Here is a 57,671-nt window from a genome sequence, read left to right as displayed (position 1 = left end):
ATCTGGGCCACAGAATGGGGGTGGTCCAGTTATGCGGGCCCCAAAGAAGAGCAGGAAATCATTGGCGAGCACGGGCAGGCAGATTATCTGCTGCGCCGATTGGCATTGATGAGTGCGCTGGACTTTGACAGGGTCTTCTTGTTCGCTTTGTCCGATTTGGACGGCCGAGCCACGGTTCGCGATCGCAGCTATGGGTTGTTGGATCTGCAAGGACAGCCCAAACCCGTATACATGGCTTTACAACGTTTCCTGCAAATCACTGGTCCCGCGCTGACACCCGCCGAATTGCCGGCAATGGAGGGCGTAACGCATGACCTGCATGCCATTGCTTGGCAACGTGAGGATGGTCGACAGCTTCTGATGTTCTGGGGGGCTCACGCTGGACAACTTCGGTTTCCTGGCTTGCTTCAAGCAGTCCTGCATCAGCCATTGGATGGTTCACAGCGTGAATGGCATGACGAAAAAGGGTTGCAGTTACCCGTGTTGCCCAGCTTGCAGATCTTGATTTGGTGAAAAGTACATGAAGGTTCTGTGGATTCTTCCTTATCTGCCATGGCCAACCAGCAGTGGTGGCAAAACGCGCCAGTACCACCTCTTGCGCAACCTGAGTGCACGAGGCCATCGCATCACCTTGCTGGTTCAGTCCAAGCAAGCATTGGATGCACAAACATGCCAGGCACTGGAGCCTATGCTTGAGCGCCTGATTGTTTTACCCAGGCGCGCGTTGAGGCATCCTCAAACATTGGCTGCAGCGCTGTGTGCTCCCTGGCCCTTGCTGGCCACTGTCAATGGCCTGGCCCCCGCGTTGAGTGATCGGTTTGAAGCTCTCCTGCAAGAGCGATGGGATATTGTGCAGATTGAGCATAGCTACAGCTTTCAGCCTTATGCAGAGGGGCTGAGGAAGTGCTCTCAGCCATTTGTGCTGACCGAGCACAATCTGGAATCCAGCTTGGGTGGGGCGACCTATGGACGTTTCCCTCGGTGGGCTTGGCCATTTGTGAAGTGGGATCAGTGGCGCTGTAGACGCTGGGAGCGGCAGGTGTTCAATGCGGCGCAGCGCGTGATTGCCGTTACAGAGGCAGACGCGGAGCGTATGCGTGCATTAACTCGCACGCCGGTGGATGTGGTCGTCAATGGGGTGGACTGCCAAGCCTTTGCTGAGGTGCATCCGGCGCCAGCTTCCAAACGCGTGCTGTTTGTGGGGAACTACGAATATGCACCGAATGTTGATGCAGTGCAGTGGTTGTTGGATGAAGTAGCTCCTCAACTGTGGCGGCAACAGCCCGAGGCCAAACTAGCAATTGCGGGACATGCGTTGCCTGCCTCCTGGGCAGAGCGCTGGCCGGATGAGCGCATTGAGTGGCATGGATTCGTTTCCGATTTGAGGGTGTTGCAACGCCAATGTGCAGCATTTGTGGCCCCTTTGCGGCATGGAGGTGGTTCTAAACTCAAGGTGTTGGAAGCCCTGGCAGGAGGGCTTCCACTCGTGAGCACGAGCCAAGGTGTTTCGGGGTTGGACATTTTTTCCCGAGAGCATTATTTGCTTGGAGAAGATGCCCGGTCGATCGCTGGTGCACTGGATGAATTACTGCGTTCACCGCAGAAGGCAGCCCAGTTCGGTGAGGCGGGGCGCCAGTACGTATGCCTTAACCATGATTGGGAGAGAGTAGCTCAAGCGCTGGAGCAGGTCTACCGTCAGGCCCAGTCAATGACGGTGGATGTGGAGGCGACATGCGCATAGGTCTTGACTACCGTCCTGCAATGGTGGCGCCAAAATCAGGAATTGCACGCCAGGTCTTCGCGCTGGAGCAAGCCCTGCGCGCTGAAGAAGGGGCTGAGCTGCTATTGTTCGGGGAAGCCCCTCTGGATGCACCTGAGCGTCAGCATGTTCAATGCCCTCCCTGGGGAGGTGCTTTGCAAGGCGTGCAGCGCCCGCAAAGACGCTGGGCGTTTGAACGGCGTTTTTTGCCGCGAGCATTGCGCCAGCATGACATCATACTATATATAGCAACAGCCAATATGGGGTTGCCGATTGCACACAAGCCGGCAGGCGTGCGGCATGTGCTTTTACTCCATGATCTTTTCCAGCTCACGGAGCGCAATGCCCACCGATTATGGCTGCAGGCAATGGCCTACCGGGGCATCGACACGCTGTCGATTGCCTGGTCGCTGTGGCGCGCAGACCAGGTGTGGTGCCCCTCTTTGTTCACATGTCGTGAAGTGGCGCGGCGTTTTCCGTGGGCAGTACAACGTCTGCGCCTGTTGCCGAATCAAGTTGAGTCCTTTGTTCTGGAAGAGGCCGGCATATCACCATCAGACGTGCCGCAACGCTACTGGCTGCTGGTAGGTACGCGGGAACCACGCAAAAACATTGTGCTTTTCTTGGAGAGTTGGCACAAAGCGCGTTTGTCCTCTGAGAGGGTGCCTGAGTTGGTGCTGGTAGGGCACCCCTCGGATGTACCTGCAGAGCTGGCATCATTGCCCGGAGTGCATTGGAGGCAGGGACTCAGCGATGCACAATTGCATCAGCTGTATGCCCATGCATTGTGTTTGTGGCAACCATCGTTTGCGGAAGGTTTTGGTCTGCCTGTGATTGAGGCTTGCCATGCTGGTACACCGGTGATTGTCGCCAGCGGCTCTGCCCTTGACGAAGTCGCTCCCGGACAAGCGCCACGATTTCCGCCACATGATCCTGCAGCGCTGTTGCAATGCATGTTGCGTTATGCAGTCCAGGACTATCCACTGTCAGCAGGTCAGTTGATGCAGTGGGCGCAGCGCTTCAACGCCGAGGCTTACCGTGAGCGCCTTCGTCATTTGCTGCTGGAGATGCGTGCATGATGCCCGCAGGCATACTGGTTGCCGTTGTTTCCGGTCTTGCGTTCGGTGCTCTTTTATGGGTGTTGCCAGGTGGCAGTGTGGCTGTGCTGCTGGCAGGTGCAGCACTGGCACTCACATTGCTGCGACGTCCTCTGTGGGGGTTGCTGCTGTTTGCGGTGCTGGCAACTAGTATTCCGTACACGACGGTGAATCTTGGGGTACGCACAACGTTGAGCGAAGCCATGTTGGCATTGACTTGGTGCGGTCTGCTGTGTCAGGCGCCATTTGTTCAGCAGGGTTTGGTCACGCCATGGCGGGTACCTGAGCGAATAATGTGCGCGCTGATGCTATTTAGCTGCGTTCCCTTGGTGGCTGGCATGCTGATGGTCAATGCCGAAGGAGCTGGATTATCCAATTGGTTGCGATGGCTCAGCAATCTTTCACCATTGCTGCTGGTGCCGCTATTGCTGCGCGGCGCGCAAGAGCGCGACCAATTGGTGGTTGCATTGCTACTGGGCAACTTGCTGATGTTGCTGCTGTCTGTCGGTATGTTCCTCAAGGACCGCAATGCGATGAGCATGATCCCGCTGCTTGCTGACTTACGCTACGCCCACCCAGAGGCTGTAAAGGATATTTTCTCCGCCAACTATCAGCGCATGGCTTCTCCATGGGTCCATCCCAATCTCACGGGTGGTGTGCTGGCTTTGTTCATCCCGCTGGCCTTGTTTTATGGCTGGACACAGCGGGGGTGGCGGCGGCTGCTGGGTTTGGGGGTGGCGCTGCTGGGGTGTGCTGGGTTGCTATTCAGTATTTCCCGTGGTGCTATTTTGGCCCTGGCATTGGTGTTGCTTTGGTTGAGTTTTCGCCGTGTACCGTATAGCGGCCGCATCCTGGGTCTGGGAATGGCTTTGGCAGTTGCCTTGGTATTGTTTTATCCCCCCTTGCAGGAGCGTTTGGCCACCATGTTTTCTTCGACCAACGCCAGTACTGAGATCCGTTTTGACGAATACGCGCGTTTCCCAGAGGCTATGTCGCGTTATCCGTTGGGAATCGGCTTCAAGACCGATCCGCCAGTTCCAGGGAGTGGGTTGTTGGGGATCTCCAATCTGTGGCTGAACTTTATTTACAAGATAGGTGTGCCCGGAATGCTGTTATTCGTAGCCATCACGGTCGCATGGTGGCGTGAGGTCCGACCATTGGGAGCTGTGCGTCGTGTGACAGCTGACAACGCGATTTGGCTGGGATGTACAGCGGGAGTTTTGGCCGCATTGCTCACGGGCTTGTTTGATCACTATTTCAGTTTTACCCCGGTGCTAGTGGCCCTGTTCTGGTTGCTGTTGGGGATGTCCTTGCAGCAGGTGCGTCTGGACCCAACGGCCACAGTAGGCAAGTTTGTCGAGCCCCGTGAAACGAAGGAGCAACCATGAAACACCGCATTTATCACTCCAACGACCTGCGAGAACGTGTCCCGGAACTTGCCGATGTGTTGCATGTGTCTCCAGAGTCGTTGCTGGAGGCCTTGGAGTGGTGCCTGGCGAACGACGTTATTTTTGAAGAAGGCGAAGGCTTAGGGCGGAGTTACTCTATCTGTTCAGTAGACATCACACCACGTATTTCGCATCCTTTGGGACGGCGTTTGTATGAGTTCCTTAAACAGGAAATACCGACACAGCTTGTTCCCTTGTATGGTCTGAACTGGAGGACCTTGAAAGACCGCAGCCTTCGAGTATGGGAGCAGTTGTACAACATGTTCGTCAACAAGATTCCCAGTCATCATGTGCGTCTGGCTTGGTTGCGTCTGGGAGGCGCGCGCATAGGTAAAGGCTCCAGTATCTGGCGCAATACGGAAGTGCTGGGCATTGAGAACCTGCGCATCGGAGACGACAGTGTGATTGGCTGGCACTGTCAGGTAGATGCACGGGCAGGCTTGACCATCGGAGATCATGTGGCGATAGCCTCGCACGTGTTGATAATTGCCGGTAGTCACGATCTGACTGCACCTGAATTCTGGTCGGTCTCAGCACCCATCTACATTGATGACTATGCCTGGATTGCCAGCCGTGCATTGATTGGGCATGGAGCACACATCGGGCGTGGTGCTGTTGTGACGGCCAACACCATAGTGTCCAAGGCTGTTCCTCCATACAAAATCATTGGAGGCAGCGGTGCTAGAGCCATTGGTGAGAGGCCCCATGATTTGAACTACAAGGTGGGCGGCAAGGGGCTGTTCACTTTCTTGCACTGAGTGTCTTGGAATGGGAGGCAAGACGCTGTGGCTGACGCTGGTCACACTGGCAGGTCTCGCCGCAGGCTTTGCGCGCGAGTGGTTGTTGGTAGCCGCTTGGGGTGGTGGAGGGCAAAGTGATGCATTTGTCCTGGCGCTGTTTGTGCCCGAAGCTGTACGCATGACGCTGGCTGGTGGATTGCTGGCGTCAGCAGCTCTGCCGATTTTTCGTGCCCTCGATGCCATAGGCAGGCGTCAGTGGCTGTCCATGCTTGTACCGCAAATGCTGCTGATTGCATTGGCAATGACTGCGGTACTAGGGGTGGGGGCGTCGCAATGGGCGGCATTGCTGGGATCTGGGTTGTCACCGGAAGGGCGTGTACAGGTCGCAGCCAATTTGCAATGGCTTGCCTGGTGTTTACCAGGCTTTGTCATTCATGCACTGTTAGCAATCCCTTTGCAAGCGCATGACAGATATGTTTTGGCTGGTCTTGGTTCGTTGCTATTCAACCTTCCTCCAACGTTTTATTTGGCGTGGAGTGGAGCTGCTGCCAGTGACGAGAATCTGGCAGCCAGTTGCGTGCTTGGCAGTTCTTTGATGTGGCTTCCATTGCTTGTAGCCACCTGGACCCAGGGCTGGCGTCCCTGGAACATTAGTGCCAGACCAGAAGCATTAAGAGAACTCTGTGCCCGGTTATGGCCACTGTTAGGTAGTAATTTGGCCAGCCACGGACTCGCACTAATGGAGCGGATGATTGCGAGCTTGCTCGGCGAAGGTGTTTTGACTTGGGTGAACTTGGCACGCAAATTAGTCAATCTGCCCTTGGTGGCTCTGATGAGCCTGAATCAGGTTTTGCTGGGTCTGATGAGTGCTAAGCAAGGAGGGCAACGTTTGGCAATATTGCAGCAAGGTATTGCCATTACCTCCGTGCTGAGCCTGCCTGCTGCAGTAGCCATGGCAGGGGCTGCGCCTGCTTTGGTATATTGGCTGTTACCAGCTTCGAGCAGTACGGGGCCTCTACCAATGTTGTTGACCTGGTTTGCTCTTCCATTGGTTTTTGGTGCGTGGAACGCCATGTTGGCACGTTACGCCTATGCTGGAGGAGATACGCGCTTGCCGTTGCGGTGCGAATTGACGGGTAGTTTGGCTAATGCCTTGCTCCTTCTAGCGTTACCATTTTTGTATGGAGCAGCAGGTATCGCATTAGCGGCTTGGGGGGGGGCAGTACTTACGGGCTGGTTGCTGATGCGCCAAATGCGATTACGGCATGCGCTGCCCTGGAGACAGCAATGGGGTTTGAGTTTGGTGATGCTGGCTCTCGCACGATTACTGCTATTTCCTGTGCCATCGCCGCTGCTGCAATTGTTGCTTACTTCATTGTGCAGTGCTGTGCTGTTGGCTTGGCTACTGTTTTGGCTGCGGCCATGGAAGGTTGTATTACCTTCAGCGAGTGAGTGAGAGCTGTGCTCAAGGCAAGAGGTGACTAGTACAAACAGGGCAGGCCACAGGGTAATCCCCCCGCAAAATCAGCATCTTGAGAAGTAGAGACCTCGCAAGGAGAATCTCTACTACGAAGAAGTCACGTTTTACAGACAGCCAAATCATCAATGCAATCAAGCGTGCAGAGGCTGGCTTGGCAGTGCCAGAGCTATGTGGAGAACTTGGCATTAGCGCAGCGACGTTCTACAAGTGGTGTGCCAAATTCGGTGGCATGGATGCATCCCTGATGGCCCGGATGAAGGAACTGAAAGAAGAGAGCCACCGGCTGCGCAAGATGTACATCGAAGAAAAAATCAAAGCCGAGGTGGTGGCTGAGGCGCTTGCAAAAAAGTCGTGAACCCATCTCGCAGACGCGAGATGGCAGAACTTGCAGTTGCACAGTGAGGGCTGAACATTTGCCTAGCTTGCCAAGCGTTTCAAATCAGCCAAGCCTGCTAACAGTACAAGGCAAAGCGCTGTATCGAGGCCGATGAGATTGCGCAGTGGCTGCTACGCCTGACGGACAACAAGCGCAATTGGGACTTGGGTTCGTGCTTCCTGTATTTACGCACCGTCAGAGGCTTCCAATGGAACCACAAGCGGGTGTGCCGCATTCACAGGCAGTTTACGCATTCGGCCAGGAAAGCGCTTAGACCGTGCCAAACCTGAACCACTGACAGTGCCTGCCAGCAGGGATGTTGTGTGGTCGATGGATTTTATGCATGACAAGCTTGAAGAGGGGAGCAGTATCCGGCTGCTCAACGTTATTGACGACTTCAACCGTGAAGCTTTGGGCATTGATGTGGACTTCTCATTGCCCTCACAGCGCATGATTCGGCTGTTGGAGCAAATCATGCAGTGGCGTGGGCAAGCCACAAGTCATTCGCTGTGACAATGGTCCTGAATACATCAGCGCAACACTGCAAAACTGGGCGAGTGAAAAAGGCATCCGATTGGAATACATCCAGCCTGGCAAGTCTCAGCAAAATGCCTAGGTGGAGCGCTTTAATAGAACTGTTCGCTATGAATAGCTGTCGCAATACCATTGGCGCAATCTTGATGAAGTTCGAGATTACTCCACGCAATGGATGTGGTGATATAACCATGAACGCCCAAATCTGGCATTGGGCGGCATCGCCCCAAATGGCGGTTGACCATGGCCGCATAGCTCTACTTCTCAGAGCGATGGTTTAAGGGGGAATTACCGTTTGCCTTGGCGAACTTGTGGATGGTCCGTGGCCGTTTGCTAGAAAACAGCCAATCCAAGCCTGTTGTGGGTGCTTAAAAAGCAAGATACCCGCGAAACGCGGGCATCTTGAGTGCCAGAGGCAAGCGAACATCACGCTTGTTAAAGCTCTATCACTCTCGAAATCGAGTTATACAGAGGGTTCCTAGACCTGTTGCGTGTCACCCAGATATATGCCTAAAAAGCCTGCTCATCCGAAAGTGCAGTTTATCGTTCTGAGCGTATCTGCTTGCACCATTGTTTTTGTTTTTTACTTCAGGCTGACCTCTTAGGTGTTGGAGCCAGCCAGAAGTTTGAACGCGCAAGGGGGGGGGCTAGGAATTTTGCAAAATATCCCAATTGTTTCGTAATATTCTCTGATAGGGATACGAAGGCAGAGGTCTACCAGGTAATTCAGTTCGGCATCCAATCAATGAAAGCAGGCCGTTGGCAATGGCTGGGGTGTAAAGGTGCGAGAATATCTAATCAGATTGGAGTGACTTTAGGCAGCAATCCAGTCTTGATTCGAACAACACACCAAGCAAGAGGATATCGGATGGGCTGTGGGTACTTATACAAAAAGCCCAAAGCATTAGCTTTGGGCTTTTGACTTGCTGCTAAGTGAAAGCTTATTCAGCGGTTTGTTCTTGGATCAGGAAGTTCAGACGATCCTTGCCTGCAATCCAAAGAGGGGGCTTACCGCGGCCTGTCCAGGTTGCACCAGTTTCTGGATCACGATACTTGGGTGCTACGGTCTTGTGACCAGCCGAGGAAGCACGCGCAGACTTCTTGGAGAAAATGTCGTCTTCAGTCAATTCGTACTCGGCAACAATGGCGCGAACTTGGGCAATGGCAGATGCCAAGGCTTCTTTACGTGCCGCTTCAATTTGCTTTTCGAGTTCAGCGCGTTGCGCCAGCAGTTCTTTGTAAGTAGTCATCTAGCGGTAGATATGAAGAAAAAAACTGGCAGCATTGAAATGCTTGCCTTCGATGATGAGTGACATTGTATATCAATCACAACAAAGAAAGTACTACGTGAGATATATCTGAATTTATTTTGCAGGTTTTTTGTAAGGGAGAGCTGTCTTTGCACACCCTGCATTGATATGGAATGAAGCTGTATTGCCTTCTATGTCAGGTTGTAGAAAGTGCCGAATGAATAATGCGTTACTGATAAAACGATAAGGAGACAAGGTACATGACACGATTTAACGAGTTCCATCACTCTTCAATAGCATCTCAGTCCCGAGACACTTTTTGGCAGGAGCAAGCCAACTATGTGACATGGCACCAGAAGCCACAACAGGTTTGCGATTACAGCAATCCGCCATTCGCGCGCTGGTTTGCAGATGGAGAGCTCAACCTCTGCTACAACGCTGTCGACCGGCATTTGCCAGAGCGTGCAGATCAGGCGGCATTGATTGCGATTTCAACTGAGACAGAAACGGAGAAGACATACACCTATCGCGAGCTACATACTGAAGTGCAGCGCATGGCTGCGGTTTTGAAGTCTTTCGGTGTAGACAAAGGGGATCGCGTTCAGATTTACATGCCGATGATGGCCGAGGCCGTATTTGCCATGCTGGCTTGCGTGCGTCTGGGGGCCATTCACTGCGTGGTTTTTGGTGGATTTGCATCAGCGTCTTTGGCATCACGAATAGATGATGCAAAACCCAAGGTGATTGTCAGCGCAGATGCTGGCTCGCGGGGAGGGCGTGTGGTGCCTTACAAGCCACTTTTGGATGAAGCACTCAAAATCAGCGCGCACAAACCCGAAGCAGTGATTTTGGTTAACCGCGGTTTGGCGCCCATGGATTTGCGAGCAGGTCGTGATCATTTGTGGGCTGAGTTGCGAGATCAGCATATGGATGCATGCGTGCCATGTACATGGGTCAAATCCACGGATCCAAGCTATATCCTGTATACGAGTGGAACAACAGGGAAGCCCAAAGGCGTTCAGCGTGACACAGGTGGATATACCGTGGCGCTGGCGGCCAGCATGCCCAATATTTTCAACGCCAAAGCAGGACAAACCTTTTTCTGTACCAGCGATATTGGCTGGGTTGTCGGACACAGCTATATCGTCTACGCACCACTGATTGCGGGCATGGCGACCATACTTTATGAAGGTTTGCCAATACGGCCAGATGCCGGTATTTGGTGGAATCTGGTGGAAAAGTACCAAATCACGCACATGTTTTCAGCGCCAACCGCTGTGCGTGTGTTGAAAAAGCATGATCCAGCGTATTTGAGCAAATACAACCTCTCAAGCCTGCAAGCACTCTGGCTGGCTGGAGAGCCTCTGGATGAACCGACAGCGAAATGGATCAGTGACGCGCTGCAAGTTCCGATCATTGACAACTATTGGCAAACCGAAACAGGCTGGCCGATCATGACCCTGTGCAATGGGGTGGAGCAACAGCCCAGTAAGTTTGGTAGTCCAGGCAAGGCGGTATATGGCTACAACGTCAAGTTGATTGACGACAAGACGGGTGATGAGCTTGTCCAACCCAATGAAAAAGGCGTGCTTGCCATTGAAGGCCCCCTACCTCCTGGTTGTATGCAAACCGTTTGGGGAGATGATGAGCGCTTTATCAAAACGTATTGGGAAAGCATTCCGGGCAAACTGATCTACAGCACGTTCGATTGGGGTATCCGCGATGAGGATGGCTATTACTTCATCCTTGGACGAACTGACGATGTGATCAATGTGGCAGGGCACCGTTTGGGTACGCGAGAAATCGAAGAGTGCATTTCAGCACATTCGGACATTGCAGAAGTAGCCGTTGTGGGAGTTGCGGATAATTTGAAAGGGCAGGCTGCAATGGCCTTCGCGGTCGTGCGAGATGCGAGCAAAGTGGCAGCTGCCCAGCAGCAAGCGGCCATGGAAGCTGATGTCATGAAGCTGGTGGACAGCCAGTTGGGAGCGGTTGCGCGCCCATCGAGGGTGCTGTTTGTCACCGCATTGCCGAAAACACGCAGTGGCAAACTGCTGCGCAGAGCACTGCAGGCGGTGGCTGAGAGGCGTGATCCAGGGGACCTGACAACCATGGAAGACCCGGCTGCGCTGGCTCAGGTAAAAGCATTGCTGGATGCATAAAGCAGCGAAGTAAATCCTGCGTCAACACCAAGGGCGGCAGAAGCGCCCTTGGTGTTTTATGCGCCTTATTTTACGTATACGAGGAATTTGTCTGGGTGCGCGGAGGTATCGAATTCGAGCAGGTTTGATTATCAAGAGATGAATTGCCTTGATGGCGTGAGCAACGCCGTCTTTAGCCTTTATGAGATCAATGGTGATCTTCTGCTGCGCAAGCTTGGTTTCGCCCAAATTTCATTGGCGTCGTTGTGGAGCAAAGGTGCCGCAGGCAATCATAGGGCCTTGGCGGCAAGCCAGTCGCTCTTTGACTGACCGGGTAAATACCATTAAATAACGCCTTTGGCACGTAGCGAGTCAATCTGCCGCTCATCCAGGCACAACTGCGTTTGCAGCACTTCTTGCGTATGCTGACCTAGCGCTGGGGGAGCGTAGCGCAATGAAGTCGGGGTATCAGACAGGCGCAGCGGACTGGCAGTGCTGTAGATGGTGTTGATGCTTTCTCCCTGCGGAAGTTTGCCGTCGGGGTAGCGGTCTTGCTGCACACGCAGGCCGCGTGCCTGTACATGGGCATCGGAAAAAGCCTGGGCAATGTTATTGATTGGCCCGCAGGGCACGGCACGCGATTCAAGCAGACTGATCCAGTCTGACGTGGAGCGCGAGCGCGTCAGTGCTGACATGATCTCGACCATTTCCACGCGATTGATCACGCGCGCAGCATTGGTCGTGAATTTGGCATCTTTGTGCCAGTTCACTCCAGCGGCTTCGCAAAAACGGGCGAACTGTCCATCGTTGCCGATAGCCAGCAGCACATTGCCATCGGCGGTGGGAAAGTCTTGGTAGGGCACAACGCTAGGGTGGGTGTTGCCCTGGCGGCTAGGAATATTACCGGTATTGTGGAAACCTGCCCCCTGGTTGGCCAAAATGGCCATGGCCACATCCAGCAGGGCCATGTCGATATGTTGGCCGCGTCCAGTGCTGTGGCGCGCTTCCAGTGCGCCCAAGATAGCGCTGGTTGCGTACATGCCTGTGAACAGGTCGATCACGGCGACACCCACCCGCATGGGGCCGCCACCGGGTTCATTGTCAGCACGGCCCGTGATGCTCATAAGTCCGCTCATGGCCTGGATAAGCAAGTCATAACCTGCGCGTTGTGCGTAAGGCCCGGTTTGACCAAATCCGGTGACCGAGCAGTAAATCAGGCGCGGGTTGATGGCACTCAGACTTTCATAGTCCAGTCCATAGCGCTTGAGACCGCCGGTCTTGAAATTTTCCACGACGATGTCGCTGTCTTTGGCCAGTTCGCGAATGATGTTCTGACCTTCTGGGGTGGCCATATCGACTGTGACAGAGCGTTTGTTGCGGTTGCAGGCAGCAAAGTAGCAAGCGTGTTCGGAGGGGGCCCCTGCAGCATCAGCGAAAAATGGAGGGCCCCAGTGTCGCGTGTCATCGCCTTCGCCCGGTTTTTCAATCTTTATGACGTCCGCGCCCATGTCGGCCAGATTCTGTGTACACCATGGACCAGCAAGCACGCGAGAGAGGTCAAGAACACGCAGGTGACTGAGTGCGCCGCGACGGGCAGAGGTTGGAGCAGTAGGGTGATTGGATGCTGTCATTCGAAGAACCAAAGATGCCAAGAGACTTTGTCCATCGTAGATAAAGTGATGGCCAGCTGGCTTCGGATTTGTGAAATGCGGGTTTACCCAAGGCGCGCAAATACGGGACATTCAGTGCTTCCAAGTCTTTCTAGAATGATCTCCATGACTATGCACTTTGACCTTGTTGACCTGCGTTTGATGAGCAATATCGCGGAGGCCAACAGCATGACCCGAGGCGCTGAACTGTCGTTCATTTCTCTGCCTGCTGCCAGTACCCGCATCAAAAATCTGGAGGACAGCATTGGCACCAAGCTGCTCTATCGCACCAGCCTGGGTGTGACCCTGACACCACCTGGGCAGGCTTTTGTCATGCATGCACGTACGGTGCTGGGTCAGATTGAGCATCTGCGCGGAGACATGCAAGAGTATGTGCGCGGCATCAAGGGGCATTTGCGGGTGTACGCCAACACCACGTCGCTGAGTGAATTCCTGCCACCTGTGTTGCGTGCATTCTTGGGTGCCAATCCTGATGTGAATGTGGATTTGCGTGAGCGTCTTTCGCACGATATCGTGCGTGCCGTCATGGACGGGCAGACGGATATTGGCATTGTGGCAGGGCTGGTGCGTACCGAAAATCTGGAAACTTTGCCGTACCGCAGAGACCGCTTGGTACTGGTTGTGCCCAAAGGTCACCCACTGAGTGGTGAAACGCAACTGGCATTTGCTGACACGCTGGACCTGGACTATGTGGGTCTGCATGAGTCCAGCGCCATCCATGCTTTCTTGCGTCAAGCCTCCGACTTGCTGCACCGTCCCATCAAGCAGCGCATTCAGGTCAGCAATTTTGAGACTGCGTGTCGCATGATTGAGTCGGGCGTGGGGGTGGGCGTATTGCCCGAGTCTGCTGCGAGTCGGCATGCAGAGTCTATGGACATTGCGATCGTGCCGCTGTCGGATGCCTGGTCGTTGCGCGATATGCAAATTTGCATGCGTAGCCTGGAGGGATTGCCAAGTTTTGCGCGTGAGCTGGTGGATATGCTGGTGGCGGATGCGCAGGGCAAACCATTTCACAAAGCGTGAATGATCAATAAGAATGGCTGACTGAATTCGCTTTTCACGCAGCCATTTCTTGCATCAGATGCTTGTCCATCCAAACATCAGACATATCGCTGAGAGGCACATGCTCATGCCCTAATTGGTGTTCGATGGTGTATCCAATGTGGTGGGCGCCAGCCAGTACTTGAATGTGCCGGTGGCAGAAGCAAGCAAACTGCCTTTTTCGTCAGTGATTTGCCCGGCACAGCTGCACAGGCTGCGGCTGGCATGCACCACCCAGCCCTCGGCCAGCAAAGCGCCTTTGCCTGGACGGTGGAAGCGGCTGCTCATCTCTACGGTCACGGCTGTTTGTGATGGCGCACCAGCAAGCTCGCCTGCAGCCCGAGACATTACAGCGTCGAACAGCGTCATTAGCACGCCGCCATGTGCTGCAGGTAGTTGGTTGAGCAGTTCGTCACGCAGATGGGGAAGATGTATGCGTACCTTCCCTTCGGGGGCAGGAATTTGGGTGGCGCCAATGAGGCGCATGAATGCATTGCGGTCACTCGTTGCCTGATTCACCGCTGCCTGCACTGCTGCTAAAGAAGTGTTGTCATTCATCATGCGTTGGCACGGGCTTCACGGATCATGTTTTTGGCAATGATCAACTGCTGGATCTGGGTGGTGCCTTCATACAAGCGGAAAAGGCGAACATCGCGGTAAAAGCGTTCGATACCGTACTCAGACATATAGCCCGATCCGCCCAGAATCTGCACAGCCCGGTCTGCCACTCGGCCACACATTTCGGTGGCAAACATTTTGGCGGAGGATGCGTGCGTGGAGACGTTTTCACCAGCATCGCGCCGGCGCGCAGCGTCCACGGTCATGCACTCGGCGGCATACAGCTCGGCCTGGCTGTCGGCCAGCATGGCCTGTACCAGCTGGAAATCGCAGATGGGTTGCCCAAACTGCTTGCGATCGAGTGCGTATGCAAGTGCGTCGCGCAGGATGCGTTTGGCAACTCCGACGGCCACGGCTGCAATATGTATACGGCCTTTTTCCAGTACCTTCATGGCCGTCACAAAGCCTTTGCCTTCTTGCAGTCCGATCAGGTTGGCTGCTGGCACCTTGACGTTGTCAAAGATCACATCACAGGTGTGAGCGCCGCGCTGGCCCATCTTCTTGTCGTACTTGCCAAAGCTGATTCCAGGCGATTTGGCATCGACGATAAATGACGACACACCTGCTGCACCCTTGACGTCTGGGCTGGTGCGCGCCATCAAGGTGAAGATGCCGGCGTGCGGCGCGTTGGTAATAAAGCGCTTGGTGCCGTTGACTATGTAGAAATCGCCATCCTTGATGGCAGTGGTGCGGATGGAGGCAGCATCAGAGCCAGCTTCGGGCTCGGTCAGTGCAAATGAGGCAATGGTTGCGCCAGTGGCCAGTTTAGGCAGCCATTGCGCTTGCTGCTCGGCGGTGCCGTCCATCAAAATCCCTTGCGAGCCAATGCCCACCGTGGTGCCGATGATGGAGCGGAACGCTGGCGATGTCTGGCATAGCTCCAGCAGCACGGCCACTTCTTCCTCCATGGTCAGCTCCAGGCCGCCGAATTTTTCTGGAATGGTCAGACCAAACAGCCCCAGATCTCGCATTTCCTGCACGATGGTCGGAGGGATTTCATCGGTTTCGGCTACTTCATTTTCAGCCGGAACCAGGCGATCACGGACAAAGCGGCGAATGCTGTCAAGCAGGGCTTCAAGGGTTTCAGGATCACGAATCATGGTGTCTTCCTTGTTCTTTTTGAGTGGTGGATATCACAGGGCATCTGCTGTGCCCAAGATGGCGGTGGCCTGGCTGGAGAGCGTGCCGCCGTTGCCATGCACGACGGCAGTGTTGTGTTTGCTCAGTTGGCGCTGGCCAGCTTGTCCTCGAAGCTGCCGCACGGCCTCAATGAGCAGAAATACGCCATACATGCCCGGATGCACGCAAGACAGCCCCCCGCCGTTGGTGTTGACGGCCAGCCGCCCGCCTGGAGCGATGCCGCCACCCTGGACAAAAGCACCACCTTCTCCCTTGGCGCAAAAGCCCAGATCTTCCAGGAACAAAATGGTGTTGATGGTGAACGCATCGTAGAGCTGGGCCATGTCCATATCGGCAGGTTTCAGGCCCGCCATGTCAAATGCCTGCTTGCCAGACTGGGAGGCCGCGGTGACAGTGAGATCGGGCATGCAGGAAATCTGGCGGTTCCAGCACGCGGTGGCGTTGCCCAGGATGTAGACCGGGGGCTGAGCCAGGTCTTTCGCACGGTCAGCGCGACTGAGAACAATGGCACCGGCGCCATCGGTCACCAGACAGCAGTCACGCACGCCAAAGGGGGATGAAACCATGCGGGCGCTGAGCACATCTTCAATGGTCAGCGGATCACGCATGAAGGCTTCCGGATTCATTTGTGCCCAGGCGCGGGCAGCCACGGCCACTTCCGCCATCTGCTCTCTGGTGGTGCCAAACTCATGCATATGACACTGTGCGGCCATGGCATAGGCGGACGGCGGTAGCAGCGGATCATAGGGATGCTCGTAGGGCTGTGGATCCATGATGCGCCGGGCGGCAACAATCTCTTTGCGGCCATGGCTGCTGGTGCGTTGTGCGCTGCCATAGCAGATCAGCACATGCTTGCACTGGCCTGCTTCAAGCGCACGGATGGCCGGAAGCAGGTGTGCGATGAAGCTGCTGCCGCCCAGCATGGTTCCGTCGATGTAGCTGGGGTTGATGCCGAGATGCTCAATCACAGGCATTGCCCACATGCTGGCTGTGACACTGCAAGTGGCAATGCCATCAATATCCTGCATGCTCAGACCGGCATCGGCCACTGCTGCGTGCGCCGCACGCACCAGCAGCGTCATGTCGTCCAGACCCGGTGATTCACCGCAGCCATACGTTGCTGCGCCTGCAATGGCGACTTTGCCACGCAGAACACGGTTCACTTCAGCAGCATTGAGAGAAGACTGGGGTATTTGGAAAGCTTGTGACATGGCAGATCTCCTCATGCGCTCTGTTCAGGCAGAAAAACCACGAGGCCTTTGCCGTTGTGTTGAATCACTTGTGCTTTCACGCGCATGCCAATTTGCACTTGTTCTGGAGGCATGCCATCGACGCGGCCCATCATGCGTACCCCTTCATCAAGGTCGACCAGCGCAACGTTGTAGTTACCACCTGCGTCGGCTTTGCGCGCAATGGTCGTGTGCGAGTAGACGGTGCCGGTACCAGCGCTGCGCACCCATTTCAGAGGGCTATTGCCGCAGTGCGGGCACAGTTCGCGCGGGGTGAATACGTGGTGCTGGCATGCTGTGCACTGCTGAATGCCAAATCGGCCAGCATCCAGTTCGGCCTGGTAATGGTTCTGTGCGCTCAGTTGCATAGAAGAAGACGCGAAGCGCCAAAAGACAGTTGGGTAAATGCCATCGTTTGATTGACGATGGCGCTGCTAGAAACAGGATGCCTTCAAGTGCCTGTCGCAGCAATTTGGCAATCTGAAAGGGTGTGTTTGCCCTTGTTCTCGCGTTGTACAGCGAAGGGCTTGGAATGTGTGAAAGCAGTGCTTTGCCAATCTGAAAGACTTCTTCGCCTGAAGATATCGTCAAGCAACGCTGCGTAGTGCCACAGCGCGAGATATAGCTATGAATGAGCGAGCGCAGCACAAATAGACCTTGGCGCGAAGTCTGCTGACATACCCGGGAAAAGCCTCAAGGAGCGTCATGCTTCCTCGGGCATGCTGGTTTGGATGTTCCACAAATTCACAGGAGACATGAATGCCCAGCAATTTTCTTCAGCGTAGCACAGCCGTCGCTGCATGTATGGCGGTGTTGAGTGCCACCACGTTGGCTCAGGCCCAGAGCATTTCAGATGACGTGGTCCGTATCGGGGTGTTGACGGATATGTCGGGCCTGTATGCCGATACGGCGGGCAAAGGCTCGGTGGAGGCCGCGAAGATGGCGGTGGAGGACTTTGGTGGCAGCGTGCTGGGGAAAAAGGTGGAGGTGGTTTTTGCTGACCACCAGAACAAGGCCGATATCGGTGCTACCCGCGCACGTACCTGGTTTGACCGCGAAGGTGTTGATGCGCTGGTGGATTTGAACAATACGGCTGTATCGATTGCAGTCTACAACCTGGCCAAAGAGCGCAACAAGCTGATCCTGAATACAGCGGCGGCTTCCGATGTGTTGACCAATGAGCATTGCATTCCTACTGCCATTCACTACACCTACGATACTTATGCCTTCGCAAGCGGTGCAGTACATGGGCTGATGTCTCAGGGCAAGAAGGATTGGTATGTTCTGGCCGTGGATTACGCTTTCGGCAAGACAGCGACCAACACCATCACCCATATGGTGGAAAAAGGTGGAGGCAAGATCACGGGCAAGACGTTCTACCCTTTGGGTGCGAATGACTTCTCCTCTTTCATCTTGCAGGCCCAAGGCTCTAAATCACCCGTAGTGACCTTGGTAAGTGCCGGCAACGACACAGTGAATGCCATCAAGTCTGCGAGCCAGTTCGGCCTCATGCCCAAGCAAACCTTGGTGCCGCAAATCATGTTTATCAGTGATGTGCACTCTCTGGGCCTGAAACTGGCGCAAGGCATGGTGTTTGCCACAGCGTTCTACTGGGATCGGACCCCAGAAACAAGAGCTTGGGCAGAGCGTTTCAAAGCGCGCATGAATGTCATGCCTTCAATGATTCACGCAGGCGCGTATTCGGCGGTAACCCAGTATCTGAAAGCTATTGAATCCACTAAAACCGATGAGGGGCTAACAGTTGCCAAGCAGCTCAAGAGCATGAAGCTGGACGACATGTTTGCCCAGGGTGGCCATATCCGTGAAGACGGGCGCATGGTGCATGACATGTATCTGGCGCAGGTGAAGACGCCTGCTGAGTCCAAAGGTACTTGGGACTACTACAAGATTTTGAGCACCATTCCTGGCGAGAAGGCATTCAAACCGCTGTCCGAGAGTACATGCGCGTTGGTGAAGAAATAAATACAAGGAGGATCCATGAAAACACGTGCAGCCGTATTGCGCCAGGCAGGCGCATCCATGCCATTTGCGCAGTCGCGTCCGCTGGATGTGGTGGAGGTGGATTTGCAAGCTCCACAGCGTGATGAGGTGCTGATCAAGGTGATGGCCGCAGGCATCTGCCACTCTGACCTTTCCATCATCAACGGCGACCGCCCTCGCGCCACACCGATTGTGCTGGGGCATGAGGCCGCAGGCATTGTGGAGCAAGTAGGCGAAGGGGTCATGGACCTGGAGGTTGGTGACCATGTGGTACTGCTGTTTGTGCCCAGCTGTGGACATTGCCTGCCATGCGCAGAAGGCCGACCTGTGCAGTGTGAGCCTGCGGGTGCTGCCAATGTGGCAGGGACCTTGCTCAATGGCGAGCGGCGTTTGTCGGAGAACGGTCAGCCCATCAACCACTTTGTCGGTCTTGCTGCGTTTGCCGAGCACACGGTGGTGGCGCGGCAAGCTGTGCAGAAGATCGACAAGCGCATTCCACTGGACATCGCAGCACTCTTTGGTTGCGCCGTGATGACTGGGGTGGGAACGGTGGTTAACGCGTGCGGTGTCCAGCCAGGGCAGAGTGTGGCCGTGGTGGGCATGGGTGGCGTGGGACTTTCGGGCATTTTGGGGGCGTTGGCGGCGGGTGCCACACAAGTGATTGCGGTGGATATTGCCGATGACAAGTTGGCCATTGCCAAACGCATGGGGGCCACGCACACGGTGAATGCCAAAGATGCGGATGCAGTGGCGCAGATTCGTAGCATCACCCAGGGAGGCGTGCACCACGCATTGGAAATGGTGGGTGCTGTCGCCGGGCTGGAGCTGGCTTACCAAGTCACGCGCAAAGGAGGTACGACCGTGACCGTTGGTCTGCCACGTATCAGCGATCAAATCTTCAGCTTCACCTCGGCGCAGATGGTGGCCGAAGAGCGCACGCTCAAAGGCAGCTATATGGGCAGCTGTATTCCGCGGCGAGATGTTCCGCGCTACATCTCCTTGTATGAGGCAGGGCGTTTGCCAGTGGAGCAGTTGGTGACAGGTTATCTCACGCTCGATGAAATCAATGAGGGTTTTGACCGTTTGGCGCGCGGCGAGGCTATCCGCCAAATTATTCGCATGGGGGAAGTATGAACAAGGTGATGAATATCGGGGCAACGTCTTATCCCTCGCCACAGCTGCTGATTGATGGCCAATGGCTGGGCGCCGAAGGGCGTGTGACTGAAGAAGTTCTCAACCCTGCCACGGGTGAAGTGCTGGCGCTGCTGCCCCATGCCACGCAGCAAGACCTGGAAGCTGCCGTGCAGGGGGCCAAAGCAGCGTTTGCAGGCTGGCGCGCGATGGCCCCGCAAGAGCGTGCGCGCATTTTGCGTGCGGCAGCCGATTTGCTGCGTGAACGCGTGGAGGCGATTGCGCAGACCATGACGATGGAGCAAGGCAAGCCGCTGCGAGAGGCGCGGCTGGAGTTGCTGGCCGCGGCCGACACATTTGACTGGTATGCCGAGGAAGGTCGTCGCAATTACGGCCGTGTCGTGCCTGGGCGCACGTTGACACAGCGCATCACCGTGCTGCATGAGCCTGTAGGGGTGTGTGCAGCTTTTACGCCGTGGAACTTTCCTGTCATCACGCCCGCTCGCAAGATTGCCGGGGCATTGGCCGCGGGTTGCACGCTGGTGCTGAAGCTGGCCGAAGAAACACCTGGCTGCGGTCTTGCGCTGGTGCGTGCATTGCAGGACAGCGGCTTGCCTGCTGGTGTGCTGCAGGCCGTATTTGGCGTGCCATCGCAGGTGTCGGCGTATTTGTTGGATCATCCGCTGATTGCCAAGTTCTCCTTCACAGGCTCCAGCGCTGTGGGGAAATTGCTGGCGCAGCAGGCGGCCAAAACCCTCAAACGTGCCACTATGGAACTGGGTGGGCATGCTCCTGTGATCGTGTGTGCCGATGCCCATGTGCAGCAAGCGGCCGATATGCTGGTTGCGGGCAAGTACCGCAATGCCGGGCAGATTTGCATTGCGCCCACCCGGTTTTATGTGCACCGCAGCCAGTACGACGCTTTTGTCGCGGCGTTTGTGGAACGTGTGCGGCAAATTGTTCCGGGAAATGGACTGGATGCCGCATGTGGCATGGGCCCCATGGCCAATCCAAGGCGTATTGAAGCCATGCGCAGCTTGATCGCCGATGCGGTGCAACGTGGCGCTAAAGTGGAATGCGGTGGGCAGGAGATGAAAGGCCCCGGTTTTTTCTGGCAACCCACGGTGCTGACCGGGGTGCCAGAAGATGCGCGCCTGATGAACGAAGAGCCTTTTGGCCCTTTGGCACTGATCAACCCCGTGGACTCCGTGGAAGAGGCGATCGCACGTGCCAACCGTCTGCCTTATGGCTTGGCCAGCTATGCGTTCACGCAAGACAGTGCAACCCGCATGCAACTGGCTCGGGGTCTGGAGACCGGCATGCTGGGCATCAACAGTTTGACGGTATCCATGCCCGAGGCGCCTTTTGGCGGGGTGAAAGAAAGTGGATGGGGCTCTGAGTGCGGGATCGAAGGCTTGCAGGCCTATTGCGATATCAAGCTGATCAGCGAAGATTGAGTTCGCATCCAGCGGCGCAGCGCGCAGGAGCTGTGCCGCTGCTGTCAAACGTCAAGATTGAGGGGCTGAGATATGCAAAAAAAGGCAGCCTGCGGCTGCCAAGAACGTCGAGGAGACGACGAAATAGATAGGGAAGGAGCGTTGTTCGCTGTGCGGGCACAGTCTGGCACAGCCAGTCTATGCCTCAACCTGGCTTGATGCCTGCAGTTTCAATCACGCGCTTCCATTTCTGTAGTTCGTTGTGCAGCCGCTGGCGCATTTCTTCCGAAGTGCCTGGGTCTCCTTCGGCACCAGCTTCAATCAAGCGCTTCTTGACGCTGGGATCGTTGAGGGCCTGGTTGAAGTCGGCATTGAGTTTTTTCAGCACGGCCTCTGGTGTTTTGGCGGGGGCAAACAAGGCTGCCCATGAATACGCCTCGTAATTGGGTAGACCGCCCGATTCAGCGATGGTTGGCACATCGGGCAACATGGCCGATGGCTTTTTGCTGGCAACACCCAGCACCTTCACGCGTCCGGTTTTGATGTGCTGTAGTGCGGATGGCGCATCGGCAAACATCAGTTGAATCTGGCCCCCGAGCAAATCCGTCATGGCTGGCGCACTGCCTTTGTAGGGAACGTGCTGGAGCTGAGTACCCGCTTCCATATTGAATAGCTCGCCGGCAAGATGGGTGCCGCCTCCATTCCCCGAGGATCCGTAGCTCAGTCCGGTGCCCTTTTTGGACAAGGCAATCAGCTCTTTGACATTGTTGGCGGGTACTGAAGGGTGTGCGACCAGGAACACCGGAAACATGGCTGCGAAACTGACGGGCACGAAGTCTTTTTCGATGTCGTAATTGAGTTTGTCAAGCAGCCAGGGATTGACGGAGTGATGGATGGAGCCCACAAAAAAGTTGTAGCCATCCGGTGCTTCTTTGGCTGCTGCGGTGGCACCGACCACGCCACCGGCACCTGCGCGGTTGTCGATAATGGTGGGCTGCCCCCAGACTTCACCCAGCTTGTGTGCGGCAATGCGGGCTGTGGTGTCCACTGGTCCGCCAGCAGGGAAGGGAACAATGAACTTCACGGGTTTGCTCGGCCATGCGGGAGTTTGCGCATGAGCGAGCAGACTCAATGGGACGAGGCAGGTTGCAGCCAGAAGGTAGCGGCGTGCAAGCGTAGAAGCGGTTGCCATGGTGATGACTCCTGGTTCAGGTGGAAAGCGTTTCAACTTGCTCTTGGAGCATGCGCTTGAGAATCTTGCCGTTAGGGCTGGTGGGCAGGGAGGCAACGGTTTCGATGTGAGAGGGCAGCTTGTAGGGCGCCAAACGCTCACGCAGGTGGGCGTGCAAGTCCTGCAGATCCACCTGGCAGCCGGGGCGCAGCTCTATGTAAGCAATGACTTGCTCATTGCCATCCGCGACTTTGCGTCCCAGCACGGCGGAGCGTTCGATGCTGGCATGGGCATTGAGCGCTGTCTCGACTTCTGCGGGATAGACATTGAAACCTGAGCGTATGATCATTTCCTTGAGGCGTCCTACCACCCACAGCGCACCATCGGAAGCCATTTCTCCGATGTCTCCGCTGGCGTACCAGCCTCCGGGGCGCATGACCGCAGCAGTGGCCTGCGGGTCACGAAAATATCCGGGCATCAAGCCGCGTCCTCGCACCCACAGTTCGCCTCGCTCTCCGAATGGCATGGGCTGGCCGGTTCCGGGATCTGTGACCTGTACCTCGGCTTGCGCTACGGCATAACCAGCACTGGTGTCTTTGCGCCATTCATTCATGCGCGTGATATGCACAGAGCCTGCGTATTCAGACAAGCCGTAGCCATGATGCAGTGCCTGACCAAAAAGTGCCTCAACACGCTGTTTGAGTGACAAATCCAGTGGGCCTGCGCCCGTGTATACAAAGCGCAAAGAGGGCGCTGAGATGTGTGTGAGCCCTTGGGTTTGCAGATAACCCAGCAATCGGGAATAGAGAGCCGGAGGGCCTTGCAACTGCGAAACACCGTGGTTTTCGAGAGCATCCAGCAGGTCTGCCGGATCAAAATGGGTGCGCATGACCAACTGTGCGCGTGCGTGCAATGCGGTAAGCATGACGGTGGCCAGACCAAAGATGTGCGTCATGGGCACAAAGGCGTAGCATCGGTCGGCAGGCGAGAGCGCACGTGATGCTGCCGATTGCTCGGCAAAGTGGCACAGGGCGTCGTGGCTCAGCATCACCCCTTTGGGCTGTCCAGTGGTGCCTGAAGTGAAGATGAGCCCCGCAACTTCGGTTTGAAGCGGGCCAGTTTCAGCCTGGCTTTCGACACGCACAGCACTGTGGGCCAGTCCTTCAAGGCAGCTTGGTGTGGCATGAAAGCGCATCGCATGGTCGCGGGCACTTTGTGATGCATTGGCGGTGAAATACACCACGCGCGCATCGGCGCGCTGCGCGAAAGCATCAATCTCTGCAGGCGCCATACGCGCATTGACTCCACAAGACCATGCTCCGATGCGGCTGCAGGCAAAGATCAGCGCTGCATGTTCAGGGCAGTTTTCAGCAACAACCATGACGCGATCACCGGCACGTACATCCAGTGCACGCAACTCAGTTTCCACCTGAGTGCTCATGCGGTCAATGTCAGCGAAGCTCAAGCTGCGATCAGGCAGGAGAATGAAAGGGGCATTGCCTTCATGCTCAAGGCTTTGTTCAAGCAGATGATGGATGCGCGCAGTCATGTTAGTTGACCTCGATGCCCTTGGTGACCGTTGCCCACATGGTGCGTTCCTTGGCAGCCCGATCGCTCAGGACCTCGGGAGTGCCAATCCACTCGTCATACCCCAGTTCGGCATAGCGTTTCTTCAGCTCTGGCTGATTCAGTGCTGCGTTGATGGATTTGTTCAAGCTTGTCACCAGCTCAGGCGACATCCCCTTGGGCCCGTAGATACCGTACCAGCCTCCTACGTCAAAACCTTCAAGGCCCTGAACACCCGATTCAGCAAAAGTTGGCACATTCGGCAAAGAAGCATTGCGCTTGGGAGATGTCACTGCAATGGCGCGAACCTTGTCACTATGGATATAGGTGCTGGCCGTGCTGATGATGTCCTTCATCATGTGGATCTGTCCGCCAATGACATCAGTCATCGCCGGGGCGTTGCCCTTGTAAGGTACGTGATTCATTTCAATACCGCTACGGGTGGCAAACAGGAGCGCGCCCAGGTGGTTGGAACTACCAATACCTGCAGAGCCGTAGCTGAGTTGACCGGGGTGAGCCTTGGCGTACTCCACCAGTTCTTTGACGTTGCGGTAGGGTTGATTGTTGTTGACCACCAGCACGTTGTAGTAGCTCAGTACCGGAGCCAAAGCGGTCAGATCTTTGGCGGGGTCAAACTGCATCTGCTTCATCACATTGGGGCTGATGGTGATGGTGGGGCTTGCCGCATACCACAGCGTTTTTCCGTCAGGTTTGGCACGGACAACTTCGGAGCCGGCCAGCGTGGCGTTGGCGCCGGTTTTGTTTTCCACGGTCACAGGAACACCCAATTCTTTGGACAGGGCTTGAGCAAAGAGCCGAGCGCCCTGATCGACAGGTCCACCGGCCGAGTAGCCCACCATCAGGCGTACCGGTGCGTTATTGGATATTTGTGCATGGGCCGTGGCTGCGGCGGCAAGAGCCACGGCGGTCAACAAAAGCTTTCGGCGTGTGTGAGTGGAAGCCATCGCTTGTCTCCTTGAGTTGATGTCTTGCGTGGCATGGAAGTGCGAACACAAGAACGTTTTTTTCAATGCGAGAAACAATGGTGCTGTGACACGAGTTCGGTTGGAATCTGCTTTTTGAGAACCCTGGCTTTGTGCGAAGTTAGTGGGTGATAACCCTTGAGCTGCACTGCATGTGCGCAACAAAAGCCACTGACTCTCGACAGGTCAGCGGCATACAGGCTTGCGTCAGGCCTAGGCAGAGGTGAGCAATCTTCTCGCTTTAGACCCGCTAACACAGCCATTGATACGTCGTTGCTTCGCCTTGTCGTACAACAGTACTGCCTGCGGCTTCGCGCCTCGTCTCAATCGTAAACCTTAGGTTTGCTGGGTAGTGTCAGCGGCTCTTAGTAGCGTTCAAATACGGCGGCAATGCCCTGGCCGCCACCAATGCACATGGTTTCCAGCCCATAGCGTCCCTTGCGGCGCTCAAGCTCGTGCAGCAATGTGGCCAATATGCGGACACCGGTGGCACCAATGGGGTGACCCAGTGAAATGCCTGAGCCGTTTACGTTCAGTTTGTGCTCAATGGCATCCCTGTCGCTCCATTCCCACCCCTTGAGAACAGCCAGAACCTGGCATGCGAAGGCCTCATTGAGTTCCACCAGATCCATGTCGTTGAGGCTCAGGTTCAGGCGAGCCAGCAGTTTTTTCACGGCTGGGACCGGACCAATTCCCATGTGCGAAGGCTCACACCCTGCTGCAGCCCAGCCCACCATGGCCGCCATGGGCGTCAGCCCCAGCTCTGCCAGTTTGTCTTCCGCCACAATCAGGCAGGCAGCAGAAGCATCGTTTTGCTGGCTGGCATTCCCAGCGGTGACCGTACCGCCCGGCATGAGTACGCGGAGTTTGCCCAGGCTCTCCATGCTTGTGCCTGCTCGAAAACCTTCATCTCGGCTAAACAGCAGTGGGTCTCCTTTGCGCTGCGGAACTGAAACAGGCACGATTTCGGCATTGAAGCGGCCAGCTTCCCAGGCATCAGCAGCCCTCTGATGGCTGCGCACAGCAAATGCATCGGCCTCATCACGGCTGATGTTGTAGTCGCGGGCCAGGTTTTCGGCAGTTTCAATCATGCCGGAGATCTTGCCAAAGCGTTCCACAGGTTGCGAACGCTCACGTCCACGCTCCAAACGGTCATACATGCGTACATTGCCTGAGCGAGCACCCCAGCGCATGTCAGGGCTGTAGTATTCGATGTTGCTCATGCTTTCCACGCCACCTGCGATCACCACGTCAGCAGCTCCGCTTTGCACCATCATGGCCGCTGTGGCAATGGCTTGCAGCCCTCCGCCACAACGGCGGTCCAATTGCATGCCAGGCACTTCCACGGGCAGACCGGCTTGCAATGCAGCCCAGCGCCCTACACAGGGTGTTTCACTGTTGGCATAAGACTGGGCAATCACCACGTCATCAATGCGAGCAGGATCAATGCCGCTTTTTTCTACAACAGCTCGTACTGTGGTTGCTGCCAGTTCTTCAACGGAGACGGGGCGCAAACTGCCTCCGAATGTGCCAACGGGGGTGCGAAGCGGTGAAACAATAGCGGCTCGGCGCATGGGAAACTCCTGTTGTTTGTAATTCAGATGTCAAAAAACTCAGCGGGCATGAAAGGCCGCGCCGCATTGGCGCAGCAAGTTGTGGGCTTGCTGATCGAGAGATTCACGGTGTTCGGGAGCCGCAATATCAATCATGCGGCGAACCCTTTTGGACAGAGGCTGGCCACGCAAGTCCGCCACACCGTATTCGGTCACGATCAGACCTGCATCTGCACGCGGGGTGCTGACCGGGCCTGCCAGCTGCGCCACGATGCGGCTGTGGGCTTTGGCCGTGGAGGGCAGGGCCACAATCGGCAGTCCACCCTTGCTGCGTGCTGCTCCGCGCAGAAAATCCATGGCTCCGCCCACGGCTCCCATATAGATACCACCCGCGACTTCCGCATTGATTTGGCCGGTCAGGTCAACCTCGATGGCGGAGTTGATGGCAACAAACTTGTTCAGGCCTGACAGTATCTCGGGGGCGTGTGTATAGCCCGTATCGCACATCTGCAATTGCTGGTTTTGATGGGCCCAGCGCCGCAGGCGCTCTCCACCCATCAGCACGCCTGCTGTCCCCATGCCGACATTGATGTTCTTGCGAGCATTGTTGAGCGCGCCTGCATCGGCCAAATCCGCAATGCCGTCGCCAATGGCACCACTGTGCAGCCCCAGGTCTTTATGGTGGCGCAGCGCGGCAGTCACCGCTTCGGGGAGATTGCCTATGCCCAACTGAATGCAGCTGCCATCTTCGATCAGGGCTGCAATATGCGAGGCAATAGATTTTTCTGTCACGCCGGGCTCTGAGCGCACCATGCCAGGCAAGGCGCATTCGGAATCGACTAGCAAAGCAAAATCGCTGGCTTTCAGATATGGTCCCCCAAAGGTCCAGGGAACATCGGGATGCACTTCGCCAACGATGACACGGGCGCGCTCCATTGCTGCGGGTATGTATTCGCGCACCTGTCCCAGGCTATAGCGACCTTGCGCATCAGGCGGCGATACTTGCACAAACACCACATCTGCTGGAATGCGGCCTTGCGCAATCAGCACGGGCAACAGCGAGTAGTGTGAGGGGATGATGTCCAGCACGCCCGCTTGGGCCAGTGCGCGGTGCGGCCCACTGGCTGCATAGCCCAAAAAATCCAGCACATCTGCATGCTCAGGAAGCAAGGTGTTTGAAAGGCCCAGCCCTACAAAAACTTGTAGACGGCCACCTTGCCCAAGTTGATGGCGATGCTCCACCAGTGCCCGGCTGAGTGTCAGTGGCTCGGCGGTTGCCTGTCCCCACCAGATGGTGTCGTTGGGACGCAGCAGCGCTTGCAAGCGATTTGCAATCGCGCTGTTGCTCATGTCTGCCGATCCCAGTCAAAACGCAGCGGTTGCTTGGCTTGAAAGCGCTGGAGGGCATCCTGGTGGTAGGCGGAGTTGCGGCAGGTCACTTGTGCATAAGCTTCCAGCTCGGCAGCGGTTTGCGCATTGAGCTCGAAGGACTGATTCATGATGTTCTTGGCCATGCCGATGGCAGCCGTGGAGGCCTCCCCGAAACGTGAGGCCAATGTCTGTGCGGCAGTTTGCAAAGCGGCAGCATCTTCCACAATGTCGTAGACCATACCTAATTGCTTGGCCTCATCGGCTGCCACGGTTCGTGCTGTAAACACCAGCTCTTTGGCTTTTTGCAAGCCCACGATACGTGGCAGCAACTGCATTGCACCCAGATCGGGAATCAGGCCAATCCGCGCAAACACTGCGCAGAATTTGGCACTTTGGGTGGCAATCACAAAATCTGCGGCCAGAGCAAGGCTTAACCCCGCACCAAAGGCGGCGCCGTCAACGGCTGCAATGACGGGTTTCTCCATATTCACCAGCACAGAGAACCATTGGTGCAGCTTGCGCATGCGCTCCCGGTAGCCCACGCTATCCAGTGTGCTTTCCATCATCAGGCGCAGGTCGCCACCTGAGCAAAACGCACCGCCAGCGCCGGTAATGATCACCGCATGTACTTGCTCGTCATCTCGCATCTGGAACACGGCTTTGGACAAGCCATCACGCATCTCCAGGCTCAGAGAATTGCGTGCTTGCGGGCGGTTGAGCGTGATGGTGCCCACACCGTTTTCAATATGGGTCAACACAGGGGCTTGGCTCATAGGGCTCCCGAATTTCTCAAAATGAAAAAAAATGGCAGTGTCTGTGCTGCCTGCGGTTGCCTTGGCAAGGTGGCGCAGTGCACGCATTCATTGATGCGCGACCTGCCAGGCTGGTTCTGTTAAGACCCGCTAACACAACCATTGATACGTCGTTGCTTCGCCTTGTCGTACGCCAGTACTGCCTGTGGCTTCGCGCCTCGTCTCAATCGCAAGCCTTCGGTTTGCTGGGGGGGGTTAGCGGCTCTAAAGGTTGGTTGTGACCGTGGGCTATGCCAGTTCGGCGAGACCATGGCTGAGCACAATCTTGTCGCGCTCCAGTACCCTCGCGCGGAGCTGATACAGATTCGGATTGCCGGACGTATGCCAGATTTCTGTGACCAGTGTTTCACCAGGAAATACCGGAGAGGTGAAACGAATGTCCAGCGCACGAAAACGTGCCGCATCACCACCTGCACACTGGCGCAGCAGTGCAAGGGTGACAAGTCCGTAGCTGGCCAGACCATGCAGGATCGGGCGCTCGAAACCGGCCGCTTGTGCCACGGCTGGGTCTGCGTGCAGAGGGTTGTAGTCGCCACAGAGGCGGTACAGCAGTGCGGCTTCTGGTCGAATGGACTGGGTGTCGACAAAGTCGGGCGCACGATCTTCTGGCACAGCCTGTAGTGGTGGAAGTGGCGCATCTGATGGTTGTGCGCCGTTGGCACTGAAGCCACCGTCACCGCGCAGGAACGAGACCTGTTGTACCGTGGCAAGCAGTTGACCGTCGGCAGTTTCCAGGCGGCGTTCAGTCACCATGATGGCGCCTTTTCCATCTCCCTTGTCCGTCAGGTGCGTGATCTGGTTGTAGCCAACCACATCTGCGGCTGCGGGCAACGGCTGGTGCAGCCGCATGCGCTGCTCACCGTGCAACAGCTTGACCCAGTCAATGCCGGTGTCAGGCTCACGCGCCCAAAAACCAGGGTAACCCAGCACCACAGCCTGGGAAGGCACGGTTTTCAAGCTGTTTCCGTCCCTGCCTTCATAGACATAGGGCAGGGCGGTTGTGTCTAGGGGGTTGTTGCCCACCCCGAGGCTGAGCGCATACAACATGCTGTCGCGTGCCGTGTATTGTTGGCGCACCGGTGCGAAATGGCGGCCCTTCAAATGGTGGTAATCAATCGCCATGGAATACCCCCCGCTTGCTTAGATGGGGTCCCAGCTGAACACATCGGCTGAGCGGTCCATGGGGACAAACGACGCCTTCAGCGCTGGCATGCCGTGCTCAGCGATGAACTCCGGGGTCCAGCCTTCGCTGCGGTGTACCGAGCGCAGTGGCCTTGGCTGGCTCATCAAGAAAATTTCGTTGTTGCGCACGGCAAAGATCTGGGCATTGACGTCATGCGCGGCATCTGACAGCAGGTACACAGCCAGGGGCGCGATCTTGTTGGGCGTCATTTGCTGAATCTTGGCCACACGTGCTTGTTGTTCTGGAGTGTCCGTCGGGATGGAGCCAATCATGCGACTCCACGCAAACGGCGCAATACAGTTGGAACGCACATTGAATTTGGCCATGTCCAGTGCAATGCTCTTGGACAGAGCGGTCAAGCCCAGCTTGGCGGCTGAATAGTTGGCCTGCCCCAGGTTGCCGATCAGGCCCGAAGTGGAGGTCATGTGCACCAGGGCGCCGCTTTCCTGCTCCTTGAAGTGGTTGGCAGCAGCACGGCTCATGTAGTAGCTGCCGTACAGGTGCACCTTCAGCACGGCGTCCCATTCGTCCAGACTCATCTTGTGGAAGAAGCGGTCACGCAAGATGCCGGCATTGTTCACAATGCCATCAATGCGACCGAAGGTATCCACAGCACATTGCACGATGCTGCTGGCGCTGCTGGCTTCCGAGACACTGTCAGTGTTGGCAACGGCCTGACCGCCTGCAGCCTTGATCTCGTCCACCACTTTTTGTGCTGGGCCAGCGTCCGTGCCTTCACCCGTGGTCGAAGTGCCAATGTCATTGACCACGACTCTCGCGCCTGCGGCAGCCATTGCCAAAGCGATATCACGGCCGATGCCACCCCCGGCTCCGGTGACCACTACGACTTTGTCTTGCATCATTTTCTGTGTCATGGCTTGTCTTCCTTCGGTTGTTGTTGCGAGTGCTGATTGTTGAGCATGCCGACAAACTGCCCTGAGCACTATTTGACAATGGCTAGGGAGGACTTCGTCTCTGTGAAAGTTTGGCTTGTTGTACAGCGTGCTTTCACCTGCACTTAGGCAGTGTCAAAGACGTGCTTTCAAAAACATGGATTGTCTTGTCGCCCGGCTGTTGTAACCATGGCGGTAATTTGCGCTGCTTGTACAGGCACTACTGCCGTTATCAGTTGAGCATGGCTTCAAGAGGTGTAACTCGTGCTCATTTCAAAGCGTGTACATCCCTCGTGCTTTGGCAAGTGCGTTGTTCAAGTCTTCTCTGTGCCATTGCCAGTTGCGATCTGACCGCAAGGTTCACTTCCATCCATTCAAGACAACCCATGATTGAGCTGACCCAATCCAACAACCACCACGAAATCCGCGATGCGATCCGTGACCTGTGCGCTGCTTTTCCAGATGAATACTTCCGCAAAGTGGACGAAGCGCGAACCTATCCGGAGCAATTCGTCAACGCACTGACCGAAGCGGGCTGGATGGCGGCGCTGATTCCACAGGAGTACGGAGGCTCAGGCCTGGGACTGACCGAAGCCTCGGTCATCATGGAAGAGATCAACCGCTGCGGTGGCAACTCCGGAGCCTGCCACGGCCAGATGTACAACATGGGCACACTGCTGCGCCACGGCTCTGCCGAGCAAAAGCAAAAGTACCTGCCCAAGATTGCATCGGGCGAGTGGCGTCTGCAATCCATGGGCGTGACCGAGCCCACCACGGGCACCGACACCACCAAGATCAAGACCAGCGCCGTCAAGAAAGGCGACAAATACGTCATCAACGGCCAGAAGGTCTGGATCAGCCGCATCCAGCACTCGGACTTCATGATCTTGCTGGCGCGCACCACGCCACTGGCCGAAGTGACCAAGAAGAGCGAAGGCATGTCGATCTTCATGGTGGACCTGCGCGAGGCCGAGAAAAAGGGCATGACCGTGCGCCCCATCCCGAACATGGTCAACCACGAGACCAACGAGCTGTTCTTTGAAGACCTGGAGATTCCTGCCGAGAACCTGATCGGACAGGAAGGCAAGGGCTTCAAGTACATCCTTGATGGTCTGAACGCAGAGCGCACACTGATTGCCGCCGAATGCATTGGTGATGGCTACTGGTTCATGGACCGCGTGACCAAGTATGTGAAGGATCGCAACGTGTTTGGCCGCCCCATCGGGCAGAACCAGGGCGTGCAGTTCCCGATTGCCGAGACCTTTATCGAGCTGGAAGCCGCCAATCTGATGCGCTGGAAGGCCTGTGAGCTGTATGACAAGCACGAGCACATGGGCGCGCAAGCCAATATGGCCAAGTACCTGGCGGCCAAGGCCAGCTGGGAAGCGGCCAATGCCTGCCTGCAGTTTCACGGTGGTTTTGGCTTTGCCTGCGAGTACGACGTGGAGCGCAAATTCCGCGAAACGCGTCTGTACCAGGTGGCGCCCATCTCCACCAACCTGATCTTCTCCTACGTGGCCGAGCACCTGCTGGGCCTGCCACGTTCGTTCTGACCAATTCTGTCTAGCCAAGTGAAGCGCCCCATGACTTTGCAGCCGCTGAGCTGCCAAGGAAACACCTATGAAACATGAAACAGCAGTGCAGATCCACCCACTGGCCACCTTTGCAGCCCAGTTGCGCTGGGCCGATGTGCCCGAAGCGGTACAACGCAAAACCGAAGACCTGTGGGTGGATTGGTTTGGCTCTGTACTGGCAGGCCAAAGTGCACGCCCGGTGCAAAGCATCTGCCGCTTTGCGCTGTCGCAAGGGCCGGCCTCTGGTGCCAGCGAAGTGATTGCCCAAGGCGCCACCACCTCGCCCATGATGGCAGCCATGGCCAATGCGGCTGCCTCACACGTGGCTGAGCAGGACGATGTGCACAACGGCTCGGTGTTTCACCCTGCGGCCGTGGTGTTCCCACCTGCGGTCGCGGTGGCGCAAAGCATCGGTGCCAGCGGTGCGCAACTCATGGCAGCCTGCGTGGCAGGCTATGAGGTGGGCATTCGCGTGGGCGAGTTTCTTGGCCGCAGCCACTACAAGATCTTCCACACCACCGGCACGGCGGGCACGCTGGCTGCCGCCGCTGCTGTGGGCAATTTGCTGGGCCTGACGCCCTTGCAAATGCAGCATGCGCTGGGTTCTGCGGGCACGCAATCGGCAGGTCTGTGGGAATTTTTGCGCACCGCTGCCGACAGCAAGCAGCTGCACACCGCACACGCCGCCAGCGCAGGTCTGATGGCTGCGTATCTGGCCCAGGATGGCTTTACCGGCGCGCAGGACATCTTCACCGGCCCGCAAGGCCTGGCGGCAGGCATGAGCCAGGATGCCAGCCCAGCCAAACTCACCGACGGTCTGGGCACACGCTGGGCCACGGCAGAGACCAGCTTCAAGTGGCACGCGTCCTGCCGCCACACGCATCCTGCGGCAGACGCACTGCTGCAGGTCATGCAGCAAAACAAGCTGCAAGTGGCAGACATTGCGCATATCACCTGCCATGTGCACCAGGGTGCCATCGATGTGCTGGGCCCCGTTGTGAGCCCCAGCACGGTGCACCAGAGCAAGTTTTCCATGGGAACGGTGCTGGCACTGGCTGCACGCTTTGGGTTTGCGGGTTTGACCGAGTTTGACGCGCACTTTCAAGCGCCGGAGACTGTGGCTGTGCGTGAGAAAGTGCAGATGGTGCTGGACGCTGAAGTGGATGCTGCCTATCCGCAGCGCTGGATTGGCAAGGTCACCGTGCAGACCGTGGACGGACGCACGCTGCAAGGGCGCGTGGACGAGCCCAAGGGAGACCCGGGCAACACCCTGTCGCGAGCGGAGATTACGGACAAGGCCTTGCGACTGGCAGCTTACGGGGGAGCCGTCACTGCAAATCAGGCACAAACATCGATTGAACTGCTGTGGCAAGTGGCCCAGTGGGAGCGTGTTGCGAAGTTGCTGAACTAGTAGCGTATTGCACTACCGGCTTCCCCCGCGAGCACTGCTTGGTTGGGGAAGATGCTACGCCGTCCGGTAGCATGCTTGCTCAGAGCTTGCGGACGGCGGCTCGATAGGGCAATCTTTTCTCTGTTCATGTTCCGCCTGATGCGGGAGTGGCATTCCTGCAATGCAATACAGCGAGTGGTCAGTTCACGGGTGCTGGTTGGCGCAAGATGAGTTTGAAAGAGCCCGTGGCCATGGCCACCAAGGTGCCGTCTTGCATGCGCACTTCACCACGCGCAAAGCTGATTGAGCGGCCACGACGCTCACAGCGTGCGGTGGCAATCAAGTCACCGGAGCCGGCACTGACATAGTGCAGGCACAGATCAATGGTTGCCACGCCGTAGGCTTCTGGGTCGTGGGCGCGGCAAGCCGAGGCCAGGGCACAGTCCAGCAATGTGGCAATGGAGCCACCGTGTACTTCACCCCGGCTATTGGCTTGCTCGGCTTGAAAAGCCATGCGGATTTGCGCGCTATCTTCACCAATGCGTTCGCCCCTGAACGCCATCACGCGGGACATGGGCATGGGCAGACCAAACAGCACACCGTCAGCTGCGTTGGCATAGCGGGTGGGGTCCAGAACAGTGTTATCAATAGCAGCGGAGGTGGTCTGTGTACTCATGGATGGAAATAAAAAGTCATTCACTTAGTCAATACGGGCACCAGTGGATTTCACCACGGCAGACCAGCGCTGTATCTCCTGGTCAATGTGTTTTTCCAGCTCTGCGGGGCTGGAGCCTACGGCTTCATAGCCTGCGGCAGTCATTTGCTGCTGCAGTTGTGGCGTGGCGACGGCTTTGGCAATTTCAATACTCAATCGCTGGCTGATGGATGCAGGTAGCTGTGCCGGGCCAATGATGGCGTACCAGCCATTGATATCGAAGTCCTTCAACCCTTGCTCCTGGACGGTAGGCACTTCTGGCGCAAGCGCAGAGCGCTGCTTGCTGGTGACAGCAATGGCGTGCATGCGACCACTGCGAACGTGTGGCATGGAGGTGGAAATGCTGTCGAATGTCAGGTGAATATCACCTGCAAGCATGGCGTTTACAACGCCTGCGCTCCCTTTGTAGGGGACATGCGTCATTTTGACGCCTGCGCTGCTGCTGAACAGCTCTCCAGCAAGATGTCCGGTATTGCCATTGCCTGCCGAACCAAAAGTGAGCACCCCTGGCTCGGCTTGGGCCGCCTTAATCAGGGCGGGGATATCGCGTGCAGCAAGTTTGTTGCTGGCAACCACAATCATGGGCAGGTTCGCCACCAGCGACACTGGCGTGAAGTCTTTGCGTGTGTCGTAGGGCAGCTTGGGGTAAAGACTGTCGTTGATGGCATGTGCAGCCAGCACCATCAAGATGGTATGTCCATCGGGTTTGGCGCGCGCTACATATTGCGAGGCCACGGTGCCACCAGCGCCTGCCTTGTATTCGAGAACCACGGGCTGGCCTAGCTGTTGCTGTAATTGCAACGCCAAAGGGCGTGCCAGCAGCTCGGCGCTGCCTCCAGGTGGATACGGAATGACAAGCTGAATCGGTTTGCTGGGCCATTCCTGGGCGAAGGCAGAGGGAGCGGCCAAGGAGGTGGCGGCCAGTGCTGCAGTCAGAAAGGCGCGGCGGGACATAGCTTTGGACATGGGAACCTCACTTGAAGTGATGGCTGGCAGGGGAGGCCGCACGGGGGCGGCGCATGGAGAAAGAGGGTGAAGCTCAGTGCGTTGCTGTGAGAGATTGCAGATAAATCTCGCGCAACTCGCGTTTGAGCACCTTGCCAATTTCGCTGCGAGGCAAGGTATCGGTCAGCCGCAGTGCAGCCACACGCTGGGTCTTGCCCAAGCGCTCGTTGAGCCAGTGCTGCAACTGAGCTTCTGTGCAGTGCGTCTCAGGGTGCTGCACCACATAGGCCACAGGTGTTTCCCCCCATTCCTCGCTGGGAACACCAATCACAGCGCATTCCTGCACATCGGGATGCATGCGCAGCACGGCTTCAATGTCACTCGGATATACATTGAAGCCACCTGTGATGATCATGTCTTTCTTGCGGTCGCCCAGCACGATGAACCCGTCGGCATCCATGCTGCCCACGTCTCCACTGCGAATAAAGCGTTGGCCATCGGGGCTGAACCACTCCGCTTCCTGGGTTTTTTCTGGCAGACGGTAGTAGCCCGTCATCATTCCCGCTGAGCGGCCCACGATTTCACCCTGTTCACCCGGAGCTAGCTCCTTGCCCGACTCATCAATGAAGCGAATATCGGCACCAGGACCCGCACGGCCTACGGTGTGCAACTTGTGGGGAAATTCATGGCAGTGCAATTCGCAGCGCACCCCACCTTCGGTGAGTCCGTAGTACTCAATGAGTTTGCCAGGCCAGCGGCGCAGTATTTCTTCTTTAAGTGTGGGATGAAATGGCGCACTGGTGCAGAACTTGTGCTGCAGCGCAGGTATCAGGCTGGCATCAAAGTCTGGACTGCGCATCAGGCGCTGGTATTGCACGGGCACCAGCATGGAGTGGGTGGCGTGGTGCTCCTGTGCAAGCTGGAGATAGCGGCTGCAATCAAACTTTTGCATCAGCACCAGTGTGCCGCCCAGCGCCAGCGTGGGCAGCGCTGCCACCAGGGTGGTGTTGGAATAAAGCGGTGTGGCGCACAGAGAAACGGCCTGCGGACCATAGCCGTTGTGGATGGCACGTTGCAGGTGTGACCAGCGCATGCCCCAAGATTGCACGATGCCTTTGGGCACCCCCGTTGTGCCTGAGGAGTAAATCAGGTTGAAGGGCCAGTCAGGTTTGGGTTGAACAGGCGTGGGCACACTGCCCTCAGGTGCGAGCCACTGGCTCCATGGTTGTCCTGCTTGTGGCGCGTCATCCAGCGCAACGCATTGCAAGTCAGTGGAGGCAGCCAGGGGCCAAGTATCTGCGATCGCCCTGTCTCGCATGATCACGGTGGCACCGGAGTTTTCCAGCATGGCACTGAGATGCGCCGCCGTAGATGACGGTGCCAAAGGGGCTACAACTGCGCCTGCACGCAGAGTGCCAAAGTAAGCCAGCACGTAGGGGATGGAGGTGTTGGCACATATCGCAATCACATCTCCAGGCTGCACTCTTTGGCGCTGTAAAGCGCAGGCCACACGGTCAACACCGGTATTCAGTGCTTCAAAACTCAGTTGTTGCGCATCCAGCACCAAAGCCGTTTTCTGCGGAGAGTGCTTGGCTTGTTGTGCTAGCAGATCAGGTAGGGAACCGAAAGTTTGCGTGAGCAGGTCATCAGGGTGAATGGACATGGTGAAGAGAAATAAGTGGCTGCGGTTCAATGCCTGCGGCATAACGATGCAAAAAAGGGTGGATGAGCACATCTGACAAGCAAAACTCTGCAGGAACAGCTTTGCCAGGGAGTTAGTCCAAGGTGATGCCTGAGGCCTTGACGATCTGAGCCCAGTTTTTGCGCTCTTGATCAATAAAAGCGTCGTATTGCGCTGGCGACTCACCACCGGGCACGCCACCCAGATCGGCAAACTTCTGCCGCACTTCTGGGGTTTCCATGGCTTTGCGTGCTGTTCGCTGTACTTTTTCGACGATGGCGTCGGGCGTGCCTGAAGGTGCCAGTAATCCAAACCATGCCGTCACCTGCATGGGAACTCCCGCTTCTGTCATGGTGGGGATGTCAGGCAGCTGCTGTGCACGTTGGCCACTGGTGATGGCCAGTGCACGGAATTTGCCTGACTTGATATGTGGCATGGAACTGGGCAGGTTGTCGATCATGTAATCCACCTGCTGACCAAGCAGCGCAGTTACAGCCGGAGCTGCGCCGGTAAAGGGCACGAGCGTTACCTCGATACCTGCTTTTTGCCGAAACATCTCGGACGACATATGCGGCGACTGTCCAGTGCCAGAGGTGGCAACATTCAAGGTGCGAGTTTTAGCCAGGGCGATCAGGTCTTTAACATCTTTAACGGGTGACTCGTTGTGCACCACCAGAATATTGGGAACAGAAATGACGTTGGTAATGCCGCGCAGATCGGTGGGCTTGTAGCTCAGGTTTTTGTACAGACTGAAGTTGATGGCCACAGGCCCAATATTGCCCATGAGGAGGGTGTAACCATCGGGCGCAGCACGAGCCACCTGTGCCGTGCCTATGCTGCCCCCACCGCCGCCCTTGTTTTCGATGACGATCGAGGTGCCAAGGTCTTTCCCCATTTTTTCGGCCAGCACGCGCGCGGCAATATCCGTGGTACCACCGGCAGCTGCTGGAACCACGATGGTGATTGGACGTGCAGGCCATTCTGAAGACCAAGCCAGCGTTGCAGTAAAAGCAGAACCCATAACCAATGTGCGCAGCAAGTTGTTCATGCATTCCTTTCGTTGATCTGAAAGCAACGATAGGGAAGTTCAGGCTGCTTACTGCCTAGGGTTAGGCTCTAACAGAGGTTTTTGTTTACGAAAGCACTGCTTTGTGGAGATGGAAGCAGAAATTGGTGCGGTGTGGGTACTGTTTAAATATTGCCTTGACGCTCGAGCCATATCTGGCGCAAAAGTTTTAAAGGACTAATTTTGTGATAGCCGCTCCTTACTCGTCTTGCAAGAGTTGTACTGGTGACTTGTCACCACCCCTTGGGGACGCTACTAAAATGGCACCGGGCACGAATTCGTGCCTTGTTTTTTGACAACCGCTAAGGAACTTACTGTGCAGATTGCAGCTTCTATCTTCAAGGCCTATGACATTCGCGGTGTGGTGCCCTCCACATTGACTGAAGATGTTGCGCGCAGTATTGGTCGGGCCTTTGGAGTGGCCGCCTTGGCGGAAGGTGAGCGCGTCGTGGCAGTGGGGCGTGATGGACGCTTGTCTGGCCCGGCTTTGAGCAATGCGTTGATGGCAGGTTTGGTGGATGTGGGCGTTGAGGTGATTGATGTGGGCATGTGTACCACGCCCATGCTGTATTTTGCGGCAGCCACCTTGTGCAACAGCGGCATCATGGTGACGGGTAGCCACAACCCCAAGGATTACAACGGTTTCAAGATGGTATTGGCAGGCCGTGCAATCTACGGCCCTGAGATTCAGGCGTTGCGCCAAACCATTGAGGCTGAGGCCTGGAGCCTGAAGGAGGGCGGTAGTGTTCGCCAGGCCGATGTACTGGCAGATTACACCGACCGTATTGTGAGTGATGTGAAACTGGCGCGCCCCATCAAGGTGGTGGTCGATTGCGGCAACGGTGTGGCAGGAGCGACGGCACCAGCTATTTTCCGTGCGCTGGGTTGTGAGGTGCTGGAACTGTTCTCCGAAGTGGATGGCAATTTCCCCAATCACCACCCCGACCCGAGCAAGCCAGAGAACCTGCGAGATGTAGTCAAGGCCTTGCAAGACACGGATGCAGAGCTTGGTCTGGCTTTTGATGGCGATGGTGATCGTTTGGGCATTGTGACCAAGGACGGTCAAACCATTTATCCGGATCGCCAGATGATGCTGTTTGCCAAAGATGTGCTTTCGCGCGTACCCGGTGGCACGATTTTGTTTGATGTGAAGTGCACCCAGCGTCTTGCTCCAGCAATTCGAGAGGCTGGTGGTGTGCCTGAGATGTACAAAACAGGACACTCTCTGGTCAAGGCGCGCATGAAAGAAGTCAACTCTCCGCTGGGTGGTGAAATGAGCGGTCATATCTTTTTCAAGGAGCGTTGGTATGGCTTTGACGATGGCACTTACGCGGGTTGCCGTTTGCTGGAAATTTTGTCCAAAGAACAAGATCCCAGTGCGGTGCTCAACGCATTGCCCTCCAGCTTCTCAACGCCCGAGCTGAATGTGGCGTGTGGCGAAGGTGAGCCGCACGTGCTGACAGCACAGCTGCAGGCTCTTGCTCCTGAAGTGTTCGCTGCACCCGCACAAATCAGCACCATTGATGGCTTGCGTGTGGACTGGGCGGATGGCTTTGGCTTGATTCGAGCCAGCAACACCACGCCAGTGCTGGTATTGCGCTTTGAAGGACATACGCCAGAGGCTTTGCAGCGTATTGAATCGCAAATGCTGGCCTTGCTCGAAAGAGTGAAGCCCGGTGCGAAGGTCGGCAATGCCGCGCACTAAATGATGCAGTGGCAACAAAGGCGCGAGCCATGAACTGGAGTCTGGCTGCATATTCCACATTGGCTTGGGCTGCTCAGCCCTTGCTCAAGCGCAAGCTGCGTCGGCGTGCGCTGGCAGAGCCTGGCTATGCGGAGGCTGTGCCAGAGCGCTTTGGTTACTACACGCCGAAGGATCTGGGGCGCGATGCTCTGGGGCGGTGGGTTTGGGTGCATGCAGTCTCGCTGGGTGAGACACGTGCGGCTGCACTCCTGGTTCAGGAGTTGCGAGCAGCAATTCCGGGCATGCGTTTGCTGCTGACCCATGGCACCGCAACGGGTCGGGCAGAAGGCAGAAAATTGTTGCAGGCTGGCGATGTACAGGTGTGGCAGCCCTGGGATACCCGCCGTGCGGTTCAGCGTTTTTTGCGACAGTTCCAGCCGATTGTGGGCGTTTTGATGGAGACCGAAGTCTGGCCCAATTTGGTTTTGGGTTGCCAAAAAGCGGGCGTGCCCTTGGTGCTGGCCAATGCACGGCTCAATGAGAAGTCGCATGCGGGCGCACAGCGTTGGCCTTCTTTATTCATTCCTGTGTATCGTGCCTTGCACGCGGCATGGGCGCAGACGGAAGACGATGCCCAGCGCTTGCGGAGCCTGGGCGCTCCTGTTCAGTCTGTATTGGGCAACTTGAAGTTCGATTTGCAGCCCGATGCGGCATTGCTGGCCCGCGGTATTGCCTGGCGCGCTGCATGCAGCAAACCCGTGGTGATTGTGGCCAGCTCGCGCGAAGGAGAAGAAGCGCAATGGATTGCCCAATGGGATGGGCGCAAATTCCATGGCGTGGCTGGGCAGTGCCAGTGGCTGATCGTTCCGCGTCATCCCCAGCGCTTTGATGCGGTATATGCCATGTTGCAGCAAGCCGGCTTGCGAGTTGCCCGCCGCAGCCAATGGGGTGATGGTCTGCCTCCTGCGGATGTTGATGTTTGGCTAGGGGATAGCGTGGGCGAGATGTCAATGTATTACGCAGCGGCACACATTGGCTTGCTAGGTGGGAGCTTTGAGCCCTTGGGGGGGCAGAATCTGATTGAAGCAGCCGCCTGTGCGTGCCCGATGGTGCTGGGGCCGCATACTTTCAATTTTGCCCAGGCATCGCAAAAGGCATGCGAAATGGGGGCCGCATTTCGGGTGTTGGATATGGAGCAGGGCGTGCAGTTGGCTACAGCATTGGCACGAGATGAGACAGGGCTGGAGCGAGCTCGCCAAGCGGCATTGCAATTTGCTCAGTTGCAGCGGGGCGTGGCCAGGGCCACAGCGCTGGCTATTGCAGAGATTGCGGCACCAGCAATCCGCTAGGTGTTCGAGTGAAATGATGTGAACGGTTATTTCTTGTCCAGTGCATGGTTGGCAGTATTGCGACGCATGTATGGGCAAGTTTCATGGTCTATGTACAACACCCACGATCCCCAAGTTTTGCCAATTCGACATGGCGTCAAGCCCAGTTGTGTGGTTTTACCCAGTGTGGGGCAGGGTAGCTGCCTGGATTTTTTGCAGGCTCGGTTGCCCGCTGTCTCACGCGAAGACTGGCTGCAGCGCATGGCGCGTGGTGAAGTGGTGGACGAATTGGCACGCCCCGTGAGGGCTGATACGCCTCTGTTGTGCGGGCTGCGCATCTACTATTACCGTGAGGTGGAGGTCGAGCCTCACATTCCTTTTGAAGCGCAGGTGCTGTTTCGAGATGCGCACATAGTGGTTGCAGACAAGCCCCATTTTCTACCTGTCACGCCTGGTGGTCGTTATCTGCAAAACACCTTGCTGGTGCGTTTGAAAAACGAGTTGGGGCTGCCGGATTTGTCTCCTGTCCATCGTATTGATCGTGACACGGCGGGGCTGGTACTGTTTTCGATTCACAGGCACGAGCGAGGTGCATACCAGTCACTATTCCGGGAGCGCACGGTGCATAAGGCCTATGAGGCGATTGCGCCTTGGAATCCGTCAGTGGCTTTCCCGCGGGAACATGCCAGTCGCATGGTTGAGAGCGATAACTTTATTCGTATGCATGAAGTGCCTGGGGCACCAAACAGCTTCACACAGATGGAATTGCTCGAACACAATGCGCATTGGGCACGTTATCTGCTGAAACCTGTGAGCGGCAAGCGCCATCAACTGCGTGTCCATATGGCGGCATTGGGTCTGGGGCTTAAAGGCGACGGCCTGTATCCCGTGGTGGATGATGCGCCAGAGGGGGACTTTTCTCGGCCTCTGAAGCTTCTGGCACAAAGCTTGTATTTCAAAGACCCTATTACGGGCAGCGTACGCGAGTTCGTGACACAACGCAGCCTGGGGCCTTTGCCTTCTAACTAGCGCACTTCATTGCATATTTTTCCCTGCATGCCCGTGCAAGCCTATCGGGACGATGTTTTATCTCCCACGTCAAGTGGCGCATGAAACCTATAATCAAAGGTTATTTAGTGCTGCAGCGTTTGCGCACCAAGACAACGATTCATCCATGAGCACACCCAAATTCTCCGTTGCGGACATCCGCAAGACGTTCCTGGAATTTTTTGCATCCAAGGGCCACACCATTGTGGAATCGAGCCCCTTGGTGCCCGGTAACGACCCCACCCTGATGTTCACCAACTCGGGCATGGTCCAGTTCAAGGACGTATTTCTGGGTACCGACAAGCGTCCATACAACCGTGCGACGTCGGTGCAGACCTGCCTGCGCGCAGGCGGCAAGCACAATGACCTCGAAAATGTGGGGTATACAGCGCGTCACCACACTTTCTTTGAAATGCTGGGCAACTGGTCTTTTGGCGACTACTTCAAGCGTGAGTCCCTGAAGTGGGCCTGGGAGTTGCTGACCGAGGTGTACAAGCTGCCCAAGGAAAAGCTGCTGGCCACCGTATATGCCGAAGATGACGAGGCGTATGACATCTGGACCCAGGAAATCGGCTTGCCACCAGAGCGCGTGATCCGCATTGGCGACAACAAGGGCGGTCGCTACAAGTCTGACAACTTCTGGATGATGGCCGACACCGGTCCATGCGGTCCCTGCTCGGAGATTTTTTATGACCATGGTGAACATATCGCCGGTGGTCCTCCCGGCTCGCCCGATGAAGATGGTGACCGCTTCATCGAAATCTGGAACAACGTGTTCATGCAGTTTGACATGGACGAGCAAGGCAACGTCAAGCCGCTGCCCGCGCCTTGCGTGGACACCGGCATGGGGCTGGAACGTCTGGCCGCCATCTTGCAGCACGTGCACAGCAATTATGAGATTGACCTGTTCCAGGATCTGATCAAGGCGGCTGGACGAGAAACTCATACAGACGACCTGGAAAACCCTTCGTTGAAGGTGATTGCCGATCACATCCGTGCAACCGCTTTCCTGGTGGCGGATGGCGTGATTCCATCCAACGAAGGTCGTGGCTATGTGCAGCGCCGCATTGTGCGCCGCGCCATTCGCCATGGCTACAAGCTGGGTCAGAAAACTCCGTTCTTCCACAAGCTGGTGAAGGATCTGGTTGCCACCATGGGTGATGCCTATCCCAAAATCCGTGAACAAGAAGCGCGTATCACCGAGGTGCTGCGTGTGGAAGAAGAGCGCTTCTTCGAAACGCTGGCTCACGGTATGGAAATCCTGGACAGCGCGCTGTCTGGTGATGTGAAGGTGCTGCCTGGTGATGTGGCCTTCAAGTTGCACGACACCTATGGCTTCCCGCTCGATCTTTCTAATGATGTGGCACGCGAACGAGGCCTTTCTGTGGATGAGGCTGGCTTCAATGCAGCCATGGAAGAGCAGAAGAACAAAGCCCGGGCTGCAGGCAAGTTCAAGATGGACCGCGCTCTGGAGTATTCCGGTGTGAGCAATGCATTCACGGGCTATGACTCTCTGGCTGAATCTGCCAAGGTTGTGGCTTTGTATGTGGATGGCACCTCGGTGAATGCACTTCAAGCAGGACAGCACGGCGTTGTGGTGCTGGATACCACACCGTTCTATGCAGAGTCAGGCGGTCAGGTGGGCGATCAGGGCGTGATTGCTTCTGCAGCAGGCAGCTTCACTGTGGAAGACACGCAAAAGATCAAGGCAGATGTGTTTGGTCACCACGGCGTGCTGGCATCCGGAAGCCTGAGTGTGGGTGATGTCGTGCAAGCCGAGGTGAACACCCAGCTGCGCGCTGCCACCATGCGCAACCACTCTGTCACGCACATCATGCACAAGGCATTGCGCGAAGTGCTGGGTGCTCATGTGCAGCAAAAGGGTTCGCTGGTCAATGCAGACCGCACACGTTTTGACTTCACACACAACGCCCCGGTCACTGCGGAGCAAATCCGCGAGATCGAACGCCGCGTGAATATCGAAGTGCTGGCCAATACCTCGACCGATGCCCGCGTGATGGATATCGAATCTGCCAAGGCCACCGGCGCCATGATGCTGTTTGGTGAGAAGTACGGTGAAACCGTGCGCGTGCTGGATATTGGTACCAGCCGTGAACTGTGTGGTGGCACCCATGTGCGCCGCACCGGTGATATTGGCCTGTTCAAGGTTGTAGGCGAATCGGGCGTGGCTGCTGGCGTGCGCCGTATTGAAGCTGTGACCGGAGAGAACGCCCTGGCATACCTGCAATCGCTGGAGTCCACCATGGATGAAGCGGCAGCAGCGCTGAAATCCCCTGTCACGGAAGTGAATCACCGTATAGCCTCGGCTCTGGAGCAAATCAAGTCCCTGGAAAAGGAAATTGCTGCACTCAAGGGCAAGCTGGCATCCAGTCAGGGTGACGAGCTGGTGACGCAAGCTGTCGATGTCAGCGGTGTGAAGGTACTGGCTGCCAAGCTGGAAGGCGCTGACGCCAAGACCCTTCGCGAGACCATGGACAAGCTCAAGGACAAGCTGGGTGCTGCCGTGATCGTGCTGGCAGCCGTGGACGGCGACAAGGTGCAACTGGCCGCCGGTGTGACCAAGGCTGAAACTGCCAAGGTCAAAGCAGGTGAGCTGGTGAATTTTGTGGCCCAGCAAGTGGGTGGCAAGGGCGGTGGCAAGCCTGATATGGCCATGGCTGGCGGCACTGACGCTGCGGCAGTGCCTTCGGCATTGGCTTCGGTGCAAGCCTGGGTGGCCGAGCGTATCTAACGAACGCGGCGCATAAACCATTGAAAAGCCAGAGGGTGTAAGCCTTCTGGCTTTTTTTGTTTTGTGAGCGGCTCTTTTTAGTGAGTCAAAAGTCAGAAGTTGTTAACTGTCCTCCTGTAGAGGCTCTTTTCGCTGTACGCTCATACAGATGGAAACAATTGAGCGGCATTGCACTGCAGTCCGAAAGTGGCGTTGGATATATGCATTGCGTTGCTGCGCTGCTGCAGTACTGCTGATGGGCAGTCCCTGGACATTTGCACAGTCTGTGGTGTTCATCAATCCTGGCAAATCGGACGAGGCTTATTGGGTTGCTGCGGCAGATGTCATGCATAAGGCAGCCGATAGCTTGGGAATGCAACTGCGTGTGGTGTATGCGCAGCGCGATCGGCTGGCTCCCATTGAGATCGCAAAAAGCATTGCAGCGCAATCACCAGAGCAACGTCCGGATTACGTGGTCTTCACGAATGATTACAGTGTGGCGCCCAGTATTTTGCAGGCGCTGGCTGGCTCTGGGATCAAGGCTTTCATGGCCTTCAGTGGCATACAAGACGATTTGCGCAAGCAAGTTGGTCAGCCCAGGGAACGCTATCCTTTCTGGCTGGGTAGTTTGGAGCCGAATGCCGAAGATGCAGGCTATCTCACTGCTCGGGCTTTGATTCGTGCCGCAAGCAAGCAGCCCAACATGCGCGATGATCAAGGGCGATTGCAGATGGTGGCGATTGCGGGTGACCGCTCCACGCCATCCTCCATTGCACGTAACCGCGGTATGCGCAAAGCGGTAAAGGATGCAGGCGGTGCAGTGCAGTTGATGCAAGAGGTCTACGGAGAGTGGAGGCAAGATAAGGCACAGCTACAGGCCGATGTTCTGTTTAAACGCTATCCTCAGGTACGTCTGGTGTGGAGTGGCAATGATGTGATGGCGCTGGGAGCAATGAAGGCATGGCAGGATAAAGGCGGGGTGCCTGGTAAAGATGCCGTGTTCAGCGGTGTGAATACCTCTGGGGATGCATTTGAAAAGCTCCGTGAGGGGCAGTTAACAGCATTGGCTGGCGGACATTTTTTGGCAGGTGCATGGTCCTTGGTAATGCTGTATGACTATCACCATGGTGTGGATTTCGCGAGTGAGGGGATAGAGCAGGTGCGCCCGATGTTTAAGTTGTTTGACGCACATAGCAGTGCTCAGTTTGAAAAACGCTTTGGACCGCATCAAGCGACTGAGCGTTTGGACTTCAAACCTTTTAGCAAGCATTTGCATCCCAAATTGCGCAGCTACGACTTTGATATGGAAAAGTTGCTGCGATAGATATCTGCTGTATGAGCCGCGAAAACTGCGACTTTCGCTCGATTTCTTCATTGATGCTGCAGCGCATTATTGCGCTGGCGTTGGTGTGCCTGATGGTTATTGGCGGCATACAAGTCTGGCTGGATCGTCAAAAGCAAGAGCGACAGTTTTCAAAAACCATGGCACTGATCGTCGAGACCAGTAGCCGTGCCATCGCTCACGCTTTGTGGGACATTGATCGTGAGGTGTTGCAAAGCAATATTCAGCGCCTCACCGAAATTGAAGCGGTTGGTTTTGTAAGAGTGCATATTGCTGCGACCGGAGAACTCATTACCGCTGGACGAATGGGGTCTGGCCAAGACGTCCCTTCTTATCAGACGGTGATTTATTCCCCGGATGTGAAGAACATCGAGTTGGGTACGATTGAGGTATGGGCTGATCGCGCCTATCACCGTGGTTTGTTGTGGGAAGCACAAAAGCATGTCATCCCTGGCTATTTGATATTTACGCTACTGATGTGTTTTATGGTGGCCTGGGTGATGCGTCGAGAGCTAGGAGAGCCGTTGCGCCAGATTGCTGAATTTGTGCGTGATCTGAAGCCAGAGCAGTTGAATCAGCCGTTGCAAATTCATCGTCCAGACCATCGACGTGCCGATGAAATCGATCTGATGATAGAAGGCTTCCACCACTTGCAAACAGCCTTGGACAGACATATCAAAGACTTGGATGGGCTTGTGCTTGAACGCACCCGGGAGCTTTCAGAATTGGTCGAGGAAGTCCAGCGCATGTCGCAACTGGATGTTTTAACCGGTGTGTTCAATCGCAGGGCCATGGAGCAGCGGCTGCCATTGGATATCGAGCGCAGTGCGCGCTACGGGCGCCCATTTTCAGTGATCTTTACGGACATAGACCACTTCAAGCGGATCAACGACCAGTATGGGCATGCGGTTGGGGATGAAGTCCTTCGCGATGTCGCCCAGCGTTTACAGCAGGGTTTGCGCTCCAATGTGGACTGGTTGGTGCGATTTGGTGGTGAGGAGTTTGTCATCTTCATGCCTGAAACAGATATCCGCCATGGAACCCATGTAGCCAATCGGCTGGCGGAACTGGTGCGCGGGGTGCCGTGGGTGTGTGGGACTTTGGTGCTGCCTTTGACGTGTAGTTTCGGGGTTACGCAACTGCGAGAAGGCGACACCATGGACAGCCTTCTGCAGCGTGCTGACAGCCTGCTTTACCAGGCAAAGGAAATGGGGCGTGACCGGGTTTGTGCTTCTCAGGCAGTATTTTGATGAATACCGCTGGTCGCAACACCAGCAAATAGACATTCAAAGCAACCAGACATTCAAAACAACCATTGGACCGCTTGAAGCGGCCAATATCAATGAAGGCAAGTGAAAGCTTTGCGCCACCGATGTTATGGGCTTCTCAGATAAGGCCAACAGGTCTCAACTAAGGGTTTGCTGGTGAAATTCTGGCAAAGCATTGCCTTTACAGGCGTTCAGCAAGTTGGGCTGGCCGCTGAAGACGCTCAAAATGCTTGCGATGACAGCACAACTGTGCGCGGTAAATGGTTGAGTTGGGGCAATTTCTGCCACATTGATCCAGCATGCATCCTGGAAGCACGAATATGTTGCCCGGCAGGCAGAGTGTGTAGTGTCTTGTGGCTGCTGAGCGTGATGCCGCCATGTGAAGATGGCATCGCATTCAAGAGCATGAGAGCAGGCACTGGGCGGCATCAGGCCGCCTTTCAACGAAGATATAGCTGCTGTCACGCGAGAGGCTGTTCTCCATATTGCCTGTCTGCATTTGAAAGCTTCAAAGCCCGGGCATTCCTGCGCTTGGCATGTGTTGACACACAGAAAGCATGAATGGCTCCAATTGCTGTCAGTCGTGCTTGTGAGCCATCTTCAAGTTCTGAAGTCTGTGTTTCAAGTTCGGGCAGGAAGCTCCAGTGTGAGCGTTCTAGCGTTTGCTGAAAACCAGGTCCCAAACACCGTGACCGAGACGCAAGCCGCGGTTTTCAAATTTGGTGAGAGGGCGGTACTCCGGCTTGGTCGCATAACCTTGTGAAGTGTTCACAAGTTGTGGTTCAGCACTGAGTACTTCCAGCATTTGAACGGCATAGGGCTCCCAATCAGTCGCGCAGTGAAAGTAGCCGCCGCTTTTAAGACGGCTGGCCAACTTGGCAACCAGAGGTCCCTGGATTAAGCGCCGCTTGTTGTGCTTTTTCTTGTGCCAGGGATCAGGGAAAAAAATATGCACGCCATCGATGCTGGCTTCTGGCAGCATATTGTCGATGACTTCGACAGCATCGTGCTGGAGGATACGGATGTTGTGAATATCCTGCTCGCCAATGCGCTTGAGCAATGCACCAACGCCAGGCTCATGCACTTCGCAGCACAGGAAGTTGTCTTCAGGACGTACGCGGGCAATGTGCGCGGTGGCTTCCCCCATACCGAAGCCAATTTCCAAAATCAGCTTGCCTTCGCGGCCGAACGCAGCTTTGGCATCCAGGGGAGCATTGGTATAGGGCAGCAGGTACTGCGGGCCAATGTCTTCAAACGCTTTGGCTTGGCCGGTGGTGACGCGGCCAGTACGTCGTACATAGCTGCGGATGGTTTTGGGGAATGCCACATCAGCGGGCGGCTTGCCAGCGGCAGGCGTTGATGGGGCTGTATCGATGTCAGCCATAGTGGTGTTTTGATGCTCAATCACGGCGCTCATTGTAAGTGGCTTGCCATTGTTTGACCCATTGCGACAGCGCATCAGGCACTGGAGTTTCAGGGCTTAATTTAGTTAAATGCAGACAGCTGGCGGCTGTGTTCAAGGCTTGTATGGGCTGATGAAGCTCCAGCGCAGGGGCTCCGTGCTGTTTGGATAGCTTTTCTCCATCGGGCATACGGACCAAAGGCGTATGCATATAGATGGGATGAGGAAGGCCCAGGGCATGCTGCAGCAGCAACTGGCGTGCTGTGTTGTCGGCCAGATCTTCACCACGCACAACATGGGTGATTGACTGCAATGCATCGTCCACCACAACGGCCAGTTGGTAAGCATACAGACCGTCTGCACGCTTTAGCACAAAATCACCAGCCACCTGAGCAGGTGCTTGCTGTTGTGAGCCCAAGCGTCTGTCACGCCATGTCAAGACTCCATTGGTCAATGAATAATCTGCATTGCTGAAGGGGGGATGCTGCGTCTCAGTTAGGTGGGCAAGATATGCATCAAGTGCAAACCGCCAGCTGCGAGCGGTCTTGCCGTGTAAACCATTTCTGCAGGTGCCAGGGTAGGGGCGCTCGATATGACGTTCATGAGGCATCCCTTGCTGCTCTAAAGCGGCCTCAATATCTTTGCGTGTGCAGCCACATGGGTAAGCCAATTGAGCTGTTTGCAGTTGTTCTAGAGCATGCGCGTAATGGTTGTGACGTTGGGACTGCCACACGACGGGCTCATCAGAGTGCAGGCCGCATTGTGCCAATTGGCTCAAAATGAGCCTGTCAGCACCAGCAGGGCATCGAGGGTGATCAATGTCTTCAATGCGCACCAGCCATGTGCCGTTGTGTGCGCGTGCGTCCAGCCAGCTTGCCAGCGCGGCCACCAAAGATCCAGCGTGCAAAGGGCCCGTGGGAGAAGGCGCAAAGCGTCCTCGGTAATGGGGGAGATGCATGTGAGCCATCAACGTGCGATCACCTCGGGAAAGGGGTGATGTTGTTCCAGGAGTGCCTGCTGGGTGACAGGGCTTTCCAATTGCGCCAGCCACCACTGCAAGGCCTTGCCCAGACCACCGTTGCTGGGCTTTTTCCATGCATAGCGTAAGCGGACCTGACGTGTCGGGCGAGTGACGGTTTTAATGACGAGCAAGCCAGCTTTCACATAAGGGCGAGCAATGGCTTCAGGCAAGAACCCGCAGCCCAGTCCGCGCAACTGGGCATTGATTTTTGCCTGCACCGTGTCGACGGTGAAAATGTCCTGTCCGTTGAGCAAGCCCATGGACGTTCGCTCTTTTTGGGCGGAATCTGCGACAACCACCAAACGGTGCTCAAGCAGCATTTCATCGCTAATCGGCGTATCTATATGGGCCAATGGATGAAAAGGTGCAACGGTGAAGACAAAGGTCATATCTCCCAGATCATGGAGCTGCAGACCTGCTGTGCTGGTGTTGTTAACTGCTATTCCCAGCGCCAGGTCGGCTCGGCCCGTTGTCAAACATTCAATGGGGCCGGTGAGCGTACCTGCGCCAAGCTTGATTTTGGTGGGTGAGTTCAATGCATAAAAGGCTTCGACCAGATCAAGCAATATATGTTGTGAAATGACGCCGTCAGCCATGATGGTCAGTTCGGGTTCCCAGCCTGTTGCAACACGGCGAACACGGTGGGCGACAGCATCAATATCCAGGAGCAGGCGGGCACCTTCTGCAAGCAGTGCCTGGCCTGCTTCGGTTGGTTGAGCCTGACGCGCGCTGCGGTCAAACAAGAGCACATCCAGGGCTTCTTCCATTTGGCGCACACGGTAGGTCAGTGCACTTGGGACCAGACGCAACTGTCTGGCTGCGGCTGCAAAGCTGCCAGTGTCTGCAATGACTTGCAACATGGCAAGACTGTCTGGAGTTAAAACGTCACGAGGGCTGGGCATGCGATGGAGTACGCTCATTCAAAGAGTTTGAATGATGCCATCAAACCAGTGCGCACATCGAAGCAGCGAAGACTTTTACAGTGGAGTTATTGCAGCGACATCACCGCTGCCAATTAATAGGAGTTGAACATGATTCACGTACGTCCATCTCAAGAGCGTGGCTACGCCGACCATGGCTGGCTGAAGTCGTTCCACAGCTTTTCCTTTGCAGGCTATTACGATCCCAAACACATGGGATGGGGAAATCTGCGTGTGATCAATGAAGACCGTATTGCATCCGGCACAGGGTTTGGTGCGCACCCGCACCGCGATATGGAAATTGTGAGCTACGTGATGAGTGGCGCGCTTTCGCATAAAGACAGCATGGGCAATGTGCAAACGATCCATCCTGGAGAGGTGCAGCGCATGACGGCGGGGACAGGCGTGACTCATAGCGAGCACAACCATGCACAGGGCCAGAGCACACATTTCTTGCAGATTTGGTTGCTGCCCAGTCGCAATGGACTGGAGCCTGGCTATGAGCAAAAAAAATTCAGTGATGCGGAAAAAACGAATGTTTTACGGCTGGTGGCATCACCTGATGGAGTAGAGGGTTCAGTGCATTTGAATGCTGATGCGCGTATTTACGCCAGTCTGCTTCGGCCTGCTGCGGACCAGATCGTGCAATTGGTGCATGCCATTCCTTCTGGGCGAAAAGCCTATGTGTTTGTCATCCAGGGATCGCTAGAGGTTGCGGGTAAAAAGCTGACAAGCGGAGATGCGTTGCTTGCTGACAATGAGTCCAGCCTGCAATTTCAAGGCGGGCAAAACGCGGAGTTTCTGGTGTTTGACTTGGCTGCTTAGGACAGGTTGTGATGCCAGGGATTGAATGGATCACTACGTCCTATGGCTTGCAATATATCTTCTATGAATCAGTCTTTGACAAATACTTTGGCGTTGCTGGGTCGAGTGCTGATGGCTTGGCTTTTCATTCCTGCGGGCTTCAGCAAGATTGCAGGTTTCAATGGAGCGGTGGGTTACGCCGCCTCGGCGGGCCTGCCTATGCCAGAAATAGGGGTCGCAATCGGGCTTTTGATTGAACTGATTGGAGGTGTCTTTCTGCTGATTGGCTTTATGACACGTCCAGCGGCGGTATTGCTGGCATTGTTTACGCTTGTGGCTAGCTTTTTCTTTCATGCCTATTGGACATTGCCAGCGGATCAAGCGTCCATGCAGCAATTGCTTTTCAATAAAAACATTGCTGTTATCGGTGGCTTGCTGGGATTCGCTGCATTTGGAGCAGGAGCCCTGAGTGTGGACGCCAAGCGATCACGCTTAGCTCACAACCTTTAAGTGATGTATTTGCGTTTTTGAGCATGCTGTGTGTCAGCATCTGGCTGAATACGGGCAAAAAAAGAGCTGCAATTTGCAGCTCTTTTTTTATGAGGTGGAAGATGAGTGTTCTGCCGGCTGACTAGGCGTGACCATGGTTTTGATGCGGTGAGCCAACTGCGCCATGGCTAAAGCGGCTGCACAGCCTGGAGACGACTGAACCATTAGCTGGCGTCGCATGATGGCTTCACGCGCAGCCTTGTCAGCGGGAATATCTCCCATGTGGATAAGGCGCATGGGCATCCCTGATTCGGAGTGAACAAAACGATTGAGCACTTGCTGCAGTTGGCCTGTAATGGCTCTGCCATCGCCTGGTCGTGCTGCCTGGTTGATGATCAGGCGCATGTTGTGGCGTTTTTGCTGTGTGGCGAGTACTTTGATGGCAGCGTAGGCATCCGTCAGAGAGGTGGGCTCTGGAGTAGCCACAATCAAAACTTCGTGGGCCAGTGAAACAGAAAACAGCACTACGTCCGAAATGCCCGCACCTGTGTCAAGCAGCACAATATCGTAATGGGGTGCCAGCGTATCAATCACGTGAATCAATTGATTACGCACCTCTGGTGTGAGGCGCGAATATTCCACCATGCCTGAGCCGGCCAGCAAAACATGGAACCCTCCTGGCGCTTTCACCACGGCCTCTTGCAAGGAAGCCTTGCCAGTAAATACATCGTGCAATGTCACCTTGGGATACAGGTTGAGCACCACATCCAGGTTCGCCAGGCCCAGGTCGGCATCTAGTACCAAAACGCGTAGGCCCTGGCGTGTAAGTGATGCCGCCAGATTGGCTGATACGAAAGTTTTGCCAACACCACCTTTGCCGCTGGTGACAGCCATGATGCGTGCACCGGCTGTATGCTGCGCACGAGTGCCTGATGCAGCACCCGTTGCCGGGTTAGGAGTTGAGTGAGACAGCACGTCGTTCATTTCAAAGCATACCTTCAGTTGATGCCATCATTGGTATCTGTGGGAGTTGCCAGCACTTGCATCCAGTCGCCAGAACACGTCGAGGCCTCGGTGGCCAAGCCAGGGATGAAGAGCAAGTTTTTTTCCTCAGCAGTTACTGCACTGTCGGGTTGCTGTTCAATGGCGATGCGGTTACGCCCTGCGGCCTTGGCTCGATAGAGTTGCTGATCCGAACGTTCAATCCAAAGCTTGCGCGTGCTGCGAATCCATTGCAGGGCATAAGCACCACCAATGCTGACGGTGACACTGATTTCGTGATTGGGGGCGATGCTGATGCTTAAGGTCTCTACGGCTCTTCGGATGCGGTCAGCAACACTCTGTCCATAAGCAGTCTGGCAGGCAGGCAACACAATGGCAAACTCCTCACCTCCATAGCGGGCCAGAGTATCCATGGGGCGCACACAGCGGTTGAGTGTCATGGCTACTTGCTGCAACACCAAATCCCCAATGTGGTGGCCGTAACTGTCGTTTACTCTCTTGAAGTGATCGATATCAACAATGAGCAGCAGTGCCACGTCCCCTGAGCGAGCCACTCGGTCAAGCTCTCGATCCAAGATGGCATCAAGGTGGCGGCGGTTGGCTATGCCGGTAAGTGGGTCACGCGATGACAGATCACACAAGCCATTGATGATGGCCTGCAGATGGGCCGTAGCATTGGCGTGAGCTTCTGGTAGGGCTGCAATCTCTGCTTGGCCCAGCAAGGCTAAAGCTCCGTCTAGACGGAGCTGTTGCAAAGCTACTGAAGAGAGGTTGAATGAGCCAGTCACAAAATCAAATTCCAGTGCAAAGAGTGCAGTGAAGTGTAGCAGTCGATGCAGTCAGGACGCGGTTTTAAAGCCTGTTAGGTTGTGCTAGACAAACGGATTGCAAGCAATGCTTGCTCATTTGTGCGCGACAGTTGCAGGTCGGGGCCGGGAACCAGTGCTCCCGCTTTTTCCAGTATCGCTTGAACGGGGAGTTTCAGTCCTCCGATATGCAGGCGAATACCCTGCTTATGCAGGCTTTGACGAAGTCGCATGAAGCTCTCAACCCCGGTTACATCTATGCGGTTGATGGGCTGAGCGTCCAAAAATACAGTCTCTATATCAGGGCGTTGTTGCAGTGCATTGGTCACGTAGCGCTCCAGTGCGGAAGCTGAAGCAAAATCCCACTCAGCATCCATGCGCAGAGCCAAGACATGCGGAGCTATGGCTGCCAAATTCCAGACTTCGCGCGAACGCAAACTGCCATCTGCATGTTCGCCTAGCTCCAGAATGCGAGGATGCAGCCGTTGATAGAGAAAATGACACAGGCTCAGCAGTACCCCGGCCAGAACGCCCCAGTACAAGCGGGGCGCTGTCAGCAATGTCAGCACAAACGTGGTTAATGCAATGGAGCCTTCAACGCGCGAGATGCGAAACAGTGCGCGCAATGTACGGGGCTGAATCAGGTTGATCACGGCAGAAACTACCACTGCTGCCAACGCTGCCTGGGGGATGTGATAGAGAACCGGTGTCAGCCAAAGCACGGTGATCAAGATCATGCCAATAGCAAACACGGTGGCCCAGCCCGACTTGGCGCCGGAGTGGAGGGCGACTGCAGAACGTGAGAAAGAGCCACTGATGGCAAAGCTGCCACTCAAGCCTGAGACAACTTTGGCCATGCCCTGAGCAATCAGATCCTGGTTCTCATTCCAGCGCGTACCAGCTTGGCGGTGCTCGACCTGCGCGCTGGAGGCAACTTCCAAAAAGCTGACCAGGCTGATCATCAGGACTGGTAGTAGCAGACGCGTTATCTCATCCATGCTGATGTGTCCGGGTATCGATAGGCTGGGCATGCCTGCAGGCAGGTGACCTACGATTTGTCCATCATGCTCGGCGAAACCCAGGGCTGCACTGATTGCACCGCAAACTGCGATCACCAAGACTGCAGCCGGTAAACGTGGGGCAAAGCGCTTGAAAAGCAATAAGCCACCCAGGCTGGCCAAGCCAAACATCAAAGCCCATGGATCAAAGTGGTGCCAGCTGGGGTCGTGATACAAGGCGCTCCACGAGCTGCGCAAGCCCAGCAAATCTGGCAGTTGCGACAGCAGGATCAAAATACCAGCTGCTTGGGTGAATCCGTTGAGCACAGGTGAAGTGACAAGGTTAACCAGCCAGCCACTGCGCAAGGCCCCTAGCAACCACTGCACTGCGCCAGCCATGATGGACATCCATGCGGCCAGCATGACCCACTGGGCACTGCCTGGTTCGGCCATGCCAGCCAACGAGGCACCAATGAGCAAGCTTGTAAGGGCCGTTGGACCGACACCCAGACGTGGTGTTGCTCCCCACAAAACGGCCACCAGCGACGGCAGCAACGCTGCATAGATGCCTGTGACCAAAGGCATGCCAGCCAAAATTGCGTAGGCTACGCCCTGGGGTAAAAGCATCAATCCTACGGTGACGCCCGCCAGCATTTCGCTGCGTGCCAATGCCGGAGTCAATCTGGGCCAGGCGAGAAAAGGAAACCACTGTTTCAACTGCATAGGGTGGCTATTGTCGGCGCTTTCACCAGAGATATGACGATGGAGCTTGTCCTACGGTTGGTTTGGTGCTCACCCCACCGGTTGTAACTGACAGCTTGTTTACATTCGTTGCAGGCGGTCTCGATAAAGAAGGTCTGGACCTTTCTAATTACGACAACTGAAGAGGAGCTTTCACACTATGTCTATTTCTCAAAAGCGTCTGTTGCAGGTTTTGGCAGTTTCGGCTTTGGCAATGGGCTTGGCAGCCTGCGGCCCCAACAATGATGGTCAAACAGCGGGTCAAAAGCTGGATAACGCCATCGAAAAAACTGAGCAAGCAGCGGACAATGCCAAGGCTGAAGCAGATCGTGCTGCTGAGACTGCAGGGCAAAAGATTGACAACGCTGTGGATGCCACAAAGGATGCAGCTTCCAACGCGGCAGATGCGACAAAAGACGCAGCTTCAGATGCTCTCAATGCAGCAGGGGAAGCCGGTGTGACTGCCAAGGTTAATGCAGCGCTGGTGGGAGATCCAGAGTTGAGCGCTTTGAAAATTGATGTGGATACGAAAGGTACGGTGGTTACCTTGAATGGTGAAGCACCCAATCAAGCAGCCAAGAATCGTGCGGAAGAGCTGGCAAAGGCAGTCTCAGGCGTCACTTCCGTCAACAACCTGCTGACTGTGAAGTAATTACCCGCACAACCCATTTTCAAATAGCAAAGCTGCCTTTGGGCAGCTTTTGTTTTGTTGGTGCTTAAGCACTTGGGCTTAACATGTCGGCATGAAGGATCAAGCACGCCACATCACTACTGACTTGGTGCACCACAGCTACCAAGCCCCATCCGCTTTCAATGCGCCGCAGCCTGCAGTGCACAAGGCTTCAACGGTCATTTTTGACAATGTGCATGACATGCGTACGCGCCGCTGGCTGGACAAGAGTGGCTTTACTTACGGTCTGCACGGCACCCCCACCACTTACCAACTGGAAGAGCGCTTGTGCAGCCTTGAAGGCGGCAAGCAATGTCTGCTGGTGCCCAGCGGTTTGTGTGCCATCAGCACAGTTGCGCTGGGTTTGTTGTCTGCCGGTGACGAGGTGCTGATTCCTGATAATGCTTATGGGCCTAACAAGGATTTTGCAGAGCACGAGTTGGCACGCTGGGGCATTGGCCACCAGTGGTATGAGCCGATGAATGTGGCTGACCTGCAAGCCAAGATCACTCCAGCAACAAAACTGGTCTGGCTGGAGGCTCCCGGCAGTGTGAGTATGGAGTTTCCAGACCTTATCGCGCTGGTGCAAGCCTGTCGTGAACGTGGCATCACCACCGTGCTTGACAACACCTGGGGTGCAGGTCTGGCTTTCCAGCCGTTTGATTTATTGGCCGATGGCGGCAGTTTGGGTGTCGACGTTTCAGCGCATGCGCTGACCAAGTACCCCAGCGGCGGTGGTGACGTACTGATGGGAAGCATCATCACGGTCGACAATGCACTGCACATGCGCATCAAGCTCACCCATATGCGTCTGGGTATTGGTATCGGTGCCAACGATGCAGAACTGGTGTTGCGCTCACTGTCCAGTGTGGCATTGCGCTATCACGCGCATGATGCAGCTGCGCGGGTATTGGCCGCTGCTTTGCAAAAGCAAAAAGCTGTGGTCCAACTGCTGCACCCCGCATTTGATGGTGCGCCAGGGCATGTGAATTGGCAGCAATTGTGCGGGACATCCCAACAAGGGAAAGGCGCTGCTGCAGGCTTGTTCAGCATCGTCATTGATGCGCAGTTTGAACAAGGGGCCATTGACAATTTCTGCGACAGTTTGCAACTGTTCAAGCTGGGTTACAGCTGGGGTGGCCCAATGAGCCTGGTGATGCCTTATGAGATTGAAAGCATGCGAGCTTGCGGTCGTGGTGCAGTGCAAGCAGGAACGGTGGTGCGTTTCTGTGTAGGTTTGGAAGATGTGCAAGATTTGCTGGCTGATCTGGCTCAAGCTTGGCCAAAGGCATTTGCTCAGCCCTGGGTGGAATGATGCGCAAGGCTTGCATTTTGAGCCGCTAACACTACCCAGCAAACCGAAGGTTTGCGATTGAGACGAGGCGCGAAGCCGCAGGCGGTACTGGCGTACGACAAGGCGAAGC

General features: G+C 55.9%; 47 protein-coding genes and 1 pseudogene (1 of these 48 running past the window's edge). 24 read left to right on the top strand and 24 right to left on the bottom strand.

The features are described from left to right. The 7 genes and pseudogenes from QEP11_RS18605 to QEP11_RS18575 form a co-directional block, all read left to right on the top strand. Positions 1-513, top strand: partial view of a cellulase family glycosylhydrolase gene (locus QEP11_RS18605; protein ID WP_284338138.1) — the end only. It extends 810 nt beyond the left edge of the window; 513 of the gene's 1,323 nt are visible here — the last part of the coding sequence; its start codon lies beyond the left edge, outside the window; it ends in the stop codon at positions 511-513. A gap of 7 nt (positions 514-520) precedes the next feature. After that, positions 521-1,741 (top strand): glycosyltransferase family 4 protein, encoded by a 1,221-nt coding sequence (locus tag QEP11_RS18600; RefSeq protein ID WP_284338137.1) that lies wholly within the window; start codon positions 521-523, stop codon positions 1,739-1,741. Continuing rightward, positions 1,732-2,838 (top strand): glycosyltransferase family 4 protein, encoded by a 1,107-nt coding sequence (locus tag QEP11_RS18595; RefSeq protein WP_284338136.1) that lies wholly within the window; start codon positions 1,732-1,734, stop codon positions 2,836-2,838. The genes QEP11_RS18600 and QEP11_RS18595 overlap by 10 nt, the downstream gene beginning before the upstream one ends. Beyond that, entirely contained in the window at positions 2,835-4,244 is a 1,410-nt protein-coding gene (locus QEP11_RS18590) for an O-antigen ligase family protein (RefSeq protein ID WP_284338135.1), read from the top strand. The genes QEP11_RS18595 and QEP11_RS18590 overlap by 4 nt, the downstream gene beginning before the upstream one ends. After that, positions 4,241-5,062 (top strand): acyltransferase, encoded by an 822-nt coding sequence (locus QEP11_RS18585; protein WP_284338134.1) that lies wholly within the window; start codon positions 4,241-4,243, stop codon positions 5,060-5,062. The genes QEP11_RS18590 and QEP11_RS18585 overlap by 4 nt, the downstream gene beginning before the upstream one ends. Before the next feature lie 10 nt (positions 5,063-5,072). Beyond that, entirely contained in the window at positions 5,073-6,500 is a 1,428-nt protein-coding gene (locus QEP11_RS18580; RefSeq protein WP_284338133.1) for a lipid II flippase MurJ, read from the top strand. 103 nt (positions 6,501-6,603) lie between these two features. Further along, positions 6,604-7,689, top strand: a pseudogene (locus tag QEP11_RS18575) (IS3 family transposase). Between the two features lie 686 nt (positions 7,690-8,375). On the opposite strand, the gene QEP11_RS18570 reads toward QEP11_RS18575, so the two are convergent. Next, the gene (locus QEP11_RS18570; RefSeq protein WP_284338132.1) at positions 8,376-8,684 is read right to left on the bottom strand and encodes an H-NS histone family protein; all 309 of its coding nucleotides are present in this window, start codon (positions 8,682-8,684) and stop codon (positions 8,376-8,378) included. Positions 8,685-8,944: 260 nt separating this feature from the next. Between QEP11_RS18570 and QEP11_RS18565 the strand changes: the two genes are divergently transcribed. Further along, entirely contained in the window at positions 8,945-10,846 is a 1,902-nt protein-coding gene (locus tag QEP11_RS18565) for a propionate--CoA ligase (RefSeq protein WP_284338131.1), read from the top strand. Positions 10,847-11,169: 323 nt separating this feature from the next. Here QEP11_RS18565 and QEP11_RS18560 read toward each other — a convergent pair whose 3' ends face one another. Next, positions 11,170-12,456 carry a CaiB/BaiF CoA transferase family protein gene (locus QEP11_RS18560; RefSeq protein WP_284338130.1) on the bottom strand — a complete coding sequence of 429 codons (1,287 nt, stop codon included), beginning with the start codon at positions 12,454-12,456 and terminating at the stop codon, positions 11,170-11,172. Positions 12,457-12,600: 144 nt separating this feature from the next. Here QEP11_RS18560 and QEP11_RS18555 point away from each other — a divergent pair, with 144 nt between their 5' ends. After that, a complete protein-coding gene (locus tag QEP11_RS18555; RefSeq protein ID WP_284338129.1) occupies positions 12,601-13,518 on the top strand; it encodes a LysR family transcriptional regulator in 918 nt (305 codons plus the stop codon). 111 nt (positions 13,519-13,629) lie between these two features. Here the strand turns inward: QEP11_RS18555 and QEP11_RS18550 are convergent, their stop codons facing one another. The 4 genes from QEP11_RS18550 to QEP11_RS18535 are packed head-to-tail and all read right to left on the bottom strand — an operon-like array spanning position 13,630 to position 16,891. Then, complete coding sequence (locus QEP11_RS18550; protein ID WP_284338128.1) at positions 13,630-14,097, bottom strand: PaaI family thioesterase; 468 nt, start codon at positions 14,095-14,097, stop codon at positions 13,630-13,632. Continuing rightward, on the bottom strand, positions 14,094-15,254 hold the full coding sequence (locus QEP11_RS18545; protein ID WP_284338127.1) for an acyl-CoA dehydrogenase family protein: 1,161 nt from the start codon (positions 15,252-15,254) through the stop codon (positions 14,094-14,096). The genes QEP11_RS18550 and QEP11_RS18545 overlap by 4 nt, the downstream gene beginning before the upstream one ends. A gap of 33 nt (positions 15,255-15,287) precedes the next feature. Then, positions 15,288-16,505 (bottom strand): thiolase, encoded by a 1,218-nt coding sequence (locus QEP11_RS18540; protein WP_284338126.1) that lies wholly within the window; start codon positions 16,503-16,505, stop codon positions 15,288-15,290. 11 nt (positions 16,506-16,516) lie between these two features. Further along, positions 16,517-16,891 carry a Zn-ribbon domain-containing OB-fold protein gene (locus tag QEP11_RS18535; RefSeq protein ID WP_284338125.1) on the bottom strand — a complete coding sequence of 125 codons (375 nt, stop codon included), beginning with the start codon at positions 16,889-16,891 and terminating at the stop codon, positions 16,517-16,519. Between the two features lie 391 nt (positions 16,892-17,282). Here QEP11_RS18535 and QEP11_RS18530 point away from each other — a divergent pair, with 391 nt between their 5' ends. The 3 genes from QEP11_RS18530 to QEP11_RS18520 are packed head-to-tail and all read left to right on the top strand — an operon-like array spanning position 17,283 to position 21,112. Next, positions 17,283-18,506, top strand: coding sequence for an ABC transporter substrate-binding protein (locus QEP11_RS18530; RefSeq protein WP_284338124.1), 1,224 nt, complete (start codon positions 17,283-17,285; stop codon positions 18,504-18,506). A 15-nt stretch (positions 18,507-18,521) separates the two neighbouring features. Continuing rightward, positions 18,522-19,658: a zinc-dependent alcohol dehydrogenase family protein gene (locus tag QEP11_RS18525; RefSeq protein WP_284338123.1), complete on the top strand. Its 1,137-nt coding sequence runs from the start codon at positions 18,522-18,524 to the stop codon at positions 19,656-19,658. After that, positions 19,655-21,112: an NAD-dependent succinate-semialdehyde dehydrogenase gene (locus tag QEP11_RS18520; RefSeq protein WP_284338122.1), complete on the top strand. Its 1,458-nt coding sequence runs from the start codon at positions 19,655-19,657 to the stop codon at positions 21,110-21,112. The genes QEP11_RS18525 and QEP11_RS18520 overlap by 4 nt, the downstream gene beginning before the upstream one ends. 184 nt (positions 21,113-21,296) lie before the next feature. On the opposite strand, the gene QEP11_RS18515 is transcribed toward QEP11_RS18520, so the two are convergent. The 8 genes from QEP11_RS18515 to QEP11_RS18480 form a co-directional block, all read right to left on the bottom strand. Next, positions 21,297-22,283 (bottom strand): Bug family tripartite tricarboxylate transporter substrate binding protein, encoded by a 987-nt coding sequence (locus QEP11_RS18515; RefSeq protein WP_284338121.1) that lies wholly within the window; start codon positions 22,281-22,283, stop codon positions 21,297-21,299. A gap of 16 nt (positions 22,284-22,299) precedes the next feature. After that, the gene (locus QEP11_RS18510; RefSeq protein WP_284338120.1) at positions 22,300-23,811 is read right to left on the bottom strand and encodes a class I adenylate-forming enzyme family protein; all 1,512 of its coding nucleotides are present in this window, start codon (positions 23,809-23,811) and stop codon (positions 22,300-22,302) included. A gap of 1 nt (position 23,812) precedes the next feature. Next, positions 23,813-24,793 (bottom strand): Bug family tripartite tricarboxylate transporter substrate binding protein, encoded by a 981-nt coding sequence (locus QEP11_RS18505; protein ID WP_284338119.1) that lies wholly within the window; start codon positions 24,791-24,793, stop codon positions 23,813-23,815. 383 nt (positions 24,794-25,176) lie between these two features. Then, entirely contained in the window at positions 25,177-26,385 is a 1,209-nt protein-coding gene (locus QEP11_RS18500) for an acetyl-CoA C-acetyltransferase (protein ID WP_284338118.1), read from the bottom strand. A 39-nt stretch (positions 26,386-26,424) separates the two neighbouring features. Then, complete coding sequence (locus tag QEP11_RS18495; protein ID WP_284338117.1) at positions 26,425-27,714, bottom strand: acetyl-CoA hydrolase/transferase family protein; 1,290 nt, start codon at positions 27,712-27,714, stop codon at positions 26,425-26,427. Further along, entirely contained in the window at positions 27,711-28,508 is a 798-nt protein-coding gene (locus QEP11_RS18490; protein ID WP_284338116.1) for an enoyl-CoA hydratase/isomerase family protein, read from the bottom strand. The genes QEP11_RS18495 and QEP11_RS18490 overlap by 4 nt, the downstream gene beginning before the upstream one ends. A 267-nt stretch (positions 28,509-28,775) precedes the next feature. Then, positions 28,776-29,669 (bottom strand): MaoC/PaaZ C-terminal domain-containing protein, encoded by an 894-nt coding sequence (locus QEP11_RS18485; protein WP_284338115.1) that lies wholly within the window; start codon positions 29,667-29,669, stop codon positions 28,776-28,778. Positions 29,670-29,687: 18 nt separating this feature from the next. After that, on the bottom strand, positions 29,688-30,605 hold the full coding sequence (locus QEP11_RS18480; RefSeq protein ID WP_284338114.1) for an SDR family NAD(P)-dependent oxidoreductase: 918 nt from the start codon (positions 30,603-30,605) through the stop codon (positions 29,688-29,690). Positions 30,606-31,009: 404 nt separating this feature from the next. On the opposite strand from QEP11_RS18480, the gene QEP11_RS18475 reads away from it, so the two are divergent. Together QEP11_RS18475 and QEP11_RS18470 are read left to right on the top strand one after the other, a co-directional pair. Beyond that, a complete protein-coding gene (locus QEP11_RS18475) occupies positions 31,010-32,176 on the top strand; it encodes an acyl-CoA dehydrogenase family protein (RefSeq protein ID WP_284338113.1) in 1,167 nt (388 codons plus the stop codon). Between the two features lie 67 nt (positions 32,177-32,243). After that, complete coding sequence (locus QEP11_RS18470; protein ID WP_284338112.1) at positions 32,244-33,608, top strand: MmgE/PrpD family protein; 1,365 nt, start codon at positions 32,244-32,246, stop codon at positions 33,606-33,608. Between the two features lie 178 nt (positions 33,609-33,786). Here QEP11_RS18470 and QEP11_RS18465 read toward each other — a convergent pair whose 3' ends face one another. From QEP11_RS18465 to QEP11_RS18450, 4 genes are all read right to left on the bottom strand, one after another. Continuing rightward, positions 33,787-34,167, bottom strand: a complete 381-nt coding sequence (locus QEP11_RS18465; protein WP_284338206.1) for a PaaI family thioesterase — start codon at positions 34,165-34,167, stop codon at positions 33,787-33,789. Between the two features lie 120 nt (positions 34,168-34,287). Next, positions 34,288-35,268 (bottom strand): tripartite tricarboxylate transporter substrate binding protein, encoded by a 981-nt coding sequence (locus QEP11_RS18460; protein WP_284338111.1) that lies wholly within the window; start codon positions 35,266-35,268, stop codon positions 34,288-34,290. A gap of 73 nt (positions 35,269-35,341) precedes the next feature. Beyond that, positions 35,342-36,910, bottom strand: a complete 1,569-nt coding sequence (locus QEP11_RS18455; protein ID WP_284338110.1) for a class I adenylate-forming enzyme family protein — start codon at positions 36,908-36,910, stop codon at positions 35,342-35,344. 112 nt (positions 36,911-37,022) lie between these two features. Next, a complete protein-coding gene (locus QEP11_RS18450; RefSeq protein WP_284338205.1) occupies positions 37,023-37,949 on the bottom strand; it encodes a Bug family tripartite tricarboxylate transporter substrate binding protein in 927 nt (308 codons plus the stop codon). Between the two features lie 361 nt (positions 37,950-38,310). On the opposite strand from QEP11_RS18450, the gene QEP11_RS18445 reads away from it, so the two are divergent. The 6 genes from QEP11_RS18445 to QEP11_RS18420 all read left to right on the top strand — a co-directional run bounded on the left by QEP11_RS18445 (position 38,311) and on the right by QEP11_RS18420 (position 47,376). Then, on the top strand, positions 38,311-39,699 hold the full coding sequence (locus QEP11_RS18445) for a phosphomannomutase/phosphoglucomutase (RefSeq protein ID WP_284338109.1): 1,389 nt from the start codon (positions 38,311-38,313) through the stop codon (positions 39,697-39,699). A gap of 29 nt (positions 39,700-39,728) precedes the next feature. Then, on the top strand, positions 39,729-41,027 hold the full coding sequence (locus QEP11_RS18440) for a 3-deoxy-D-manno-octulosonic acid transferase (RefSeq protein ID WP_284338108.1): 1,299 nt from the start codon (positions 39,729-39,731) through the stop codon (positions 41,025-41,027). Positions 41,028-41,117: 90 nt separating this feature from the next. Beyond that, positions 41,118-42,035, top strand: a complete 918-nt coding sequence (locus tag QEP11_RS18435; protein ID WP_284338204.1) for a pseudouridine synthase — start codon at positions 41,118-41,120, stop codon at positions 42,033-42,035. A gap of 145 nt (positions 42,036-42,180) precedes the next feature. Further along, positions 42,181-44,805, top strand: a complete 2,625-nt coding sequence (alaS, locus tag QEP11_RS18430) for an alanine--tRNA ligase (protein ID WP_284338107.1) — start codon at positions 42,181-42,183, stop codon at positions 44,803-44,805. 235 nt (positions 44,806-45,040) lie between these two features. Then, the gene (locus QEP11_RS18425) at positions 45,041-46,108 is read left to right on the top strand and encodes an ABC transporter substrate-binding protein (protein WP_284338106.1); all 1,068 of its coding nucleotides are present in this window, start codon (positions 45,041-45,043) and stop codon (positions 46,106-46,108) included. Positions 46,109-46,119: 11 nt separating this feature from the next. Then, positions 46,120-47,376 carry a diguanylate cyclase gene (locus QEP11_RS18420; protein WP_284338105.1) on the top strand — a complete coding sequence of 419 codons (1,257 nt, stop codon included), beginning with the start codon at positions 46,120-46,122 and terminating at the stop codon, positions 47,374-47,376. Between the two features lie 673 nt (positions 47,377-48,049). Here QEP11_RS18420 and trmB read toward each other — a convergent pair. The 3 genes from trmB to QEP11_RS18405 are packed head-to-tail and all read right to left on the bottom strand — an operon-like array spanning position 48,050 to position 50,719. Then, on the bottom strand, positions 48,050-48,778 hold the full coding sequence (gene trmB, locus QEP11_RS18415) for a tRNA (guanosine(46)-N7)-methyltransferase TrmB (protein ID WP_284338203.1): 729 nt from the start codon (positions 48,776-48,778) through the stop codon (positions 48,050-48,052). Positions 48,779-48,794: 16 nt separating this feature from the next. Further along, positions 48,795-49,754 (bottom strand): tRNA glutamyl-Q(34) synthetase GluQRS, encoded by a 960-nt coding sequence (gene gluQRS / locus QEP11_RS18410; protein WP_284338104.1) that lies wholly within the window; start codon positions 49,752-49,754, stop codon positions 48,795-48,797. Between the two features lie 8 nt (positions 49,755-49,762). Next, positions 49,763-50,719 carry a LysR family transcriptional regulator gene (locus tag QEP11_RS18405; protein ID WP_284338202.1) on the bottom strand — a complete coding sequence of 319 codons (957 nt, stop codon included), beginning with the start codon at positions 50,717-50,719 and terminating at the stop codon, positions 49,763-49,765. 129 nt (positions 50,720-50,848) lie between these two features. On the opposite strand from QEP11_RS18405, the gene QEP11_RS18400 reads away from it, so the two are divergent. Both QEP11_RS18400 and QEP11_RS18395 read left to right on the top strand, forming a co-directional pair. Beyond that, a complete protein-coding gene (locus tag QEP11_RS18400; RefSeq protein WP_284338103.1) occupies positions 50,849-51,562 on the top strand; it encodes a pirin family protein in 714 nt (237 codons plus the stop codon). 63 nt (positions 51,563-51,625) lie between these two features. Then, positions 51,626-52,051 (top strand): DoxX family protein, encoded by a 426-nt coding sequence (locus QEP11_RS18395; RefSeq protein ID WP_284338102.1) that lies wholly within the window; start codon positions 51,626-51,628, stop codon positions 52,049-52,051. Between the two features lie 87 nt (positions 52,052-52,138). Here the strand turns inward: QEP11_RS18395 and QEP11_RS18390 are convergent, their stop codons facing one another. The 3 genes from QEP11_RS18390 to QEP11_RS18380 all read right to left on the bottom strand — a co-directional run bounded on the left by QEP11_RS18390 (position 52,139) and on the right by QEP11_RS18380 (position 55,559). After that, positions 52,139-53,014 (bottom strand): MinD/ParA family protein, encoded by an 876-nt coding sequence (locus QEP11_RS18390; protein ID WP_284338101.1) that lies wholly within the window; start codon positions 53,012-53,014, stop codon positions 52,139-52,141. Between the two features lie 14 nt (positions 53,015-53,028). After that, complete coding sequence (locus QEP11_RS18385; RefSeq protein ID WP_284338100.1) at positions 53,029-53,787, bottom strand: GGDEF domain-containing protein; 759 nt, start codon at positions 53,785-53,787, stop codon at positions 53,029-53,031. 107 nt (positions 53,788-53,894) lie between these two features. Then, positions 53,895-55,559, bottom strand: a complete 1,665-nt coding sequence (locus QEP11_RS18380; RefSeq protein WP_284338099.1) for a SulP family inorganic anion transporter — start codon at positions 55,557-55,559, stop codon at positions 53,895-53,897. Positions 55,560-55,737: 178 nt separating this feature from the next. Here QEP11_RS18380 and QEP11_RS18375 point away from each other — a divergent pair, with 178 nt between their 5' ends. Together QEP11_RS18375 and QEP11_RS18370 are read left to right on the top strand one after the other, a co-directional pair. Then, entirely contained in the window at positions 55,738-56,229 is a 492-nt protein-coding gene (locus tag QEP11_RS18375; RefSeq protein ID WP_284338098.1) for a BON domain-containing protein, read from the top strand. 91 nt (positions 56,230-56,320) lie between these two features. Further along, positions 56,321-57,562, top strand: coding sequence for a PLP-dependent transferase (locus QEP11_RS18370; RefSeq protein WP_284338097.1), 1,242 nt, complete (start codon positions 56,321-56,323; stop codon positions 57,560-57,562). Positions 57,563-57,671 lie beyond the last annotated feature (109 nt).

The organism is Comamonas halotolerans (assembly GCF_030162935.1).
Lineage (GTDB): Bacteria > Pseudomonadota > Gammaproteobacteria > Burkholderiales > Burkholderiaceae_C > Comamonas > Comamonas halotolerans.
The sequence above is the reverse complement of the archived record's forward strand: the minus strand, read 5'-3'. Positions and strand labels throughout refer to the sequence as shown.

Bases quoted from the DNA above. Each gene is read 5' to 3' on its own strand.
- QEP11_RS18425 (WP_284338106.1), top strand. From the start codon at position 45,041: ATGGGCAGTCCCTGGACATTTGCACAGTCTGTGGTGTTCATCAATCCT.
- QEP11_RS18555 (WP_284338129.1), top strand. From the start codon at position 12,601: ATGACTATGCACTTTGACCTTGTTGACCTGCGTTTGATGAGCAATATC.
- QEP11_RS18540 (WP_284338126.1), bottom strand. From the start codon at position 16,505: ATGTCACAAGCTTTCCAAATACCCCAGTCTTCTCTCAATGCTGCTGAA.
- QEP11_RS18390 (WP_284338101.1), bottom strand. From the start codon at position 53,014: ATGAACGACGTGCTGTCTCACTCAACTCCTAACCCGGCAACGGGTGCT.
- QEP11_RS18495 (WP_284338117.1), bottom strand. From the start codon at position 27,714: ATGAGCAACAGCGCGATTGCAAATCGCTTGCAAGCGCTGCTGCGTCCC.
- alaS (WP_284338107.1), top strand. From the start codon at position 42,181: ATGAGCACACCCAAATTCTCCGTTGCGGACATCCGCAAGACGTTCCTG.
- QEP11_RS18590 (WP_284338135.1), top strand. From the start codon at position 2,835: ATGATGCCCGCAGGCATACTGGTTGCCGTTGTTTCCGGTCTTGCGTTC.
- QEP11_RS18565 (WP_284338131.1), top strand. From the start codon at position 8,945: ATGACACGATTTAACGAGTTCCATCACTCTTCAATAGCATCTCAGTCC.
- QEP11_RS18570 (WP_284338132.1), bottom strand. From the start codon at position 8,684: ATGACTACTTACAAAGAACTGCTGGCGCAACGCGCTGAACTCGAAAAG.
- QEP11_RS18515 (WP_284338121.1), bottom strand. From the start codon at position 22,283: ATGGCAACCGCTTCTACGCTTGCACGCCGCTACCTTCTGGCTGCAACC.
- QEP11_RS18585 (WP_284338134.1), top strand. From the start codon at position 4,241: ATGAAACACCGCATTTATCACTCCAACGACCTGCGAGAACGTGTCCCG.
- QEP11_RS18530 (WP_284338124.1), top strand. From the start codon at position 17,283: ATGCCCAGCAATTTTCTTCAGCGTAGCACAGCCGTCGCTGCATGTATG.
- QEP11_RS18370 (WP_284338097.1), top strand. From the start codon at position 56,321: ATGAAGGATCAAGCACGCCACATCACTACTGACTTGGTGCACCACAGC.
- gluQRS (WP_284338104.1), bottom strand. From the start codon at position 49,754: ATGCATCTCCCCCATTACCGAGGACGCTTTGCGCCTTCTCCCACGGGC.
- QEP11_RS18405 (WP_284338202.1), bottom strand. From the start codon at position 50,719: ATGCCCAGCCCTCGTGACGTTTTAACTCCAGACAGTCTTGCCATGTTG.
- QEP11_RS18480 (WP_284338114.1), bottom strand. From the start codon at position 30,605: ATGACACAGAAAATGATGCAAGACAAAGTCGTAGTGGTCACCGGAGCC.
- QEP11_RS18395 (WP_284338102.1), top strand. From the start codon at position 51,626: ATGAATCAGTCTTTGACAAATACTTTGGCGTTGCTGGGTCGAGTGCTG.
- QEP11_RS18505 (WP_284338119.1), bottom strand. From the start codon at position 24,793: ATGGCTTCCACTCACACACGCCGAAAGCTTTTGTTGACCGCCGTGGCT.
- QEP11_RS18580 (WP_284338133.1), top strand. From the start codon at position 5,073: ATGGGAGGCAAGACGCTGTGGCTGACGCTGGTCACACTGGCAGGTCTC.
- trmB (WP_284338203.1), bottom strand. From the start codon at position 48,778: ATGGCTGACATCGATACAGCCCCATCAACGCCTGCCGCTGGCAAGCCG.
- QEP11_RS18455 (WP_284338110.1), bottom strand. From the start codon at position 36,910: ATGTCCATTCACCCTGATGACCTGCTCACGCAAACTTTCGGTTCCCTA.
- QEP11_RS18475 (WP_284338113.1), top strand. From the start codon at position 31,010: ATGATTGAGCTGACCCAATCCAACAACCACCACGAAATCCGCGATGCG.
- QEP11_RS18400 (WP_284338103.1), top strand. From the start codon at position 50,849: ATGATTCACGTACGTCCATCTCAAGAGCGTGGCTACGCCGACCATGGC.
- QEP11_RS18450 (WP_284338205.1), bottom strand. From the start codon at position 37,949: ATGGGTTCTGCTTTTACTGCAACGCTGGCTTGGTCTTCAGAATGGCCT.
- QEP11_RS18545 (WP_284338127.1), bottom strand. From the start codon at position 15,254: ATGATTCGTGATCCTGAAACCCTTGAAGCCCTGCTTGACAGCATTCGC.
- QEP11_RS18435 (WP_284338204.1), top strand. From the start codon at position 41,118: ATGTACAACACCCACGATCCCCAAGTTTTGCCAATTCGACATGGCGTC.
- QEP11_RS18465 (WP_284338206.1), bottom strand. From the start codon at position 34,167: ATGCCCATGTCCCGCGTGATGGCGTTCAGGGGCGAACGCATTGGTGAA.
- QEP11_RS18470 (WP_284338112.1), top strand. From the start codon at position 32,244: ATGAAACATGAAACAGCAGTGCAGATCCACCCACTGGCCACCTTTGCA.
- QEP11_RS18500 (WP_284338118.1), bottom strand. From the start codon at position 26,385: ATGCGCCGAGCCGCTATTGTTTCACCGCTTCGCACCCCCGTTGGCACA.
- QEP11_RS18600 (WP_284338137.1), top strand. From the start codon at position 521: ATGAAGGTTCTGTGGATTCTTCCTTATCTGCCATGGCCAACCAGCAGT.
- QEP11_RS18440 (WP_284338108.1), top strand. From the start codon at position 39,729: ATGAACTGGAGTCTGGCTGCATATTCCACATTGGCTTGGGCTGCTCAG.
- QEP11_RS18485 (WP_284338115.1), bottom strand. From the start codon at position 29,669: ATGGCGATTGATTACCACCATTTGAAGGGCCGCCATTTCGCACCGGTG.
- QEP11_RS18490 (WP_284338116.1), bottom strand. From the start codon at position 28,508: ATGAGCCAAGCCCCTGTGTTGACCCATATTGAAAACGGTGTGGGCACC.
- QEP11_RS18420 (WP_284338105.1), top strand. From the start codon at position 46,120: ATGAGCCGCGAAAACTGCGACTTTCGCTCGATTTCTTCATTGATGCTG.
- QEP11_RS18375 (WP_284338098.1), top strand. From the start codon at position 55,738: ATGTCTATTTCTCAAAAGCGTCTGTTGCAGGTTTTGGCAGTTTCGGCT.
- QEP11_RS18380 (WP_284338099.1), bottom strand. From the start codon at position 55,559: ATGCAGTTGAAACAGTGGTTTCCTTTTCTCGCCTGGCCCAGATTGACT.
- QEP11_RS18550 (WP_284338128.1), bottom strand. From the start codon at position 14,097: ATGATGAATGACAACACTTCTTTAGCAGCAGTGCAGGCAGCGGTGAAT.
- QEP11_RS18535 (WP_284338125.1), bottom strand. From the start codon at position 16,891: ATGCAACTGAGCGCACAGAACCATTACCAGGCCGAACTGGATGCTGGC.
- QEP11_RS18525 (WP_284338123.1), top strand. From the start codon at position 18,522: ATGAAAACACGTGCAGCCGTATTGCGCCAGGCAGGCGCATCCATGCCA.
- QEP11_RS18460 (WP_284338111.1), bottom strand. From the start codon at position 35,268: ATGTCCAAAGCTATGTCCCGCCGCGCCTTTCTGACTGCAGCACTGGCC.
- QEP11_RS18520 (WP_284338122.1), top strand. From the start codon at position 19,655: ATGAACAAGGTGATGAATATCGGGGCAACGTCTTATCCCTCGCCACAG.
- QEP11_RS18560 (WP_284338130.1), bottom strand. From the start codon at position 12,456: ATGACAGCATCCAATCACCCTACTGCTCCAACCTCTGCCCGTCGCGGC.
- QEP11_RS18595 (WP_284338136.1), top strand. From the start codon at position 1,732: ATGCGCATAGGTCTTGACTACCGTCCTGCAATGGTGGCGCCAAAATCA.
- QEP11_RS18510 (WP_284338120.1), bottom strand. From the start codon at position 23,811: ATGACTGCGCGCATCCATCATCTGCTTGAACAAAGCCTTGAGCATGAA.